This window comes from Amycolatopsis japonica (assembly GCF_000732925.1).
GTDB lineage: Bacteria > Actinomycetota > Actinomycetes > Mycobacteriales > Pseudonocardiaceae > Amycolatopsis > Amycolatopsis japonica.
This window is the reverse complement of the sequence record NZ_CP008953.1, coordinates 7300344-7357441: the sequence shown is the minus strand read 5'-3', so window position 1 is coordinate 7357441 and position 57098 is coordinate 7300344. Positions and strand designations below refer to the sequence as shown.

The following is a 57098-nucleotide window of genomic DNA, read 5'->3' as shown; positions in this document are numbered from 1 at the left end:
CCCGGACCGGGTCGAGCAGGCGGCGCTTTCCGTGGTCGGTGTCGACGGCGCGGCGGAGGACGTCACCTGCGGGGCGGCACGGGAGGTCGCCGCCGCCGTGTTCCCGAAGCTCCCCTGACGCGTTTCGTCCTCTGGATGCGGTCCTTGCACGCGCAACTACCGCATTCAGAGGACGAAACGCGGGGTCAGGAGCGCAGCTTCGGCAGCCGGAAGGAGCACATGACTTCTTCCAGAGCCTCGACGTCCAGCGGGGGATGCGGCAGCGGGGTTGCGCGGCCCGGTTCGGCACGCAGGCCGTCCAGCAGCATCGCGAGGCACCGGCGCCACAGGTCCGGCTGGATACCGTGCGTGAACTCGATGACCGAGCCGATCATCTGGTGCAGCAGCGGCATGTCCGTCGGCACGATGTCGGCGCGGAGCACTCCGGCGGTCTGAGCCCGTTCGACGAGCTGTGTGATCAACGGCACCATGCGCGATTTCGCCTCGGCGACACGCTCCTGGCCGAAGACGTTCGACAGCATGACTTCCCGTAACCCGCGGTCACCGGCGTGCAGTTCGGCCGCACGCCAGGTGAAGTCCGCGAAGCCGTCCCACGGGTCTTCGGCGCGAAGCGCTTCTTCGGCGAACTCGCGGATCGTCTCGAACTGGTCGACGAACATCGCCTCGACCAGGTGTTCCTTGCTGGGAAAGCGGCGATAGACGGTGCCGACGCCGACGCCGGCGTGATGCGCGACGTCGTCGAGCGTCGCTTCGAGCCCGCGCTCGCCGAAGACGTCGCGTGCCGCCGCGATGATGCGTTGCCGATTGAGTTCAGCGTCGCGCCGCAGCGGCCGCGCCGGTGCGGCGGGAGCGAGGTCCCGAGCCATTCGTCCAGCTTAACAAACGAAGTAGAGGACACGTCTCCACTTCTTGTGTACCTTGGGCGCGGAAAGGGGAGATACCTACTCCACATAGCTTCTTCGTCACTATCGGTGAGGAAACCGCCCGTATGTCTGACTCATCCACCGCTGTCGCCACGCCGCCGGGGGACGCGGCCGCGCAGCACTCCAACCCGCACCACGCCAGGAGATGGCTGATCCTGGTGATGATCGGGCTCGCCCAGCTGATGGTGGTGCTCGACGCCACCGTCGTGAACATCGCGCTCCCGTCGGCGCAGCGGGACCTCGGCTTCTCGAACGACGCCCGCCAATGGGTCGTCACCGCCTACGCGCTCGCGTTCGGCAGCCTGCTCCTGCTCGGCGGGCGGCTCGCGGACCTCTTCGGCCGCAAACGCGCGTTCCTCGTCGGGCTCGCCGGCTTCGCCATCGTGTCCGCGATCGGCGGCGCCGCGAGCAGTATCGAAATGCTGCTCGTCGCCCGTGCGGCACAGGGTGTCTTCGGCGCGCTTCTCGCCCCGGCGGCCCTTTCGCTGCTGACCACGACGTTCACCGATCCGAAGGAGCGCGGCAAGGCGTTCGGTGTCTTCGGAGCCATCGGTGGTGGCGGCGCGGCGATCGGCCTGCTGCTCGGCGGCGTGCTGACCGAGTACCTCGACTGGCGCTGGTCGATGTACGTCAACATCATCTTCGCGGTGATCGCGTTCGCCGGTTCGTTCGTGCTGCTGAAGAACTCCGAGACCGAGGGCCCGCGCCCGAAGCTCGACATCCCCGGCACGATCACCGCGTCGGCCGGTCTCTTCGCGCTCGTCTACGGCTTCGCGAACGCCGAGCGCGACTCGTGGTCCTCGATCTCGGTGTGGGGTTTCCTCGCCGCCGGTGTCGTGCTGCTCGCCGCTTTCGTGGTGATCCAGCAGCGTGCCGAACATCCGCTCCTGCCGCTGCGCGTGCTGCTCGACCGCGACCGCGGCGGGTCGTACCTCGCGATGTTCCTGCTCGCCATCGGGATGTTCTCGATCTTCCTGTTCCTCACCTTCTACATCCAGCTGAACCTCGGGTTCACGCCGGTGCAGAGCGGTGTCGCGTTCCTGCCGATGGTGGCCACCCTGATGGCCAGCGCGACGTCGGCGACGGCCGTGCTGCTGCCGAAGTTCGGCGCGAAACCGTTGGTGTCACTGGGAATGCTGATCGCCGGGGCCGGGCTGTTCTGGCTCTCGGCCATCGACGTCACGAGCACGTACACCGGCGGGGTGCTGTTCCCGCTGATGGTCATGGGCGTCGGCATCGGCCTCGCGATGGCGCCCGCGATGAGCGTCGCGACCTTCGGTGTCGACACGCACGACGCCGGTGTCGCGTCGGCGGCGGTCAACACCGCGCAGCAGGTCGGCGGCTCGATCGGGACCGCGCTGCTGAGCACGCTGGCCGGTAACGCGGCGACGTCGTTCACTGCCGGGAAGGTGCCTTCGGCGCAACTGGCTGCCGAAGCGGCGGTGCACAGCTACACGACCGCTTTCGTGTGGGGCGGGTGGATCTTCGTCATCGGTGCGGTGATCTGCGGGCTGCTGCTGCGGTCGGGTGCTCCGGCGAAGGCTCCCGAAGGCGCTTCGGAGGCTACGCCGGTCGCCGTGCACATGTAGGCCCCTCGAATGCTAGGAAAGGACCGTTCCTTGCAAAATTTGCAAGGAACGGTCCTTTCCTAGCACGGGGAGGGGGCGTCAGCGGGACTGTGACCGCACCGCCTCGAAGACCTCGTCGTCCCACCGGTGCGTCCGGATCAGCCGGTACCGTTCGCACGCCACCCACAGATACGCCTCGGCGTCCGTCCGCGCGCCGATCAGGTCCGCCTGCCGCAACATCGCCACCACCGGCACGAACTCCTCGTCGAACCACCGCTGCGCCAGCGTCGCCCGATCCGAGTACGCCCCTTCGTCCTGCATCAGCCGGAAACCCCACGCCTCCACGTGCTCGCCGAGCCGCGCGTAATCCCACGGATCGGTGAACACCACCGAAGCCCGCGCGTGCCCCGAAAGCGGGACCCGCTCCAGGAACAGCCGCCGGTAGTCCTTGACGATCAGGTCGCCGCGGTACCGGATCCCGCTCGGGTCCAGTTTGGTCCGCACCTCGGTGACCATCGCCTCTATTGTGGACAGTCGCATCGCGTGCGCCACCGAGACGCGATGGTGCCCGTCGATGATGAAATGCAGTTCGCCCACGCGGTACACCTCGATCGGCGGGATCGATTCGCCGCGCCGGGTGGCGAGCGCCAGCCGTTCCCAGCGTTCGCGCACCCGCCCGGACGTGGGGCGGAAACGGCGGTCGAAATCGCGGCCGCGGTCGACGCTGCCGACGATCGAGTCGAGCCGGATCACCCGCGCCCCGATCTTCCGCTCGCCGAGATAACCGAGCGCGTCGACCACCTCGTGGAACGGCAGCATGATGTTGACGTCGTCGGGTTCGCCGCGCAGCCAGTTCGCCAGCCGTGACAACACCTGACGTCGTCGTGCGCGCAGGAAGTCGTGTTCCGCGTCCGCACGGGGAAAACCGGTGTCCTTCATACGAACTCCATGATCCGGTGCCCGACCACGTTGCGTACCGTGGTCCCGCCGACCACCCGGTCCGGCACGGGTTCACCGTGCGGGTGGATATGCCCGTGCAGCAACCATTTCGGCCGCAGCAACTCGATCGTGCGATGGAGACAGTCGAACCCGCGGTGCGGCGGATCCTCGCGGTCGCCGCAGTGCCGCGGAGGCGCGTGCGTGAGCAGGACGTCGACGTCCCGGCCGTCCCGCCAGCGACGGAACCGGGCCCGGCGCACCAGCCTCCGGGCACGCCGCGCCTGCTGACGTTGCGTCCACTGGTTCGGCCCGTCGTTGTAGCGGACCGAGCCACCGAGCCCGGCGAACCGCAGCCCGCCGACGTCGACGATCCGCCCGTCCGCGTTCACCCCGCCCGCCGGCCCGGGCCACACCGCGGGGAAACCGTCCTTCATGGACAGTCCGCCGTAGCGGGTGTAGCCGGACAGGTCGGGGTCGTGGTTCCCGGGGACGAACACGCACGGCACGTCGAGCGCGCCCGCCAGGAACTCGAGGTAGTCGTACGGCAGGTCGCCGGCGCCGATCACGAGGTCGGCCGGGTGGTTGCGGACGGCGGACGTCCACAGCCGCTCTTCGACCTCGTCCGCGACCACCAGCGCTTTCATGCGCTCCAGGGTAAGCCCGGCGGCGCTACTTCGTGCCGTGCGCGAACGCGGGGTCCTTGGCGATGATCGCGATCACGATGCCGAGCCAGACGACGCAGAAGGCCAGCGCCCAGAACTTGAGGTTGGTCAGGATCCTTGGCATGAGGGAACTCCAGAACTACCGAAAGGGGAAGAAAGGTCAGAGCCAGCGGTTCTTCCTGAATATTCGGTAGAGGAGGATGCAGACGCCGAAGATGACCGTCATCGCCACCGGGTAGCCGAAACGCCAATGCAGTTCCGGCATGTAGTCGAAGTTCATCCCGTAGATGCCGGCGAGCGCCGTCGGGACCGCGATGATCGCCGCCCACGCGGTGATCTTGCGCATGTCCGTGTTCTGCTGGAGCGTGATCTTCGCCAGCGTGGCGTCCACCAGGGTGGTCAGCAGCTCGTCGAAGTTCGAGACCCGCTCCGCCACGGTCGTCAAGTGGTCGGAGACGTCGCGGAAGTAGGAACGGACCTCGTCCGGGATGAGCCGCGTGTAGCCCTCGGCGAGCCGCTGCAGCGGGGTGCCGAGCGGCATGACCGCGCGGCGCAGTTCGAGCACCTCGCGCTTCATGAAGTAGATCTGCTCGGCGCTCACCTTGGAGCGCGGCGCGAAGACGTGCGTCTCCATCTCGTCGATGTCCGACTCGATCGCGGTGGTGACGTCGAGGTAGTGGTCGACGACGTGGTCCGCGATCGCGTGCAGCACCGCGGACGGCCCGAGGTCGAGCCGCTCCGGATCCTGGTCGAGTTCGCGGCGCAGCCTCGCGAGCCCCGAGTGGTTCCCGTGCCGCACGGTGATCACGAAATCACGGCCGAGGAAGGCCATCAGCTCGCCGGTCTCGACGATCTCGTTCGCCGTCGCGGGCGACTCGTGCTCGACGTACCGGACGGTCTTCAGCACCATGAACAGCGTGTCGTCGTAGCGCTCCAGCTTGGGCCGCTGGTGTGCTTCGAGCGCGTCCTCGACGGCCAGCTCGTGCAGTCCGAAGGTGTCCGCGATGCCCTGGATCTGGACCGCGTCGGGCTCGTGCAGGCCGATCCAGACGAACCCGGCGTGCCGCTTGCGCACCTCTTTGATGGCCTCGGCGTGCGTCCAGCGGCCGGGCAGGCGCTTGCCCTCCACGTACACCGCGCAATCGACGACGTACGCCGAAAGGGGGACGGGCAGCGGGCGTTCGGGGACGCTCTTGGCGCGGCCGTTGCTCCGGCCGCGAAGGCCGCCGAGCGAGGGGATGGCAGGCATGGGATCTCCTGGGCAGACGTCGTGCGTTGGTGCGCGAAGACGACGGGCCAAGCGGTCGGGGGGCCGCTCGGCTAGGCCAGCGTTCCCGGTTTCGTCAGCCCTGCCAGGTGGGGATCCGGCGAGATGTGAAGGCGGAAACGCTGCGACTACTAGGAAGCGGACTATCGCCACTGGACATCGGGTTCCTCACCTCCTTCGGCTCGGCGGACGGTTACGCAGTGGTGTGGGTCGCGTTGACGACCCGACACCAATGGTTGAGGGTACTCCTCAACACGAAGGCCTGTCGTTCCAGGCTCACGCCGCGTTACTCGTGCAGGAGGAATGGGTGCAGTTCGGTCGCTATTACGAAGAGTTCGAGGTCGGTGCGGTCTACAAGCACTGGCCGGGCAAAACGGTCACCGAGTACGACGACCACCTGTTCTGCCTCATCACCATGAACCACCATCCGCTGCACCTCGACGCGCATTACGCCGAGGAGACCACCGACTTCGGCAAGAACGTCGTGGTGGGCAACTACATCTACTCGCTGTTGCTGGGGATGTCGGTGCCGGACGTGTCCGGCAAGGCGATCGCCAACCTCGAGGTCGAATCGCTGAAACACGTGAAGCCGACCTTCCACGGCGACACCATCTACGGCGAGACCGAGGTGCTGGACAAGACGCCGTCGAAGTCGAAGGACGACCGGGGCGTCGTCTACGTCGAGACCCGCGGTTACAAGCAGGACGGCACGATCGTCTGTGTGTTCCGTCGCAAGGTGATGGTGCCGAAGCGGTCTTACGGTGACACCCGGGGCGGTGAACAGCCCGGCCGTCCCGTGCCGCACGAATAATGGGTGTCACGAACGGGAAAAGGGAGCGCGTCGATGCCCATCGGGCTGGATGAGATCAAGAGCCGCCTGCGGAAGTTCGCGACGGTCGAAGCGGCCGGTGTTTCGCCGCTTTACGAGCACCTGGCGGCGAAGGCGGCCGAGGACGACGACGTCGCCGGGCTGCTGGCCGACGCCCGTGGCGGTGAAGCACGCGGAACACTGCTCATGGCGACCGCGCACCGCCTCATCCAGGCCGACCCCATCCACCCGCTCTCGCGGTACTACCCGTCCGTCGGCGGTTTCGACGGCGTGGACTCGGAGACGTGGCCCTTGTTCCGCTCGTTCCTGCTGGAGCGGGCGGACAAGGCGCGCGCGATCATCTCCTCGCGGTACACGCAGACCAACGAGGTCCGCCGTGCCGCGCTGCTCTATCCCGCGGTGACGGCGGCGGCGAAGGAGGCGGGCGGCAAGATCGCGCTGCTCGAAGTCGGCTGCAGCGCGGGCCTGCTCCTCGGCCTGGACAAGTACGCCTACCGCTACCAGTGCGACGGCGGCGAGCAGCTCACCGCCGGGCCCGCGAAGACCGCGGTCGGCCTGCACTGCGCGCTGGACCTCGCGCCCGGCGCCGTAACGCCGAAGGTGCCGAAGAAGCTGACGATCACGGCCCGAGCCGGACTCGACCGCGCCCCGGTGGACCTGGCCGACGAAGACGAACTCGCGTGGCTCGAAGCCTGTGTCTGGGCCGACCAGCCGGATCGGATCCGGCTCCTGCGCACGGCCGCGGCGGCACAAGGCAAGCAACGCCCTGAGCTGATCGCCGGCGACGCCGTCGACGATCTCGCCTCGGCGGCCGCCACGCTGCCCGCCGACGCGCCGCTCGTCGTGCTGACCAGCCACGTGCTGGCGTACCTGGGGGAGCGGCGGGCCGACTTCCTCGAAGCGCTCCGGAAGCTCGCCGCGGACCGGCCGCTGTGGTGGGTCAGCGAGGAGTTCTACGCCGCCGCGCTGGAGCCGCTGGTGCCCGGCAGGACCGATCTGGCCGAACCGGCGGACCAGGCCGTGCTCGGGCTCGTCCGGTGGGAAGCCGGCGTCCCGGACGTGCGGGCGCTGGCCAGAACGGCGCCGCACGGGCAGCGGATGACCTGGCTGCCGGTTTAGCGTTTCCGTGGGTCGCTGACGGCGGCGGGCAGGCCGAGAGGCGTTGCGCCGCACTCACCGCGCCTTATGTGCCCAGTCCGTGAAGGCCTCCTTGAGGGACTCTGGGTCCCTCAAGGAGGCCTTCACGGACTTCGGGCCGGTAGGACAGAGGTCAGGCTGGGGTTACGCGTGATCAGACGGACGGCGTGCGTGAGCGGGCGGTCGGCGCGAACCCGGCCGGAGTCCCGTCAGCGGCTGATGGTCGTTAGCGTTTCCGCTCTTCGAAGATGACGCGAAAGCATCGGCGAGGATAATTTTCACCTCGCGCGCCGCTTTATCCCCGCGTCTTTCACGAGCGCCCGGTCGGCAGCACTCCCCAGTCGCGGAGAGTGACGAACAGGAGTTCGGCCAGGTGGCCGCCTTTGTCGAGTTCGATCAAGGTTTCGGCGTCGATCCACCGGGCGTCGGTGGCGTCGTCCCCGGCACGGAGAGTGCCGCCGGTGACCGTGCAGGCGTAGTCGTGGATGTCGTACGGGCCGCGGCGGACGTTGCCGACAGGTGTGCCCGGTATCACGTCGAGCCCGGTCTCTTCGCACATCTCGCGAATGACGGCCGCTTCGTCCGTTTCGCCTGGTTCGACGCGTCCGCCGGGGACCGACCACAGTCCACGTCCGGGTTCATTCGCGCGCCGGATCAGCAGAATCCGGCCGAGTTCGTCATGGACGATGCCGCCGACACAGCGGACGGTGCTGTCCGAAACGGTGTTCATTCCCGAATGGTAGACGCGGGCTTCCTGACAATGGCTGTCCTGTACACGGAGAGTAGCCGTGCGGTACACTTCCCCCTGCCGGCTGACCCAAGCGCGGGACTTCTCTCCCGCGCCGGTGGAAGGTGCGGTACAAAATGAATGGTCAGTATCCGCAGTCAGTCACCGTAAGAGACAGGATTGATCGCTGTGAACGCGAAAAAGCTCCTCACTTTCGCAGGAATCGCGTTGGTGCTGTTCTTCGTGATCGCGCAGCCAGGTCAGGCCGCGGGCCTCGTGGGAAACATCATCGGCTTCCTGCGTGACTCGGCCGAATCGGTGATCACCTTCGTCAGCAACGTCTTCAGCTAGCGGACGGCGGATACTCTATCGGTATGTTCGCCCCACGCGATCCAGACGAGTACCTCCTCGACACCGAGCGGCGGGTCATCAGGATCCGCCGTCACTGGGCGGTGCTGCTGTGGGACACCTTCGAGGCGGTGGCCTTGCTGGCCATCTGCGTCCTGGTGTCCTACCTGCTGCCGCCCGCCGCGTGGGTCATCCAGAACATCCTCTGGTATGCCGCGTTGCTCGTCATCCTGCGCTTCGCGTACGTGGTGATGGAGTGGTGGGTCGAGCGACTGGTCGTCACGGACAAACGGTTCGTGATGACGACCGGCGTCTACACCACCAAGGTGCTGATGATGCCGATCACCAAGGTCACCGACCTCACCTACGAACGTTCGGCGTGGGGCCGGATGATGGGGTACGGGACGATGGTGGTCGAGTCCGCCGGTCAGATCCAGGCACTGAACCGCATCGACTACCTGCCGAAGCCGGAAGAGTTCTACGACACGATTTCCGAGCTCGTCTTCGGCGACAAGCAGAAGCAGGCCGAGCGCTTTTCGATGATCAAGGCGCAGCGTGCGGCCCGCGGTAAGAAGAAGGTCGGTTAGCGCAGGTCCCGGGGTCGCTGTGACCTGGCGCATCGTCGATACTGATCCGCGATGCGCATCGACCTGCACGCCCACTCCACCGCCTCCGACGGTACCGACAGCCCTGCCGGGCTGGTCGCCGCCGCCGCGAAGGCGGGCCTCGACGTCGTCGCGATCACCGATCACGACACCACGGCCGGCTGGGCCCCGGCCGCCGAGGCACTTCCGCCGGGGCTCACCCTGGTGCCCGGCGCCGAGCTGTCCACGATCTCCGTCGACCCGGTGACCGGGCGGCACATCAGCGTCCACCTGCTCGCGTACCTCTTCGACCCGGAGTCGGCGGCGGTCGTCGCCGAGCAGACGCGGCTGCGGTCGGAGCGGCGTTGGCGGCTGCGGGTGATGGCCGAACGGATGGCCGCCGACGGTCTCCCGGTGGATCCCGACGAGGTCATGTCGCTGCTTCCCGAGGACGGTTCCGCCGGACGGCCGCATCTCGCGCAGGCCTTGGTGCGTGCCGGTGTCGTCTCGTCGGTGAACGAGGCCTTTGCGAGCTATCTCGGCAACGGCAGCGGATACTTCGTGGCGCGGCAGGACACGCTCGTCGAGGACGCGATCGACATGATCGCGGAGGCGGGCGGGGTCACCGTCATCGCGCATCCCTTCGCTTACACGCGCGGGGCGACCATCAGCGTCGACGTGCTCGCCGGGCTGGCCGAGCACGGGCTCACCGGTGTCGAGGTCGACCACCCGAACCACGACGAGGAGACCCGCGTCCGGCTGCACGGGCTGGCGGGGGAGCTGGGGCTCGTGCGCACCGGGTCGAGCGACTACCACGGCACGAACAAGACCATCGACCTCGGTGACGAGACCACCGATCCGCTCGCGCTCGAAGAGCTCGTCGCGCGGTCCACCGGCTATCAGGTCGTGACCCGGTGACGATCACGGACTTCTTCGACGCGCGCCTGTTCATGAGCGCGACGATCACGCTGATCGTCATCATGGACCCGCCCGGCACGGTGCCGGTGTTCCTCAGCCTGACCGGCCGCAAGTCGGTGGCGTTCCGCGCCAAGGCCGCGCGGCAGGCGGTGCTGGTGTCGTTGCTGGTGATCTCGCTGTTCGCCGTCGCGGGACAGGCGATCCTGTCGTACCTCGGCATCGGGATCCCGGCGCTGCAGGGCGCGGGCGGGCTGTTGCTGCTGCTCATCGCGCTGCAACTGCTGACCGGCAAGACCGGCGGCGAGGCCGAGGCGGCGGGCGACGACGTCAACGTCGCCCTCGTCCCGCTCGGGACGCCGCTGCTCGCCGGCCCGGGCGCGATCGCCGCGACCATCGTCTTCGTGCGGCAGGCCGACGGTCACGTCGGCGCGTACGTGGCTCTCGCGCTTTCGATCGTGACGGTGCACTTCGTGCTGTACCTGTGCATGCGGTACTCGGGCGTGGTGATCCGGCTGATCAAGGAAAGCGGGATCACGCTGCTGGCGAAGATCGCCGGTCTGCTGCTGGCCGCGATCGCGGTCGAGCTGGTGGCGAACTCGGTGAAGGGCTTCATCTCGGGCACGTGACCGCCGGGTGGTAGCAAAGGTCCCCTGCTCCTTCCGCCTCGCGCTCCCGCCTGCCCGATGCAATGAAAGGCTCTTTCCTTGCAAAATTTGCAAGGAAAGAGCCCTTCATTGCACGCCCGACCCACTCGGCCCCCGGCACGGACTGCGGTCCCGTGCGGTGATAGCAAAGGTCCCTTGCTCCCTTCGGCGGGGATCCCCTCGAAAAGTGTCGGTGGGGGTGCGTAGCGTTGCGCGCGGGGTGATCCGATGGAGCAGATTGGTTTCGACTTCGGCGTCGAAGCGCCGCGCAAGCTGACGAAGGTCTCGCCCGCGCGCCTCGCGACGTTCGAAGATTGCCCGCGCCGCTACCGCATGTCGTATCTGGACCGCCCGTCCCCGGTACGCACCGGCGCGTGGGCACACAGCACGCTGGGTGCGGTGGTGCACAACGCTTTGCGGGCGTTGTTCGACCTGCCGGTGGTCAAGCGCGTGCCGCAGCGGGCGATGGCGCTCGTCGCCGAACACTGGAAGGACGCCGGGTTCGAAGACGCCGACCAGGCCGCCCGGTACCGCGCCAGGGCCAAGGCCTGGGTCGCGGAGTACGTCGAGCACAACGACGTCAGCGTCGATCCGGTCGGGCTGGAGCGCTGGGTTTCGGCGCCGGTCACGCTCGAGCCGGGCAGCGGGCCCAGCCTCATCATCGAGGGCCGCGCCGACCGGATCGACCAGCGTGGCCGGGAATTGGTGATCATCGACTACAAGACCGGCCGTCGTGAGCCGGACGAGTACGAGGCCCGTTCGTCGCAGGCATTGGCGCTGTACGCGGTCGCGGCCGCCAGGACCCTGCGCACGCCGTGCTACCAGGTCGAGCTGCACCACGTGCCCACCGGCACCATCGCGGCCGCCGAGCACACCGAGCAGAGCCTCAAACGGCATCTCCAACGCGCCGACGAGACCGCCGGGGACCTGCGGCTGGCAACGGATACCCTGGACGCCGGCGGCGACGAGGACGTGTTGTTCCCGGCGCGCCCGGGCCGCCGTTGCTCATGGTGCGACTTCCGGCCCAGTTGCGCGGCCGGCCAGGAGGCCGGTCCCGCGGCTCAGCCATGGGAGTTGCTGGCGCCCTAGATTCTCGAGACCCGACGATTGGACAGGCGAGGACGTGTCGTCACCGGACACCGAGGAGCTCGCGACCACCCCACCGCCCGCGGAAGAGCCCGAGACGCCCGAACGCGGCCGGTTCTGGCGCGGGCTGACCGGATCGCTCGCGGCCGGGATGGTCGTGCTCGCGGTGTGCGTCCTCGCGATCGCCGGGATCTGCCTGCTCACCGGTGCGCCGGGGCCGGGGCCGCTGATGCTGATCGGGCATCCGGTCGCGGCGGTCCTCGCCTTGCTGGCACAGCGGGTCGCCGACACGCGTAATGGCCGTGTCGCGGGCTTCGCCGGTCTCGGTGTCGTGGTGAGCGTGACGGCCGCGCTGAGCCTCTTCTGGTGGAGCTGACCACGGCAGGAAAGTGCCAGTTCGACCGAAAAACCCTTCCTCCCCTGCGAAACTGTGGCTCACTGGGCACGTCGTGGAGAACACGCTGCCCCGCAGCGAGGACGAAGGGCACCGTTGAAATGACCTACCCACCCCAGCCAGGACAGCCCGACGGCCAAGGCGGGCAGCAGTACCCGGGGCAGCAATACCCAGGGCAGCAGTACCAGCAGGGCGGTTACGACCAGAGCGGCGCGTATCCGCAGCAGCAGCAATACCCCGGCTACGGCCAGCAGCCCTACGGTCAGAACCAGCAGTATCCCCAGGGCTTCGGCGGGCCGCCCGCGCCGCCGAAGAACAACAAGACCGGCCTGATCGTCGGCATCGCCGCCGCGGCCGTGGTGGTGATCGTCCTGGGGATCACCGGATTCGTCGCTCCAGGTTTCTTCCTCGGCGACGACAAGGCCGGTAAGTCTTCCGGCCCCGAAAGCACCGCTCAGGCGATCGTCGACGGGATCAACGCCCATGACAGGGCCGCCCTGACGGCGCTCAAGTGCAGCGACGCGGAACAGGACGTCGTCCAGTCCATCGAGCGCGTCAACGACGTTTCGAGCGCCACGCTCGACGGGGTCACGAAGGTCTCCGAAACCGAGTACACGGTGGCCGTCACGGTGACCGTCGAAGGGCGAGCCCGGAGCGGTTCCGGCAAGCTCGCCTCCGAGGGCGGCAAGTGGTGCTGGAAGGAAATCGGACGGCTGCGGAGCAAGACCTCGACGACGACGCGATGACGGCGGGCCGGTAGCAAGGGACCTTTGCTACCACTCGCCGGTCACTTGAGGGCGACGACGGTGGGGCCGCGCTGCTCCAGCAGCACCGGCCCGACCGAGGAGAGCAGCACCGGGCCGGTGTAGCCGCGCCTGTCGACACCGACGGTGCGGATGGTGGCACCGGTGGTCTCGTCGAGTACGGCCAGGCCGCCCTGGATGGGCACGACCAGCTGTTCCCCGAAGGTCACGCCCGGACCGGTCGAGTTGTTCAGCGTCCAGCGCGGGGTGAGATCGTCCCGCGAGAACGCCATGGTCTTCGAGCCGGTGAACCAGTAGACGCCCTGCGCGGTCCACGAGGTCGTCATGACGCCGTCCACCGGATCCTGCGTGATTTCCGCTTCGGGCAGGTCGAGCGGGTAGGCCGACTTCTGCAGGCCGTCGCCGCCGTAGATGACCAGCAGTTTCTGTTCCGGCAGCACGATCAGCGCGAGATCGCCGGACATCGCGACGACCTTCGCGTTCTTCCCGGCGAGCACGGTGCTGTAGTCGACCTTCGGGTCGTCGGCCTCGTCGTTGGTCGCGCGGTAGACGGTGAACCGGTCGGCCGGGTCGCCGGGGCAGCGCTCGATCACGCCGATCTTGCCCGCCGCGGCGGCCACCGTGCCGTAGGTGCAGCCCGTCCTCGGCTGCTTGTTCGGGTTCACGATGGCGGGGACCTGGCCGTACTCCATGCTCTTGACCAGGTCGTCGCGCCAGGTGTTCAGCAGTTTCTTGCCGGTCGTGGTGACGTGCGATCCGTCGACGACCAGCCTCGTGCCGAGCTCGGCGTCTCCGTTGCGCTGTGCCGTGCGGCGCCCGGTGCCCGCGTCGAGCTGGGTGACCTCGCTGCAACCGGTGTCCTTGCGGTACACCGCGTCCACCTTGATGCCGGCGAGCGCGACGGTGCACAGTTCGAGATCGCGCGAGTAGCGCCAGCGGACGTCGCCGGTGTACGGATCCCGGCCGAGTACTTCGCCCTTGTCGGCGGTGACGACGCTGTTGGCCTCGCCGATCGGGACGGGTGTCGACGCACTCGGCGCCTGCCACAGTTCGCTCAACGAGCCGGGAACCTGCGCCGGAGCGGGCGGGAGCCCGGGCGGCAGGGTGGTGGCGACCTGCGCGACCGTGGCCGCGTTGTCGCTGGTCACGCCGATGACGACACCGGTGACCGCGACGACCACGACGATCGCCGCGGCGATCACGCGATCCCGTTTGCGATTCCACGGCGAGGGCCGGGCGCGTTTCCCGCCCAGCGGCGGCTCGGTGGCCACCGGCTGAGCGGGATCGGCGTCCAGCACGTCCTCGGTGCCGATCGCGTTCTCGGCCGTCTCCGGCTCGCCGCCGGTCGACTGCTCGGGATCGGCGGGCACGGGCCGCGCCGGTTCGTTGTCCGGCGCGGCGTCCCAGCGTTCGCTCACGTGCCCCTAGCTCCCCATGTCCGCAGTATGAAAGCTCAGTCTGCCGACGCAGGTGTATCAGAAGTCGCCGACGGACGGCGACGGCGGCGTCGGCGAGCCGGACGCTCGGCGCTGTCGCCCGCCTCCTTCTCGACCGCCGGGCCACTGACCTCGGGGCTCGGCTTCGCGGCACCGCGGCTGCGGCGACGGGTCCGCGTGCGGCCCTCGGACGAGGTCTCGCCCTCGGTGCCTTCCGTCGAAGCCGCGGCGGCGTCCGCCGCCTCGATCTTGGCTGCCGCGTCGGCGCCACCGCGAGTCCGCTTGCGCGGTGCGCGGTTCCGCTTGCGAGGAGCCTCTTCATCCTTCGAGGCCGGGCCGTGGCCACGGCCCCGGCGCTTGCCGCCCAGATCCTCTTCGACCTCGGCCGAAAGGCCGGCACGGGTCCGCTTCGACAGCGGCAGGCGGCCAGTGGTCCCCTCAGGGATGCCCAGGTCGCTGAACAGGTGCTTCGACGACGAATACGTCTCGGCGGGCTCGGGCATGTCGAGACCGAGGGTGTCGGAGATCAGCTTCCAGCGCGGCTCCTCGTCCCAGTCGACGAGGGTGATCGCGACGCCGGTGCGCCCCGCGCGGCCGGTGCGGCCGATGCGGTGGACGTAGGTCTTCTCGTCCTCCGGCGTCTGGTAGTTGATCACGTGCGTGACGTCGTCGATGTCGATACCGCGGGCGGCGACATCGGTGGCGACCAGCACATCGACCTTGCCGGAGCGGAACGCGCGCAATGCCTGCTCGCGAGCGCCCTGGCCCAGGTCACCGTGTACGGCGGCGGCCGCGAAACCGCGCTCGACGAGTTCGTCCGCGACCTTCTGCGCCGTGCGCTTGGTGCGGGTGAAGATCATCGTCAGGCCGCGGCCCTCGGCCTGCAGCGCGCGGGCGATCAGCTCGGGCTTGTCCATCGAGTGCGCCCGGTAGACGAACTGGGTGGTGCGCTCGTGGATGGCGCCGGCGTCGTTCTCCTCGGCGCGGATATGCGTCGGCTGGGTCAGGAACGTGCGGGCCAGCGTGATGATCGGGCCCGGCATGGTCGCCGAGAACAGCATCGTCTGGCGCTTGTCCGGGACCATCCGCAGGATGCGCTCGATGTCGGGCAGGAAGCCCAGGTCGAGCATTTCGTCGGCCTCGTCCAGCACCAGACCGCGGACCTTGCCCAGCACCAGGTGCTTCTGCTCGGCCAGGTCCAGCAGACGGCCGGGCGTGCCGATGACGACGTCGACACCGTTGCGGAGCGCCGCGATCTGCGGCTCGTACGGGCGGCCACCGTAGATGGCCAGCGTGCGGATGCCGAGGTGCTTACCCGCGCCCTTGAGGTCGTTCGCGACCTGGATGCACAGCTCACGGGTCGGCACGACGACCAGCACCTGCGGGGTGCCGTCGCCGGGGACCTCGACGCGGTGCAGCAGCGGGACGCCGAAGCCCAGCGTCTTGCCCATACCGGTGCGGGCCTGGCCGATCAGGTCGTCGCCGGCCATGGCCAGCGGCAGCGTCAGCGCCTGGATGGCGAAGGTGCGCTCGATGCCGGCCTCGCCGAGGGCCTTCACGATCTCCGGCTTGACGCCGAAGGAGGCGAAGGTGGGGGATTCGGGCTCCACCGGTGCGCCCGCCTGCAGCGGGTGCGACGTGTCCAGCGCGGCCGGGCCGGTCTCGCTGTGCTCCAGCGCGACGGCCTCCGGGACGCCGGTGGTGATGTTCTCTTCGGTTGTGGTTTCGTTCGTGGTCAGGGTGCTCGCCTCTCTCGTGACCAGCGCGCACTGCCCTGGTCACCGATCGACACTCGACCACGAAATTTCGCTCGGGCTCCGCGCTACTGGCGCTGGAGCGGCCCTTCGTGGGAATGCCGCAGGATGGCGTGCACGCACATCATTCTTGTGCTGACCGGGGCCACACCGGCTGTCCTTCAGCCGCAGCGGCGTCCCGATCCGGGACGGAAGATCCGTCGTATCCGGCGGCCAGTCTACCTGATCTGCGGTTTTTCGATAGCCCCCGGCGCGCCGACGAAGGTGGGATCGGTCTCTTCCGGACCGGGCGGGTGTGTTCGGCGATACCCTTTCCGCCGTGACCGAGGCAAAGCAGATCAGTGAAGGCGTAGTCGATTTGCTCGGCGTACTCGCCTATGGGGAATTGTCCGCATTCGATCGCATGGCCGAGGACGCGCGCACCGCGCCGACGCTGTCCGGCCGGGCCGCGCTGGCGTCGATGGCGGCCGCCGAGATCGGGCACTACGACCTGCTCGCCAAGCATCTCGGGGGGCACGGCGTCGCGATCGAGGACGCGATGCGGCCCTTCGTCGGGCACATCGACGCCTGGCACGCCTCCACCGCGCCGCGTTCCTGGCTCGAGTCCCTGGTGAAGGCCTACGTCGGCGACGGGCTCGCCGCGGACCTCTACCGCGAGATGGCCAGCTGGCTCGACCCCGAGACCAAGGACCTGGTGCTCACCGTGCTCGCCGACACGGGCCATTCCGCGTTCGCCGAGCGCGAAGTCGCGGCCGGTATCGAGGCCGATCCGAAGGCGCGCGACAAGCTCGCACTGTGGGGCCGCCGTCTGCTGGGCGAGGCGTTGACGCAGGCCCAGTACGTCGTGGCCGAGCGGGACGGGCTCGCCGAGCTGATCGTCGAGGGCTCTGGTGACCTTTCGGGAATCGCCGCGCTGTTCCGCCGGTTGCAGCAGGGGCACACCAAGCGCATGCAGGTGCTGGGCCTCGGCTGAGGTCACTTCGGCTAGCCTTGGCGCACCAGTAAATTTCGAACTTTCAAGCGGAGGTCCCACGTGGAGGTCAAGATCGGCATCAAGGACACGCCGCGGGAGCTCGTGGTGTCCAGCAGCCAGTCGCCCGACGAGGTCGAGGAACTGGTCGCGAACGCCTTGAGGGCCGGCGACGGGATCTTCCGCCTCGACGACGAAAAGGGCCGTAAGTACATCGTGCCCACCGACCGGATCGCCTACGTCGAGATCGCGCCGTCGGATGTTCGCAAGGTCGGCTTCGCTGTTGGTGGCTAACCCGATCGGGTTGTAGTCGGATGTCACAGTGGCGTCACCGCCGCGTCTCAGCCAGCTCTCAGATTTGATCGTCACGCTAAGGCGGGGACGGCAGGGGGCTAGCCGAGAAATGAGGTGGACGGCGTCACTGTGATGGACCGCGCGCTGGTCGACGGCGTGCGCACTGTTCCCGAACAAGGCAAACGGGCCGTAGGGCGGCTGACCGGTATCGACGTCGCCCGCGGCCTGGCCGTACTCGGCATGTACGCGGTGCATGTCGGCCCCGATCCGGCCAAAGGCGGCGTCGGGGTGCTGTTCAAACCGTTCGAAGGCCATTCCGCCGCGCTGTTCGCGGTGCTGGCCGGGGTCTCGATCGCGCTGATGTCCGGCGGACGCCGTCCCAAAGAGGGCCGCGACCGGACCCGTGTCGCGCTGAAACTGGCGACCCGCGCCCCGCTCCTGGTGGTGCTGGGGCTGTGGCTGACCAGCCTCGAAACCGGCTACATGGTGATCCTGGCCTACTACGGGGCTTGTTTCCTCTTCGCGATCCCGTGGCTGCGCGCGGGCGCGAAGACGCTGGCGATCGCGGCGGCCACCGTCGCCGTGGTGGGCCCGCTGCTCTCACATGTGATCAGGGCGCAGCTGCTTCCCCGTGACCTGCTGTTCTTCGCGCCGGACCTGACCGCGGACGACGTCACCTCGACCGGGCTGCTGAAGGCCGCGACCGTCCTCGTCCTGACCGGCACCTTCCCCGCGTTGACGCTGATGGCGTACGTGTTCGCCGGGATGGCGATCGGGCGGATGGACCTGACCTCGCGCGGCGTGTGCCGACGGCTGTTCTTCGGTGGTTCGGCGCTCGCGGTGGGCGGATACTTCGTTTCTTGGCTCGCGACCGGGCCGCTCGGTGGCATGCAGGCGATCTACCGCTCGCTGGAACCGGCCGCCGCGCAGATGGGGATGACGCCGCCGGAATTCCTGCGGCTGCACCAGACCTGGATCCACGGCACGCCGCCGACCACCAGCTGGGCCTGGGAGCTGCTGCCGACGGGGACCTCGTACACGCCGTTCGACCTGCTGATCTCGATCGGGATCGCGGCGGCGGTGATCGGCGGCTGCCAGCTGCTGATGCCGAAGTTCGAGCGCGTGCTGTGGCCGCTTTCGGATCTGGGCGGGCGGGTGCTGAGCGCGTACGTACTGCATTTCGTGGCGATCGCGCTGCTGTGGGACGAGAGCGACGGCGATTCGATCTTCAGCGTGCTGCACTTCGTCGAGTTCTCGGTGGTGGCGCTGACCGCCGCGGTGCTGTGGCGGAAGTTCATCGGGCGCGGACCGCTGGAATGGACGATGAACAAGCTGTCGAGCTGGCCGAAGTATCTGGTGCCCGGTGCTCGGGTGCCCGCTCAACGGCGGGGCTGACCTGCGAAGTGGTAGCAAAGGTCCCTTGCTCCCCGCGCTCACGGAAAGTACATGAAGGCCCCCTTCCTTGCGCTAGACGCAAGGAAGGGGGCCTTTATGTACTTCCGCCTGGTCAGGCGTTGAGTTCGTTCAGTTCTTCGAGGCTGGTCGGCACGTGGAAGGGCGGCGTGCTGGTGCCCATGATGCGGTAGCGGTCCCACGGGTCCGGGTCGGAGAGCTCGCCCTTCGCGCTGTACTCGCCCGCGCGGATCTCGACGGCGGTCTTCTTGCCGCCGGCGGCCGCGGACACCTGTTCGTTGGTGGCGACGCGGCCGTACCAGCGGTAGTACCCGTCGATGGGCTGGAAGTAGCCCCGCAGGTCCACCGTGGTCGCGATCTCGGTCCCGTCGATCACGAGGACCGCTTCGCCGGCGTAACCGTCTTCGTCGTGCTCGCTCACTGTGCCTCCGATTCCTTCCGCATTTGGACGACCTTGTTCTCTTCGAGCGGCAGGTTCGGGTCGATGACGATGCCCTGCTGCCGGGAGAGGCCGTCGATCGCGGCCCAGATGATCTGCGTCAGGTACTCGACGACGCTGTCGCGGCCCATCGAGCGCCGGTCCAGCCACCATTCGCCGGTGCTCTGCACCATCCCGACGATGCCGTGCGCCCACGGTTCGGCGGCGCCGGAGTCCATGTTGAACATCCGCATGTAGTCGCCGAGCAGCGCGGTCAGCGCGGTGGCGATCAGTTCCTTGTCTTCGGCGACGACGTCGGATTTGACGACCACCTTCTCCTGGAGGCCGCCGCGCGCGAGCAGGCGGTACAGGTTCGGGTGCTCCTCGATGACGCTGAAGAAGGAGTCGAGCGCCATCCGGATCCGGGGGACCGGGGCGAGCTCGGAGTTGATGGCCGGGATCAGCCGCTGGAAGAGGATCTCCGTGCCGCGCTGCCCGAGCGCGACGTACAGATCCGCCTTGTCGTCGAAGTGCCGGTACAGCACGGGTTTCGTGACGCCCGCTTCGGCGGCGACGTCCTCCATGCCGAGGTCCGGGCCGTGCGTGTCGAGCGCGCGAAGGGCGGCCTCGACGAACTCCGCGCGGCGCGCGATCCGGTGCTTGCGCCAGCGGTCGCGACGGGCGTCGCCCGTGTCGGCCTCACCCGCCGTGGGGTGCTTGCTCGACTGCTTGCTGTTGCGCTTGACACGTTCGATCACCCCAGTCATGCTACCAGAGGTAACTGTTACCACGAGTTACAGATAGGGGTGTGTCGGCAATGACGCGGGCGCTGAAGGAAACAGACCGGGAGAAGACGGCCGAGCGGCTGCTCAAGTCCTCCGCGAACAAGTTCTACGATCCCGACGTCGACATCGACTGGACCGCCCCGCTCGTCGACGGGAAGCGCTTCATCCCGGCACACCGTTCTTCGCTCTACGGCACGAAATTGTGGGACTCGCTGTCGGAAGAGCAGCGCATCGAACTCGGCAAGCACGAGGTCGCGAGCGTCGCCACGACCGGCCTGTGGTTCGAAATCCTCCTGATGCAGATGCTGCTCAAGGAGGTCTACGAAGAGGATCCGACCAGTTCGCACGCCCAGTACGCGTTGACCGAGATCGCGGACGAATGCCGTCACTCGACGATGTTCGCGCGGATGGCTTCGCGGATCGGCTGCCCGTCCTACGGGCCGGTGCCGTGGTTGCGGCGGCTGGCGAAACTGATGCCGGCGATCAGCTACGGCCCCGCGCGCTACGGCGCGATCCTGGTCGCCGAAGAGGTACTCGACCGGCTTCAGCGCGAGCAGATGAACGACCCGGACATCCAGCCGCTGGTGCGCATGGTCAACCGGATCCACGTGCTCGAAGAAGCCCGGCACGTCACCTTCGCCCGCGAAGAGGTGACTCGCGGGATGGCGAAACTGTCGAAGAAGGAAATCGTCTATCAGCAGTTCATCATCGCGCTCGTTTCGTATTTCGTGACCCGGGCTTTCATCAATCCGAACGTCTACAAGGCCGTCGGCATCCGTCCGCGTGACGGCGTCGAGGCCGCGCTGAACAACCCCAACTGGCGCGAAAGCATCCAATGGGCAGGCGAGAAGATCATGCCGTTCCTGCAGGAATCCGGCCTGGTCGGCAAACCGGGCATGTACTTCTGGCGCAAGTCCTTCCTGCTGCCGGGGAAGCGATGAGGAGCGTCAAGCAGCGCGACGCCGTCTCGTGGGACCCGTCGCGGCAACATCGGTTCGTGACCGGTGACGGCACCGCCCTGCACGTCGAGACGAGCGGGCCCGCCGACTCCGAGCTCACGCTGGTGCTCGTGCACGGCTGGACGCAGGACCATCGGACCTGGGACGGCGTGGTGGCGCGGCTCGGCGACTCCGTTCGGACCCTGCGCTACGACCTGCGCGGTCACGGCGGTTCCGCGCCGGCGAAACCGGGGACGGCCACGATCGCGACCCTCGCCGACGACCTCGCCGAGCTGATCGGGGACCGCGTCCCGAACGGGCCGATCGTGCTCGCCGGACATTCCATGGGCGGTATGACGATCATGGAACTGTCCCGCAGGCACCCCGATCTCGTGGCCCGGCGCGTCGCAGGGGTCGCGTTCGTCGCCACGTCGTCCGGTGAGATGGACCGGATCACCCTCGGCCTGCCGGGGATCGCGGGCAGCGGCGCGGCGAGGTTCGAACGGAGGCTCGCGAAGCTGCTCGCGAAGAACCGCCGGGACGCCTTGCCGCTGCCGCTGTCGGTGGTGCGGCCCGGTGCGCGGCTGCTCGTCTTCGGGCGGCGGCCTCAGCGGGCCGACGTCGACTCGGTCGCCGAGCAGTTGCTGTGCGCGCATCCGGCGAGTGTCGCGGGATTCCAGGACGCGATCTCGCGGCACGACTGCCGGGTCACGCTGGCCGCGCTGCAGGGCAAGCCGGTGATCGTGCTGGCGGGGGAGCGGGACCGGCTCTGTCCGCCACCGCACGCCAAGGTCATCGCCGACGAGCTGCCGGAGGCCGAGTTCGTGCGCTACCCGGGGGCTGGGCACATGCTTCCGCAGGAACGGGCTCAGGAGGTTTCGGACCGCATCGCGGCACTCGTCCGCCGCGCCGCGAGGGTCTGAAAGAGGAGCAAGGGACCTTTGCTACCACTTCTCTCGACATTGAGACAGGTGGTAGCAAAGGTCCCTTGCTCCCTTTCTGCAGGTCAGGGCCTCGGGCGAGGTGTTCGAGGTGTCGCGAAAGCCACTTTCGGGACATCAGACGTCGCGAAAGTGGCGTTCGCGACGTGTGGCCGGCGCGGGTGGTAGCAAAGGTCCCTTGCTCCCTTTCAGAGGTTCGTGTAGCCGTTCGCCAGGAGACGGACGCCCACCGCCTGGTAGGCGTCCTGATCGTCGACGGCGAGCGTGGCCAGCCCGTCGACATAGCGGTTGAACATGCAGAACGCGGCCGCGATCAGGACCGTGTCGTGGATTTCGACGTCCGTCGCGCCCTCCGCGCGGGCGGTCTCGATCAGGTCTTCGCCCACCGACTTCCCGCTTTCGCGAACGGCGACCGCGATATGCAGGAGCGCCTTCATCTTGGCCGAGACGGGGGCGCCGTCGACGTCCTTCCACGCCGCCTCTACGACCGGCATGCCGCCTTCGAGTGCTTCGGCGGCGACGGCGGCATGGCTGCGTGAACAGAACGTGCAGTCGTTGCCGCGCGAGACGACGGCGCCGATCAGTTCGCGCTCGCCCACGCTGAGGCTGCTCGGGCCGCGAAGCAGGACATCGGCGAGTTGCCCGAGCGGCGCCGCCGTCTCCGGCCGGTACGCGAACAAGGCGATGATGCCGGGAAGGTTCTCGTCGAGCGCGATATGCGGCATGGTGACTCCTCGCGGATCGGCAACGCGGTCACTTGATTCATAGCCGAAAACGGGCTCGACACGAGAGCAAGGGGGCATTGTGATCGTCAGAATCCGGGGCCGTGCGCTTCCCGACGGCGAGTACGTCGATCTCTACGCCGACGGCGATCGATGGACCACCGATCCGGTCCCGGGAGCGGATCTGGTCGCCGAGGGCTGGCTCTTGCCGGGCCTCGTCGACGCCCACACGCATCCCGGCGCCGAGGAGCCCGGCGACCCGATGGACGAGGAGATCCTGCGCGCCGATCTGCACCGGCACGTCGACGCCGGGGTCACGATGATCCGTTCGCCGGGGCTGCCCGGTGAGCCGCCCGAGTGGTTCGGCGCCGAACCCGGCGTGTCCCGCGCGGTGCACGCCGGGCCGTGGATCGCCCAGCACGGCCAGTTCTTCGACGGCTGGGGCCGCCGCGCCACGCACGCGGAGCTCCCTGGATTGGCCGCGGCGCAGGCGAAACGCACCGGCTGGGCCAAGATCATCGCCGATTGGCAGGTCGGGGACGAAGCCGTGCCGTCCGACGTCATGACCGCCGTCGTCGAGGCGGTGCACGCGGTGGGCGGGCGGCTCGCCGTGCACTCGCAGCACGCCGCCGGCGGTGAAGCGGCGGTCGCCGCGGGAGTCGATTCCGTCGAGCACGGGATGTGGCTCGACCCCGGCCTCCTGCCGGACATGGCGGCTCGCGGCACCGCGCTCACCCCGACGCTTTCAGTGTTCCAGGCGGCGCTGGGGCGAGGGCGGAACCGCGAGGACAGTCCCCGGAAACGGTGGTTCGTCGGTGGGGCGGAGGCGCATCCGAGGCTGATCGCGGCGGCGGCCGAAGCCGGGGTGAAGATCCTCGCCGGGACCGACTCCCGGCCGCATGGCCGCGTCGGCGTCGAGATCCGCGCCCTCGCGGAAGCGGGGCTGCGACCGCACGAGGCCCTCGCCGCGGGTTCGTGGGCCGCGCGCGAATACCTGGGGTTGCCCGGACTGGTCCCGGGCGCGCCCGCCGACGCCGTCGTCTACGCGGACGATCCGCGCGAAGATCTGGCACGGCTGGAGCATCCCGTCGCGGTGATTCTGCGGGGCGTCCGCGTCAGGTGAGCTAGCGTGATCTTCTCGACTGGGGAGTTGAAACGATGAAACGAAACAGATCGATCCTGTCCGTTTTCAGCCTCACCATCGCCGTCGTCCTCGGAGCGGCTCTGCTCACCGACCTGGGTGGCGAGACCACCGAAGCCGGCGACGCGGAATTCACCGGCGCAGGCCGGGTCGTCATCCGTGACGCTTCGATGGTGCTCACGATGGATCCCAGCCTCGGCGAAGGACCGCTCGGCGCCCTCGCCGACGCCGACGTCGTACTGGAAGGCACCAAGATCAAGCAGGTCGGCAAGGACCTCGACGCCGGCACCGCGAGAGTCGTCGACGGCCGGGGCAAGATCGTGCTGCCCGGCTTCGTCGACCTGCACAACCACCTGTGGCAGTCGCTCATCCGCGGTTGCGCGGCCGACAAGGAACTCATCGGCTGGCTCGGCAAATGCGTCATCCCGCTGTACCGCGCCCCCGTGACCGACGCGGACGCGTACGCGGGTACGAAACTCGCCGCGGCCGACGTCGTCTCGACCGGGATCACCACGGTCACCGACTGGTCGCACGCGTTCAACACCGACTTCGCCAAGGGCGGTCTCCGCGCGCTCGGCGAGTCGAAGCTGCGGTTCCTCTACTCCTACAACGGCACCACCGATCCCGCGCTGCAGAACGAGATCCGCCGCGTGAAGCGCGAGGTCATCGATCCGAACCCGTTGGCACGCCTGCAGATCGGCACGCATCCGTCCACGGGGAACTTCCCGAGCGTCGAAGCCTCGGAGAAGCTCGCGCGCGAGCTCGGCGTCTCCTTGAACGTGCACCTGCTCGAATCGAAGGCCGATCTGACCGCGGGGCAGATGGACGCGCTCCGGCGCGCGAACGCGCTGCACTCCGGGCTGGTGGCGAACCACGTCATCCAGACCACCGACGCCGATCTCGACGAACTCGCGGCCGCCGGGGTCGGCGTGGCGCACAACCCGCTGTCGAACATGCGGCTCGCGTCGGGCGTCATCCGGCTGCCGGAGATGAAGAAGCGGAACATGAAGGTCGGGCTCGGCCTCGACGGCGGCACCAACGACACGAGCGACATGTTCAACGTGATGCGCGCGGCCGTCGGTCTCCAGCGGGCGACCACGACGGATCCGGCGGTCTACCCGACCACGACGGACGTCCTGCGCATGGCGACCCTCGGCGGTGCGGAGGCGCTCGGGATGGACAAGGAGATCGGGTCGCTGACGCCGGGCAAGCGAGCGGATCTCCAGCTGGTCGACGCCCAAGCGGTCAACTTCGCGCCGAAGGTGGACTGGGTGAATCAGCTGGTCTTCAACACCCAGCCCGCGAACGTCTCATGGGTGTTCGTCGACGGGCGCGCCCTCAAGCGCGAAGGCCGCGTTGTCGGTATCGACACCGCGAAGGTCGTCGCCGACGCCCAGGCCGCCGCCGACCGCCTGAAGAAGCTCCTGCCCCAGTGACCTGACGCAATTCGTCCTCTGGATGCGGTCGTTGCACGCGCAAGGACCGCATTCAGAGGACGAAACGCGGGGGTCAATGCTGGAGCGGGAAGCCACCGCCGATGCCTCGCCAGGCGAGGTTGGCGGTGAGCGCGACGGCCTCTTCGCGGCTCATCGACTTGTGGTGCGCCAGCCAGAAGCGCGCGCTGACCTGCGAGAGGCCCACGAGGCCGACGGCGAGCAGCCGGGCCTTGTCCTCGTCGAGGCCCGCGTCGGCGGTGATGGTCTCGGTGATCGCGTCGACGCTGGCCGACGTCGCCCGGTCCACCGCCTCCTGGACGGCGGGCTCGCCGCGCAGGTCGGACTCGAAGACCATGCGGAACGCGCCGGCGTCGTTGTTCACGAAGTCGAAGAACGCGCCGACGGTCGCCGGCACGCGCTGCTTGTTGTCCGACGTGGAGTCGAGCGCGTCCTTGACCCGCCGCACCAGTTCGTCGACGTGGCTCTCCAGCAGCGCGATGTAGAGGTCGAGCTTGCCGGGGAAGTGCTGGTAGAGGACCGGCTTGCTGACTCCGGCCTCTTCGGCGATCTCGTCCATCGCGGCGGCGTGGTATCCGTTCGCGGCGAACACCCGCTGCGCGGCGGCCAGCAGCTGGGCGCGGCGTTCCGTTCGGGGCAGGCGGACACCTCGGGCCTGCAGTCGCGCCATTTCTGTCATCGTTCCTCCAGTAGCCGCGGGCTCCGCGGGGCGGGGTCACCGCCGCGTGAAGTGAGCTCGAGATTACTCGCCGGTACGGCCGGACCGCCAAGGGTCGGGCATCCTTGATGCTGTGTCTTCTTCAGTTTCCCGTGCCGCCGGGGGCCGCTCTCCGCTGACCCATGTGCCGCTGTCGCGCAGGTCATTGCCGTCGCTGGACCCGGCGCCGCCCCCTTGGCCCGGGGAAACAATAGGTGTCGGCGGGGTGAAATTGCACATCCGCCGGACACCGGGCGGTCCCGAGACGGCCGTCTACGTCCACGGTCTCGGCGGATCGTCCACGAACTGGACCGACCTGGCCGCCCTCTTGTCGCCCCAAGCCGCAGGCACCTCGGTCGATTTGCCGGGTTTCGGCTATTCGGAGCCGCCCGACGACTTCGACTTCAGCCTCGACGCGCATGCCGAGGTCGTGGCGGGCCACATCGAGAGCCTCGAAGCGGGGCCGGTGCACCTGTTCGGCAACTCGATGGGCGGCGCCGTCGCGCTGCTCGTCGCGGCCCGCCGCCCGGAGCTGGTGAAGACGCTGACGCTGATCTCGCCCGCCATGCCGGACCTCCGCCCCAGCATGAAGCGGCTGTCCGACCCACGGATGGCGTTCGCGTACCTGCCGCTGATCGGCCGGGCCGTACGCCGTCAGCTCGCCGCGCTCGGTCCGCGCGAACGAGCCATGCAGGTCATCAAGCTGTGCTTCGCCGACCCGAGCCGCTTCGCCGAGAGCAGGCTGGACGAGCTCGAAGAGGAGCACAGCGCCCGCGCCGGGTTCGCCTGGGCCGCCCCCGCGCTGGCTCGCAGCACGTTCGGCATCTTCCGGACGTGGTCCGCGCGCGGTCCCGCGTCGCTGTGGGCGGTCGCACCGAGCGTCGACGCGCCGACGCTCGTCGTATGGGGGCAGCACGACCGGGTGATCTCCGTCCGGCGCGCCGAGCGCACCGCTCGGCTACTTCCGCACGCGCGGTTGCTCGTTCTGCCCCGAACCGGCCACGTGGCGCAGATGGAACGCCCGAATGTCGTAGCGAAGGCCGTTTTGGGGATGTGGGAATCGGTCGAATCGGGCACCTGGTAGCCCATTCGGGTGGGTAGGACACGCCGTGCGAAGCGCCGGTCGCTCACAACATCACAGTTCGGTTATGGCACCCTGGTGCGCGTGGATCGGGTAAAGCAAGGCGCGCAGGGCGAGGGTCGGCGGTCTCAGTACTCCGCATCCGCCCGCCGTCCGCCGCGCGCCCAGCCCCGGTCTTCCGACGTGCCGCGCACGGGCCAGTACCGGCCGACGCCGCCGCCGTCGCAGCGGCTCGACGAGGACCGCTACCGTCCCGGCGGCCGCCGGACCAGCGCCCAGCCGCTCAGCGCGTCCTGGAAGCCGCACGAGACCGGCGCCGCCAAGGCCAAGGCCGCCAAACGCAAGGGCAAGGGCGGCATCGGCCAGTTCGCCAAGACCTACGGCTGGCGTGTGTACGCGCTGCCGATCCTCGTGGTGATCACCGCGCTGGTCGTGTTCAACACCGCCACCGGCCCGGCCGAGCCGATCGCCTCCGACGGGACGACTTCGGCCGCGGCCGACGGTGCCGACGGATCCGCCGGCAACGGCGGCGAGCCGGGCGCGGGTGTGGACGGGGGCGGCGACGTCCTTCCCGAGAACCCGGCCAAACCGATCGACCTCAAGATCCCGACCGCGGACCTGCCGAAGGGCGGCCCCTTCACCGAGTCCGGCAAGGGCACCTATCACGTGGTGCCGGGCAAGGGGGACAAGGTCGGGACGGGGCAGCTGTACACGTACACCGTCGAGGTCGAGGACGGCATCGATCAGGCCAGCTACGGCGGTGACGACAGCTTCGCCACGATGGTGGAGGCCACCCTGTCCAATCCCAAGAGCTGGACGTGGGACGGCAGGAAGGCGCTTCAGCGCGTCGACGCGAGTTTCCCGAACCCCAGCTTCCGGGTGAGTCTCACCACACCGAACACGACGCATCGCGCGGACGTCTGCATGTTCCAGATCACTTACGAGACCTCGTGCTATCGCGCGAGCTTCGACAAGCGCGTGGTGATCAACCTCGCCCGCTGGGTGCGGGGTGCGATGGCGTTCGAGAGCGACATGACCGGGTATCGGCAGTACGCCATCAATCACGAGGTCGGGCATGCCCTCGGCGGAAAGCACCAGGGCTGCAAGGAGAACGGCGGGATCGCGCCGGTGATGATGCAGCAGACGTTCGGCGTCTCCAACGACTTCGTGGCGCAGCTGAACAATCTCCCCGGCGGTGACCGCGGCAAGGTGCCCGCGGACGGCAAGGTCTGCAAGCCGGGCTCCTGGCCGAATCAGGCACCCTAAGTCCAGGCCGTCTCGCCTGCTGGGAAATCCCAGGATGTGAAACAGGGGAAGGCGTTTCCGTCTCTTCGTGTTGTAGATACTGGGATGCGACCCGCGATCCACGCGAGATGGAGGACCCGATGTCAGGCACGCTGCCGCCGCTCGTAGAGCCGGCCGCCGAGCTCACCAAGGACGAGGTGGCCCGGTACAGCCGTCACCTGATCATCCCGGACGTCGGGGTGACCGGGCAGAAACGGCTGAAGAACGCCAAGGTGCTGGTCATCGGTGCCGGTGGCCTCGGCAGCCCGGCGCTGCTGTACCTGGCCGCGGCCGGGGTCGGCACGCTCGGCATCGTCGACTTCGACGAGGTCGACGAATCGAATCTGCACCGCCAGGTCATCCACGGACAGTCCGACATCGGCAAGCTCAAGGCCGCGTCGGCGCAGGAGACGATCGCCGAGATCAATCCGTTCGTGAAGGTGCACCTGCACACCGACCGGCTCGAGTCGTCGAACGCGCTCGAACTGTTCGAGCAGTACGACCTGATCCTCGACGGCACCGACAACTTCGCGACGCGGTACCTGGTGAACGACGCCGCCGTGCTCACCGGCAAGCCCTACGTGTGGGGCTCGATCTACCGGTTCGAGGGCCAGGCGAGCGTGTTCTGGGAGGACGCGCCGAACGGCAAGGGCCTCAACTACCGCGACCTCTACCCCGAGCCGCCGCCGCCCGGCATGGTGCCGTCGTGCGCCGAGGGTGGCGTGCTGGGCGTGCTGTGCGCGTCGATCGGCTCGATCATGGTGAACGAGGCGATCAAGCTGATCACCGGTATCGGTGAGCCGCTGCTGGGCAGGCTCGTCAGCTACGACGCGCTCGAGATGAAGTACCGCGAGGTCAAGATCCGCAAGGATCCGGAGACCCCGAAGATCACCGAGCTCATCGACTACGAAGCGTTCTGTGGCGTCGTGTCGGACGAAGCCGCTTCGGCAGCTTCGGGAAGCACGATCACTCCGGCGGAGCTCAAGGCCAAGTTCGACAACGGCGACAACTTCGCCCTCATCGACGTCCGCGAGCCGCACGAGTACGAGATCGTGAACATCAAGGGCGCGACGCTGATCCCGAAGGACAAGATCCTTTCGGGCGAGGCGCTGTCGGAACTGCCGCAGGACAAGCCGATCGTGCTGCACTGCAAGTCGGGCGCGCGTTCGGCGGAGGCGCTGGCGGCGCTGCACAAGGCCGGGTTCAAGGACGCGACCCACCTCGGTGGCGGCGTGCTGGCCTGGGCGCGGCAGATCGACCAGAGCCTGCCGACCTACTGACGTTTCGCCCGTGAAGGCCTCCTTGCCTACCCTGAAGGTAGTGAAGGAGGCCTTCACGGACTCTGGGTCTCTCAAGGGGGCCTTCATGGACCGCTGAACCTGCCCAGGCGACCGCGCTGCCGGGTGGTAGCAAAGGTCCCTTGCTCCCCCGAGCGTCAGTAGCCGATCGACCGGCCGGTGAAGATCGCCCGCACGAAGACCGTGAACCCCGCCAAGACATCGGTCCGGTTCCCGCCCCGCGACTTGGGCACGGCGGCGATGATCTCGGCGTCGGTCAGCGGATGGGTCTTCCCGGCCAGTTCCCGCAGCTCGTCGGGTTTCCAGTTGTGGTTGCCCGCGACGTGCACCGACAGCGCGCCACGTCGCTGGACGAACTCGATCCGCTCGGCGTCGCGCCGCACGAACTCGCCGTCGCCGACCGGGGTGCACGTCGCGTTTCCGAGGCGCCAAGCGGTCTTCACCGCTGTCTCGCAGCTCTCGACGACGTCGGTCGCGAAGGTCCAGACGGGCGAGATCCACAGCTGAGGCGCGTACTCGACGATCAGCGACCCGGAGTCTTCGGTCGTCTTGGTCGGGAGCCGATGAGGGCCGAGGTCCGCGGCGAGGGTGCGGTCGTGCGGGACGCCGGTCGCGGCGAGCCGCCGGGTGGCGGTGTCCGAAGGCAGCGACGCGGGCACGGCGATCCCGCCCGCGACCAACGCGACCAAAAGGACTCCCGCGCCCGCCCGGACGCCCGGCCCCTGCGCGAACAGACCCGCGACGAGCAGCACCGGCACGCCGAAGAACGGCAACGCGAACCAGGGATCGAACGCCTCCGCCACCTCCAGCACGAAGATCGCGCCGAAAACGCCGGAGATCCCGGCCACGGAAGCCCACGCCAGCCGCGGCCAAGGCTTCGCGACGGCCGGAAAAGCCTCTGGCGCCGCGAGACCGACGACGTAGACCATCCCGATCGACGCGAGCGGAACCGGCAGCGCGATCCACGGGACGTGCAGGAACGCGGCGAGCGGGAGCAACAGGCCCATGGTGACCGCGCCCAGCGTGCCGAGCAGCCACAGTGAACCGAGCGCGAGGGCGGTGAGTTGCCCGTCGGTAAGGCGGCGCTGCGCCGTTCGGGGGATCACGGTCGAAGAATGGCAGGTCAGAAGCGATCGTGTCATGAGTATCGCTACTCAAGACCAGCGCGTCTTCTCGTTCGTGGCACGTAAGACGGGGTAACGTGCCGAGCCGTGCGTGCCACCCTTCAGAGCCCTCCGGAACACGTCTGTTCGGCGTTCGGCGGACGTACCGGTGACGCGGAACCGATGCCCGGCACCGATTCCTGGCGCTACAACGATCTCGTGCTCAAGCCGGTCGTGGACAAGTCCCGGACCCTGTGGACGGCACGTGCGCTGGAAGCCGTCGACGAGCCGGGTCTGCGGGTCGCGAAACCGGTCCGGTCCAGTGACGGCCGTTGGGTGGTCGGCGGCTGGTCGGCGAACCGGTTCGTGTCCGGCACGGCCGAGCACCGGTACGACGAGGTCGTGCACGCGGCGGTCAAACTGCATCGCGCGACGGCCGGTCTGCCCCGGCCGGATTTCCTGGGACGGCGCACCGATCTCGAGGCGCTGGCCGACAAACTCGCCTGGGGCGAGGCGGACATGTCCCTCGACGAGAACAAGGGCGGCCGCTGGTTCGAGGTACTGGCGGGGTCCCGAAGACCGGTCAAACTGCCCGACCAGGTCGTCCACGGGGAGCTGCTCGCCGGCGTGCTGTTCGACGGCGACGCGGCGCCCGGCATCGTCGATTTCGTGCCGTACTACCGGCCGGGTGAATGGGGCGCCGCGATCGTCGCGGTCGACGCGCTGGCCTGGGGCGGCGCCACCATCGATCTTCTCGAACGCTGGGCGCATCTGCCCGAATGGCCGCAGCTTCTGCTGCGGGCCGTCCTCTTCCGCCTGGCGGCCAACGCCCTCGACCCGCGGTCGACCCGGGCGGCGCACGACGGACTTCGTGCCGCCGCCCGGGACGTGAGCGCCGTACTGTAGGTCACTCGGTGCGCAGGTTCTCCGTCTTCGCCGCCGAACGCACGGACGGCACCGTCGACGCCGTCACCAGCAGCACCATCACGACGGCCGCCGCGGCGAGCAGCGCGACCGCGGACCAGTCGACGTACAGCCCGTCCCAGAACAGCCGCTTGCCCAGCGCGGCGACGGCGATCCCGGTCGCCGTCGCGAGCACGATGCCCAGCAGCAGCGGGATTCCGTTCTGCCACAGCAAGGACCGGACGATCACGCGCACCGGGACGCCGGTGGCGGACAGCGCGCCGAGGGCTCGCCGCCGTTCACGGACCTGTTCCTGGGCGAGCACCAGCAGGCTCACCCCGGCCAGCAGCAGGACGAACAGCGCGCCGCCGAGCAGGATGTCCCGCGCGTCGTCGAACATCAGGGCCTCGGTGGAGGCCCGTTCCCCCTTGTAGGCCGCCACGGTGACCTGCCCGCTGTACGGTGCCACGGAGTTCCGCACCAGCTCGACGAAATCCGGATTCCCGGTCGTCCCGCGCAGGGTCGCCGTGACCAAGGCCGAGGCCAGGTCGACACCCGCCACCGCCGCGGGCGTCGCGAGCACTTGTGGCGCCAGAGTCTCGGTGACGCTCGATGGCTTCACCTCGAACGGTCGCGGGGTGACCGGAACGGTCCACGGTTGCTCCCGTTTGTCGTTGTCCGTGATCTTCGCTGACTGTCCTATGTGGAGGAAGGACGGGTCGGCGAACACGTCGCCGTCACGGCAACCGGTCGCGGTGGTCGTCGCCTCGATCGTGGCGCAGTCGGCGACGGCGATCAGTACGAGCATGCCGTCCTGGCGCTTCCCCTCGACGAACAGCGAACGCAACACCTGGAAATCAGCCGCGCCGGGGACCGTGCGGACCGCGGCGATCGCCCGATCGGCCACGGAACCGTCCGCGTAGACGGTGATCCGGCCTCCCGTGTCGTCGTGGCGATCGGCCTCCATCGCGGCCTGTCCCGCCAGGAGGCTCTGCAGCGCGATCGCCCCGGCGAGGACCACGCAGAGACCCGCGACCACCCGTGACGGGGTCCCGCTGTCGCTCTGCATACGGCGGATCGCGAGCTGGAACGACGGCGGCCCGCCCTTGATCCGGGAAACGACGCGTTCCAGCAGCCACGGCAGCAGCGCGGGGATCCCGACCATCAGCAGTGCCGCGCCGCCGATCAGCGCCCAGCGGCCGAGTTCGCTCGCGACACCGAAATCCGGGGCGATCAACAGGATTCCGATGACGACCGGCAGCAGCCGCCACCACAACCTTCGCTTCGGCTGCGCGGTCTCGCGGACGACGCCGAGCGGTTCGACGACCAGGTGCCGCTGGGACGCCCAAGCCGCCGCCACGGTCAGGGCCGGGACCGCGAGCACGATCAGCACCACCAGCGGCCACGACGGCGTCAGGTCGTCCGGGTACAACCCGAACCGGAACACCTGCAAGTTCGCCGCCGTGCCGCGGAAGAGCAGGAACAGCGCGGTACCGACGACCAGACCGGCCGCGGCGCCCACGAGGGATTCCGCGGCGGTGATCCGGCGCAGTTGAGCGAGGGACGAACCCGCCAGCCGCAACGCGGCGAGCCGCCGGTCCCGGGCCGCGCCGCCGAGCCGGGAGACCGTCCCGACGAAGATGAACACCGGCGTGAGGAGGACGAAGAGCCCGAGCAGCAGGAGCGAGAGGAGTCCCCGTTCGAACGGCGTTTCGTAGCCGGGAGGGGCACCGAAGGCATAGATCGCGACGCCGTTCCGCGGATTGCCCGTGCCTGCGTAGACGACGAGATCATTCGGATTGAGCACGGCTTCCGCATCGATGATCCCGACCGGCTTGCCGGGCAGACGGGGCCGCAACAGGCCACTGGTATCGGCCGCGACGAGTTCGTCGAGCTTCGGGGAAAGGAAGACCTCGCCCGGCGCGGGCAGCCGGTCCACTCCCGGCGGGATCGGCGAGTTCGGCCCGGTGGCTTGAAGATGGACGAGCGAGATCGCCTGACCGCGGAAGTCGGTCGTCGTCGCGTGGTAGTTCAGCGGTGCGATACCCGGGATCTGTCCGTACCGCGGTGAAGCGGCGTACGTCCGCTGGTCGCGGTTCTCCTTGACGGTGCCCGCGGAGGCGCCGATCAGGAGGACCGCGACCGCGAGCCCGATGCCGACCGTGCTCAGGAGGAGCCTGACGATCGAGCCCCGGCCGCCCCCGACGGCCAGCCGGAACCCGAGCATCAGGTCTTCGCGCCCGGTCATCGGGTCACCACCGGTTCCCGTGTCCGGCCGTCGCGCACGATGACCTCCCGATCGGAGTAAGCGGCCACCCGCGGTTCGTGGGTGACCAGGACGACGGCGGCGTCGGTTTGTTTCGCCGCCTCGGACAGCAGGCGCATGACCAGTTCTCCGCTGAGCGTGTCCAGCGCGCCGGTCGGTTCGTCGGCGAAGACCACCGACGGTTCGGTGACCAGCGCCCTGGCCATCGCGACCCGCTGGCTCTGCCCGCCGGAAACCTGGCCGGGCGTGCTGTCGTCGATGTCGCCGACCGCCAGCCGGTCGAGCCAGCCGCGCGCGATCCGCTCGGCGGGGCGGCGCCTCATCCCGCTCAGCCGCAGCGGCAGCGCGACGTTCTCCAGGCAGGTCAGCTCCGGCACGAGCTGCCCGAACTGGAAGACGAAACCGAATTCGGTACGCCGCAGGGCACTGCGTTCGGCGTCGGACATGCTCGCGAGGTCACGCCCGCGGAAGGAGACCTGACCTTCGTCGGGCCGGACGATCCCGGACAGGCAGTGCAGCAGGGTCGACTTCCCGGATCCCGACGGCCCCATGACCGCGACGATCTCGCCGGGTTCGAGCGTCAGCCCGGCCCCGGCCAGCGCCTGATTCGGACCGAAGGCCTTGTGCAGGCCCAGGCCGTGTAACAACGGTGTTTCCACTGTGTGGTCCCCAGATCAGCGCGTCAGCTGGCGCGCGAGGTCGTCGAGGCGGGCGGCGGTGAGCTCCAGCCACCGCAGATCCGCCTCCAGGTGGAACAGTGCGTGGTCGCAGATCAGCTGGTCGGCGAGGTCTCCGGCGGTCTTGCGGGCGGTGAGCTCGCGCATGGCGCGCAGATGGGAGCTCCGCTGCGCGTCGAGCAGATCCTGGGCGCCGCGGCCGGACAGGAGCGCGAGCACGACCTTGGTGTAGAGCGTGTTCTGCAGGTAGACGGAGGGGTTTTCCGGGCTCTTCAGCCATTCCTCGACGTTGGTGACGCCGGCGTCGGTGATCGCGTACCGCTTCCGGTCCGGACCGCCGCCCGCTTCGACGCCGTTCTCCTCGACGAGGCCGTTCTTCAGGAGCCGGTTCAACGTCGAATAGACCTGCCCGTAGTGCAGTGGACGGTCTTGGCGGAACTGCTTGTCGTAAAGCTGTTTGAGGTCGTAACCGTGCTTCGGACCGGCTTCGAGCAGGCCGAGCAGGGTGTTCCCGATGGACATGCGGGCGACTATACACAGTGTGTATACGCACGGTCTATACACACGGTGCATAGTTGCTGAAGGGGCCTTTCGCCGCATGTGACGTGGTGAAAGCTCCCTTCGCCGCGTGGCATGCGGTGAAGGGCCCCTTCAGCCCTCATAGGACCTGTGCCGCATCGAGAGGTGTCGCGAAAGCCACTTTCGGGACGTCAGATGTCCTGAAAGTGGCTTTCGCGCGCGATCCGGGAGACAAGGGGCGGAACCGTATCGAGGAGTTCGCTGGCTGTGTCGGATCACCGAAGCCGCGGGAAGAACTTGCCCGATTTCGACTGAATGACCGTTTGGTTCGGCTCGTCGGCGGTCGAGTGTCCCCAATGTGGCATTGGGGGCATCGGTTGCCTTCACGGACAGCACGGAGTTCACGGTGTGACGTCCATCGGCGGCGGGCAATGTCAAACGCCTGAAACATTCAGGAGTTTTCAGGTAACACGGCCTACCTACCTTCAAGCGCTATCGACGCCTGGAGGAGGTGCCCGTGCCGCTCGCCGCCCCCACCGTGACCGCGGTGGACACGCACTGCCCCTACTGCGCCCTGCAGTGCGGGATGAGCCTCGACGGCGCCCGGGTCGCCCCGCGCGACTTCCCGGTCAACGCCGGCGGCCTGTGCCAGAAGGGCTGGACGTCGGGGGAGCTGCTCACCTCGCCGTCCCGCCTGACGACGCCGCTGATCAGGGTCGACGGCGAACTCCGGCCCGCGAGCTGGACGGAAGCGCTCGACCTCGTCGCCCGGCGGCTCACCGAGATCCGCGCGGCCAGGGGTGCCGACGCGGTCGCCGTCTTCGGCGGCGGCGGGCTGACCAACGAGAAGGCCTATCTGCTGGGGAAGTTCGCCCGCGTCGCGCTGGGCACCTCGCAGATCGACTACAACGGCCGGTTCTGCATGTCGTCGGCGGCCGCCGCCGGGATCAAGGCGTTCGGCGCCGACCGTGGGATGCCGTTCCCGGTCACGGATCTCGCCGACGCCGACGCGGTGTTGCTGATCGGCGCGAACCCGGCCGAGACGATGCCGCCGTTCACCCAGCACCTGCGGGGCGCGGATCTGATCGTCGTCGACCCGCGCCGCACGCCGACCGCCGAACTGGCCGGCTTGCACTTGCAGCCCGCGCCGGGTACGGACCTCGCGCTCGCGCAAGGCATCCTGCACGCCGTCGTCGCCGACGGCCTCCTCGACAAGTCCTATGTGGTCTCGAGGACGAACGGTTTCGAAGAGCTGTGGCGTTCGGTCGCGGCCTGGTGGCCGGAGCGCGTCGAGCAGATCACCGGCGTCTCCGCCGCGGACCAGCGCCGGGTCGCCGCCAAGCTCGCCGCGGCCCGCAACACCTACGTCCTCACCGCGCGCGGCACCGAACAGCACGCCAACGGCACCGCGATGGTCAACGCCTGGATCAATCTCTCGCTCGCCCTCGGCCTACCGGGGAGCAAGGGATCCGGTTTCGGCTGCCTGACCGGGCAGGGCAACGGTCAAGGCGGTCGCGAGCACGGGCAGAAGGCCGACCAGCTGCCCGGCTATCGCAAGATCGACGACCCCGCCGCGCGCGAATACGTCGCCGGGGTCTGGGGTGTGCCACCGGAATCCCTGCCGGGGCCGGGCCGGTCGGCGGTCGAGCTGCTGGAGGCGCTCGGCACCGAAGACGGGCCGAGCGCGCTGATGGTGTTCGGCAGCAACCTCGTCGTTTCCGCGCCCGGCGCCGGGAACATCCAGGACAAGGTGTCCTCTTTGGACTTCCTGGTGGTCTCGGACCTCGTCCTCTCGGAGACGGCGGCGATGGCCGACGTCGTCCTGCCGGTCACCCAGTGGGCCGAGGAGGACGGCACGATGACCAACCTCGAAGGCCGGATCCTCCTGCGGCGCAAGGCGATCGATCCGCCGTCCGGCGCGAAGACCGATCTTTATGTGCTTTCCGAACTCGCCCGCCGGTTCGGTCAGCCCGACGGACGGTTCCCGACGGACGCCGAGACCGTCTTCACCGAGCTCCGCCGCGCGTCCAAGGGTGGCGTCGCCGACTACTCGGGCATCACCTACGACCGGCTCCGCGACGGCGAAGCCCTTTACTGGCCCGTCCCGGCGGAATCACATCCCGGCACACCGCGGATGTTCCTCGACTCCTTCGCTCACCCGGACGGCCGCGCGCGGTTCGTGCCGGTGGACCACGTCGGCCCGGCCGAGCTGCCGGACGCCGAATTCCCCTTGCAGGCCACCACCGGGCGGGTCCTGCAGCACTACCAGTCCGGGGCGCAGACCCGGCTGGTCAAGGAACTCAACGACGTCGTGGCGGAGGCCTTCGTGGAAGTTCATCCCGACACCGCTGCCCGCGCGGGGCTGGCCGAGGGCGACCTCGCGCTCGTGCGCTCCCGCCGCGGGGAGACCGTCGCACGTGTCCGTTGTGTGGCGTCGCTGCGCCCCGACCTGGTGTTCCTGCCGTTCCATTTCCCCGGTGAGGGCAGGGCGAACCTGCTGACCAACCCGGCGCTCGACCCGGCGAGCCGGATGCCCGAGTTCAAGGTGTGCGCGGTCGCGCTCGCCCCGGCCGAGGTCGTCGCGTGAGCCCCCGGTCGGTGGTCATCGCCGGATACGGGATGGCGGGCGCGCGGCTCGCGGACGAGATCCAGCGCCGCGATCCCGACGGCGAGCGCGTGCGGCTCACCGTCGTCGGCGCGGAGGAACACACCGCCTACAACCGGGTACTGCTCTCGTCGGTGGTCGCCGGCACCATGCGGCCCGAGGCCGTCCGGCTGCACGACGACGAATGGCCGTCCCGTACCCGTGCGGATCTTCGCCGGGGGGTCTCCGCGACGTCGATCGACCGGGACACGCGGCGGGTTCACCTCGACGACGGGTCCACTGTGGACTACGACGCGCTCGTGCTCGCCACCGGTGCCAACCCGTGGATGCCGCCGGTCGAAGGGCTCGAACCCGGCCCGGACGTCGTCGCGTTCCGCACCCTCGACGACTGCGCCCGGATTCTCGACGCCGCCAGGCTGGGCGCGCCGGTCGCGGTGCTCGGCGGCGGGCTGCTCGGCCTGGAGGCCGCGCGAGGTCTCGCCGGACGCGGGAATCTCGTGACCGTCGTGCATCCGATGCCGCACATCATGGAACGGCAGCTGGACGCGGAATCGGCGCGGGTGCTGACCAGGAAGCTCGAAGAACTCGGCGTCGCCTTCCGGCTCGGTGTCGGCGCCGCGCGCTACGTCAGCGGTGACGGGCTCAAACTCGACGACGGCACGCACGTTCCCGCCGATCTCATCGTCGTCTCCACCGGCGTCCGGCCCGAGACGAAACTGGCCGTGGACGCCGGGCTGACCGTCGAGGGCGGCATCGTCGTCGACGATCTGCTGCGCACCAGCGACGGCCGGATCCACGCGATCGGCGACTGTGCCAAGCATCCCGGCGCGTTCGGCGGGCTCGTGCAGCCCGCGTGGGAACAGGCCGCCGTCGTCGCGGATCTGGTCACCGGCGCGAAATCCGCGTCGCGGTACCGCGGTACTCAAGCGGTGACGAGGCTCAAGGCACGCGGCATCGACCTCACCGCGCTCGGCGAGACGATGACCGGCGCGGACGACCCGACCGCCGAAGTGCTCACGTTCAGCGACCCGGCGGGCTGCCGTTACGGCAAGCTCGTCGTCCGCGAGAACCGGGTGGCCGGCGCGATCCTGCTCGGCCTGCCCGACGCGGCCGCGACGATCACGCAGCTCTACGACCGGGGCACCCCGGTGCCCGAAGACCGGCTGGCTGTCCTTTTAGGACGCTCGCTGCCGCCGGGAGCGCCGTCGGCGTCGAGCCCGGCCGATCTGCCCGCGTCGGCGGTCATCTGCCGCTGCAACGCGGTGACCAAGGGGCGGCTCGTCGAAGCGTGGCGCGGCGGCGCCACCGACGTCCCCGCCCTCGCCGGGGCGACCCGTGCGACGACCGGCTGCGGCGGCTGCAAGGACGCCGTGAGCGGGGTCGCGAAATGGCTGGCCGCCCAGTGAACCCGAACGCATCCACCAAGGAGGACCTCATGGAAGCTCGTGGAAAGCGCTGGATCGAGCACTGGGATCCCGAGAACGAGCAATTCTGGGAGGAGACCGGGAAGAAGATCGCCCGGCGGAACCTCTGGTTCTCCATCCTGGCCGAGCACATCGGTTTCTCCGTCTGGACACTGTGGTCGGTCATGGTGCTGTTCATGGGCCCGCAGTACGGCTTCTCCGCCGCCGACAAGTTCCTGCTGGTCTCGACCCCGACGCTGATCGGCGCGCTGATGAGGCCGCTCTACACGTTCGCTGTGGCGAAGTTCGGTGGCCGGAACTGGACGATCGTCAGCGCGCTGTTGCTGCTGGCGCCCACGATCCTGGCGGCGATCGCGATGCAGCCGGGCACTTCGCTCGGCACGTTCCTGGTGATCGCCGCGCTCGGCGGGGTCGGCGGCGGGAACTTCGCGTCGTCGATGACCAACATCAACGCGTTCTACCCGGAGAAGCACAAGGGCTGGGCGCTCGGGCTGAACGCGGGCGGCGGGAACCTCGGTGTGGCCGCGATCCAGCTGATCGGCCTGCTGGTCATCGGCACCGTCGGCGCCACCGCGCCGCGGGTGGTGCTCTACATCTACATCCCGCTGATCGTGGTCGCCGCGACCTGCGCGTACTTCTTCATGGACAACCTCGCCTCGATGAAGGGCGACACCAAGGCGATGCGCGAGGTCGTCAAGGATCCGCACACCTGGGTGATGTCGTTCCTCTACGTCGGCACGTTCGGTTCGTTCATCGGCTACAGCTTCGCTTTCGGGCTGGTGCTGCAGAACCAGTTCGGCCGCACGCCGCTGCAGGCGGCCGCGGTGACGTTCCTCGGCCCGCTGCTCGGCTCGTTCTCGCGGCCGACGGGCGGCTGGCTGGCCGACCGGATCGGCGGCGGCAAGATCACCTTCGTGACGTTCGTCGGCATGGCCGCGGCGACCGTGGTGCTGATCCTGGCCTCGACGTCGAATTCGCTGGCGCTGTTCACCGTCGCGTTCATCGTGCTGTTCGTGCTCACCGGAATCGGCAACGGCTCGACGTACAAGATGATCCCGGCGATCTTCCGCGCCAAGGCGAAGGTCGCGATCAGCGAGGGCGCGGACGAGACGCTGGAGATGCTCAAGGCGCGCAAGCTCTCCGGCGCGCTGATCGGGCTGGCCGGCGCGATCGGCGCACTCGGCGGGTTGTTCATCAACCTGGCCTTCCGCCAGTCGTTCGCGGACACGAAGAGCGGGGTGCCGGCGTTCGTCGCCTTCCTGGTCTTCTACGGCCTGTGCTTCGCCGTCACGTGGGCGGTGTATCTGCGCAAACAGCAGTCGGAGGTGGCGAGCACCCGAGGCCTGGCGCTCGCCGGAGCGGAGGTCTGATGCGGAAACTCGTCGTCGTCGGACATGGCATGGTCGCGCACCGGCTCGTCGAAGCGGTGCGCGCGGAGGACAAGGACGGCCAGTGGCAGGTCGTGGTGCTCGCCGAGGAGGCGCGTCCCGCGTACGACCGGGTCGCGCTGACGTCCTATGTGGACACCTGGGATCCGGCCTCCCTCACCTTGGAGGGCGCGGACTACGCGGGTGATCCGTTGGTCGAGCTGCGGCTCGGCGACACCGTCGCTTCGGTGGATCGCGAGCGCAAGATCGTCGTCACCGAAGCGGGTCACGAGCAGCCATACGACACGCTCGTCCTCGCGACTGGTTCTCGGCCGTTCGTCCCGCCGGTGCCGGGACACGATCTCCCCGGCTGCTTCGTCTACCGGACGATCGAGGACCTCGACGCCATCCGGGAAGCGGCTCAGCGGCCCGGCCGTGGACGTCGTTCGGCGGTCGTCATCGGTGGCGGGCTCCTGGGGCTGGAAGCCGCGAAGGCGTTGCGGGACATGGGTCTCTCGCCGCACGTCGTCGAGATGGCGCCGCGCCTGATGCCGCTGCAGGTCGACGAAGGCGGCGGCGGCCTGCTCCGGCGGCTGATCACCGACCTCGACGTGACCGTCCACACGGGAACTTCGACCGACGCCATCGAGCCGGATGGCGAACGCTACATCGCGCGGCTCGGCAACGGCACCGAGCTCGACGTCGACCTGGTCGTCTTCTCCGCCGGTATCCGGCCGCGCGACGATCTGGCGCGTTCGTCCGGGCTGGAAGTCGGTGCGCGCGGCGGGATCCTGGTCGACGACACCTGCCGGACGGCCGATCCCGCGGTGTACGCGATCGGCGAATGCGCGGCCGTCGACGGCAAGGTGTACGGCATCGTGGCGCCCGGTTACGCGATGGCGGAGATCGTCGCGGCGCGGCTGACCGGCGGCGAGGGCACGTTCCCCGAGCCGGACATGTCGACGAAGCTCAAGCTCATGGGCGTCGACGTCGCCAGCTTCGGCGACGCGCATGCGGCGACCGAAGGCGCGCTGGAGGTCGCGTTCAACGACGCCGTCGCGGGGACGTACAAGAAGCTCGTCGTCTCGGACGACTCGAAGACGTTGCTCGGTGGTGTCCTGGTCGGCGACGCGAGCGAGTTCAACACCTTGCGCGCGATGGTCGGCAGGCCATTGCCTGCCGAACCGGGTGCGATCCTCGCCCCGGCCGGTGGTGGAGCGGCGGTCGGCGTCGACGCGCTGCCGGACGCCGCGCAGATCTGTTCGTGCAACGCGGTTTCCAAGGGCGCGATCACCCACGCGATCACCGAAGAGGGCTGCGATTCGGTCGCCAAGATCAAGGGCTGCACCCGGGCCGGAACGGCGTGCGGCTCGTGCGTCCCGTTGCTGGGCAAGCTGCTGACGGCGTGCGGTGTCGAGCAGTCGAAGGCGCTGTGCGAGCACTTCACCCAGTCGCGCGCGGAGCTGTTCCAGATCCTGCAGGCCACTCGGATCACCACGTTCAGCGAGATGATCGACCGCTACGGCACCGGGACCGGCTGCGCGATCTGCAAACCGGCGATCGCGTCCATCCTGGCCACGCTGGGCAACGGGCACATCCTCGCCGGCGAGCAGGCGACCCTGCAGGACACCAACGACAAGTTCCTCGCGAACCTGCAGCGCAACGGGACGTACTCGGTGGTCCCGCGCATCCCCGGCGGCGAGGTCACGCCGGAGAAGCTCATGGTGATCGCGCAGGTGGCGATGGATTTCGGGCTGTACACCAAGATCACCGGCGGGCAGCGGATCGACCTGTTCGGCGCCACCGTCGACCAGCTGCCGCTGATCTGGCGGCGGCTCGTCGACGCCGGGTTCGAGTCGGGGCACGCGTACGGGAAGTCGTTGCGCACGGTCAAGTCCTGTGTCGGTTCGACGTGGTGCCGCTACGGCGTGCAGGACAGCGTTGGGCTCGCGATCGAGCTGGAGTTGCGGTATCGCGGCCTGCGCTCGCCGCACAAGCTGAAGTCGGCCGTTTCGGGCTGTGCGCGGGAATGCGCGGAGGCGCGGAGCAAGGACTTCGGCGTCATCGCCACCGACAAGGGCTGGAACCTTTACGTCGGCGGCAACGGCGGCGCGACCCCGCGGCACGCGGATCTGCTCGTGTCCGAAGTGGACACCGAGACGCTGATCCGCACGATCGACCGGTTCCTGATGTTCTACGTCCGCACGGCCGACCGCCTGCAGCGCACCGCGCCGTGGGTCGAGGAGATGGAAGGCGGGCTCGACCACCTGCGCGCGGTGATCGTCGACGACAAGCTCGGAATCTGCGAGGACCTCGACGCCGCCATGGCCAAACACGTCGGCGACTACGCCGACGAATGGCGCGGCGTGCTGGAGGATCCGGAGAAGCTGGCGAAGTTCAGCTCGTTCGTCAACGCGCCGGGCACACCGGATCCGACGATCTCGTTCCGTACCGAACGCGACCAGAAAGTGCCAGTACTGCTTGGCATCCCGGAGGTGAAACAGTGACGACGTCGATCGAGCGCACCTGGACCGCCGTTTGCGCGGCGGGCGCCGTCCCCGAATGGTCCGGTGTCGCCGCCCTGCTCGACGGCGGGACGCAGGTGGCCATCTTCCGGCTCCCCGGCGACCGGTGGTACGCGCTGTCCAATGTGGACCCGATCAGCGGAGCGGCGGTGCTTTCGCGAGGCATCGTCGGTGACGCGGGCGGCGTTCCCGTGGTGGCTTCGCCGGTGTACAAGGAACGCTTCGATCTGCGGACCGGCGCCTGTCTCGACGCCGAAGGGGTCTCGGTCGCCGCTTATCGGGTCCGGGTCGCCGGGGGTGTGGTGGAGGTGGAATTCTCGCCGTGACGGACGTTCTTCCCCTGGCGGGATTCGTCATCGGGATCACGGCGGCGCGACGGGCTGACGAGCTCGGCGCGCTGTTCGTGCGTAAAGGTGCGACCGTGCGCTACGGCCCGGCGATCCGGATCGTGCCGCTCGCCGACGACACCGAACTGCGGTCGGCCACCATGCGCCTGCTGGAAGACCGGGTCGACGTCGTCGTCGCGACGACCGGGATCGGCTTCCGCGGCTGGGTCGAGGCGGCCGAAGGCTGGGGCCTGGGGGAGGAACTGCTGGACAGACTGGGGAAGTCTTCGCTGCTCGCGCGCGGCCCGAAGGCCAAGGGGGCGATCCGCGCGGCCGGGCTTTCGGAGGACTACTCGCCCGCGTCGGAGAGCAACGCCGAGGTGCTGAGACATCTGCTCGATTCCGGTGTGGACGGTCAGCGGATCGCGGTGCAGCTGCACGGCGAGCCGCTTCCGTACTTTGTGGACAGTCTGCGTTCCGCGGGCGCCGAAGTGATCGAAGTGCCGGTGTACCGGTGGGTCGGGCCGTCCGATCCCGGGCCGCTGGACCGGCTGCTGGACGGTGTCCTCGACGGTTCGGTGGACGCGTTGCCGTTCACCAGCGCGCCCGCGGCGGCGTCCCTGCTGGCGGTGGCGAAGCGGACCGGGCGGCTGCCGGGAGTCGTGGGAGCACTGGAGAAACGGGTCGTGGCGGCTTGCGTCGGGCCGATCACCGCGGCACCGCTGGCCGCGCTCGGGATCCCTACGGTGCAGCCGACACGGTCGCGGATCGGGGCGCTGGCGCGGACGGTGTCCGACGCGCTCGAAGCCCGTTCGCCTCGACTGACCGCGGGCGGGCGGAGTATCGAACTGCGAGGCCAGGCGGCGCTGGTCGACGGGCAGTGGTGCGACATCGCGCCCGCGCCGATGGCCATCCTGCGGGCGCTGGCGGAATCGCCGGGGAGGGTGTTCTCCCGGCGGGAACTGGTCTCCGCGCTCCCCGACGGCGGCGAGGAACACGCCGTCGAGACCGCCATCGGCCGCCTGCGGAACTCCTTGGGCACGCCGAAACTGGTCCAGACGGTGGTGAAACGCGGCTACCGCCTGGCCGTCGACCCCTGACGCCCGCGTTTCGTCCTCTGAATGCGAATACCGCATTCAGAGGACGAAATGCGGTGGGTGGGTCACGGGGTGAAGAGGTCGGTCTTGGTGATGAGGACGTGGTTGCCGTCCGGGCCGGCGTTGGCCAGTACGGCGGCGCCGCCCGCGATGAGGACGCGGCCGTCGGCGAGTTTGACCGCGCCGAACTTCGCCCTGCCGATGGTGAGCCCGATCAGCGGCCCCCATTGCCCGGTCGCGGGATCGAAGATCTCGGAGTTCTGGTACCCGGCGTCGTACCCGCCGTATTCGAGGCCGCCGATGGCCAGCACCTTGCCGGAGTCCAAGCGGATCAGACGGAATTCGTCGCGCGGGATCCCCATCGGCGCCGCGTCGGTCCATTTGCCGGTGGCCGGGTCGTAGCGTTCGGATTCGCCGAGGCTGAACGGCGCGTAGTTCCAGTTCTGCGGCCCGCCGGTGTGGCCGCCGGTGACCAGCACGGTCCCGTCGGCGAGCGCGACCATCTGCGCGCCGACACGCGGCCGCCCGGTTTCGAGCGGGACCGGGGTACCGATCGGCGTGGTGGGGCTCCAGGTGCCGTCGACCGGGTCGTAGATCTCGCAGAAGGTCAGGCCGACGAGATCGCCGCCGGTTTCGACGAGACCCGACGCGACGAGCACCTTGCCGTCCGGCAGCAGCACCGCGGGGAACGCCGCCCTGGCGTGGATCATCGGCGCGGTCTCGGTCCAGGTTCCCGTCGCCGGGTCGTAGATCTCCGCCGCCGCGATCACGAGGGAATCGATCGGCGGCCGTTCGCTCCCGCCGCCCATCACGAGCACCCGGCCGTCCGCCAGCGCGATCGCGTGATGGTTGCAGCGGGCGGTGTGCATCGAGCCGGTCGGGCTCCAGGTCCCGGTCGCCGGGTCGAAGACCTCCGCGGAGGTGAGGATGTTGGGCGAAGTGGACGGATGGCCGTGAAAACCGCCCGCCGCCAGCACCTTGCCGTCCGGCAGGACGGTCAGCGAATGCAGGCGGCGGCTGGTCGCGAGCGATCCGGTGACCGTCCATTGGCCACTGCCCGGGTCGTAGAGCGCGGCGTCGGCGTACGTCACCGCACCGCGGTTGTTGCCGCCGCCCGCGGCGAGGACACGCCCGTCCGGCAGCAGGACCGGGCCTTCGTTCATGCCGTCCCATTGGCGCGCCCATGGCAGGTCGCCGGTGGCCGCCCAGCCGCTCGCCATCGTCCGGGATTCCGTCTGTGTGCTCATGTCTTCGACGGTCGCCGCCGGGTTCTCCGGCGGCAAGCGGTTGCGCGATGGCCTACCTCTTGGGCACCCGGAACGGGACCGATCGGACCGCCTTCAGGACCAGGTGACGCGGAAGCCGGGGAACTCCCGGGCGGCGGCGACACGGGCCGCCTCCGCTTCGGCCGCTTTCCGGACGGCCGGGCGGAGCGCGTCGAACGGGGTGACGGTGAAGTCGAGCCGCTTCTTCCCGCTCGCCTTGGCCCGCCACACGCCGGCGATCTCGCCGTCGGCCAGCAGCGCGCCGGGGCTGCCGAGGATCTTCCAGACCTCCTTCTGCCGGGCCTTGTCCGGCACCAGCACGGCTCGGTCGCGTGCCTGGACGAACGGGTCGAGCGGCGGCAGCAGGCGCACCACGTCCGGCTCCGGCGGATTCTCCAGCAGCGCCACCCGGTCTTCCGGCAGGAAGGCCTTCTTGCCGTCGACGCGGACCTCGGCCAGGCCGTCCGGCCACATCGCGTCGACCCCGGTGCGGGTGGTCCCGACGTAGGCCGCGGCGTCGCCGGGAGCGGCGGGACCGTTGATCCGCAGGTAACCCTCGACCACACGGGTGGCCGCCTTGGCGTCCGGTGCCGTCTTGAGCCTGCCCCGCTTTTCCAGTGGTGCCAACGTCGCCGGGGTCGCGCCCGCCTCCAGCCGGACCCCGGCGTGGAGCGACGCGACCCGCATCAACTGCTCGTAGATGTGCACGACACCGCAGCCGCGGCAGGCGTACGACAGGCCGTCGGGGATCAGTTTCGTGACCGCGCCGCTCACCGTGCCCTTGGTCTGGACGCCGGTGACGACCTCGCGGATCGCCTTCGCCGCGGTGAACAGCGCGTCCGTCGCGGACATGCCCGCGTCGTCGACCTGCTTGCGCTGCCAGAGGATCCGGGCCATCGCGTCCTTCTCGTCGAGAGGCACGAGAGCGGCCCGGATCGCGTCCAGCTCCGCACGGCGGTGGAAATGCGGCGCGCCGCGATGCGTCCACGCGAGCACGAAACGGTCGTCGTCCCAGACGCCGGGCGTGATGTCGCCGTCGATCCGGGCGGCGAGGCCCAGCAGGGCGGTGTCCCGCACGGAATCCTGCAGCCCGAGGTCGAACACGGCCGCCGCGGCCGGATCCGTCTCCTCACGGTGCAGGCCGTGCGCGGCGATCCGGTACGCCAGCACCTGCTCGCGATCAACCTCGAGCACCATTTCTCCTTAGAGCGAGTAATCGAGCGTGTACGACATCGTCGGCTCACCGAGGGCGCCGGTCGTGGTGCCGCTGCCGGTGATCCCGGCGAGTTCACCCGTTCCGGAGCCCTCGACCACCGTGAACGCCGACCTGATCCCCTGCGTGTCGAACCCGGTGTCGTGCTTGATCACGAAGCTTCCCTTGCGTCCGTCCACGCTGCCCTCGATCCGTTCGAGGCCGGGAGAGGTCGTGTCGCCGCCGTCGTAGCCCTCACCCGCGTAGTACAGCAGGTAGTCGAGGACGGACTCACCCTCGATCAGCCCGCTGTAGGCGAGCGTGGCGTGCGCGTAGGCGACTCGCGGCGCGCCCTCCGTGCCGCTGACGACGGATTCTTCCCAGTTCTTCATGGCGAACGTGTTCATGGGTTCACCCTGTCAGCCATACCTGTCAGGATGTGTCAGGTTTTAGGGGATACTGGATTCATGCGCGCGAGCAGACTCCTGTCGGTCCTCCTCCTGCTGCAGAACCGCGGCCGGATGACGGCCGAGGAGCTGGCGACCGAGCTGGAGGTGTCGGTCCGGACGGTCTACCGCGACGTCGAGGCGCTGTCCGCGGCCGGCGTGCCGGTGTACGCCGATCGCGGGCGCACCGGCGGCTATCAGCTGGTCGACGGCTATCGCACGCGGCTGACCGGGCTGACCGAGGAGGAGGCGCAATCGCTTTCGCTGGCGGGCCTGCCCGGCGCGGCCACCGAACTCGGGCTCGGCACGGTCCTCGCCGCCGCTCAGCTCAAACTGCACGCGGCCATGCCGTCAGAGCTGCGTGCCGGGGCGAGCAAGATCTCCGAACGGTTCTACCTCGACGTCCCCGGCTGGCATCGCGGGATCGAAAGCCTGCCGCGACTGTCCGAACTGGCCGACGCGGTCTGGCACGGGCGGCGCGTCAAGGTCCGGTACGAACGCTGGGGGCAGCGGAAGGTCGACCGCGTGCTCGATCCGCTGGGCCTGATCCTCAAGGCGGGGAACTGGTATCTCGCGGCGCGGTGCGACGGCACCGACCGGACGTACCGCATCTCCCGCATCGAAGAACTCGAAGATCTCGGCGAGACCTTCGAGCGGCCGTCGGACTTCGACCTCGCGCGCTACTGGCACGAATGGTCGGAGCAGTTCGAAAAGCGGATGTACTCGCGGACGGCGGTGGTGCGGCTGAACGAGTTCGCCCGCATACTGCTGCCGTTCTACCTCGGAGCGGTCGGAGCGCGGGCGTTGCGGGAAACATCCGCGGAGCCCGACGAAAACGGCTGGCTGACGATGGAACTGCCCGTGGAACCGGGAGAATCGGCCGTCGGCGAGCTACTGCGGTTCGGCGGGAACCTCGAAGTGCTCGAACCGCCGGAGCTGCGCGAGCGGCTGGCGGAGGAGATCAGGAAGATGGGCGCGGTTTATGGCTGACCTGGACGGCATCACGATCGGGATCACCGCGGAGCGGCGGGCCGAAGACTTCATCGGCGCGCTGACCCGGCAGGGCGCGACGGTGCTGCACGCGCCCACCATCCGGATCGTCCCGCTGCCCGACGACACCGAACTGCGGGCGGCGACGGACGCCGTGCTGGCCGGCCCGGTCGGGTTCACCGCCGTCACCACCGGCGCCGGATTCCGTGGCTGGCTTTCGGCGGCCGAAGGCTGGGGGCTGCGCGAACCGTTGCTGGAGCGGCTGGCGGCGTCGCGGATCTTCGCGCGCGGGCCGAAGGCGGTGGGCGCCGTGCGTGGTTTCGGCCTCCGGGAGGAGTTTTCCGCGCCCGAGGAGAGCAACGCCGAACTGTTCGAAGGATTGCGGGATGCCGGGGTTCGCGGCGAACGGGTCGCGGTCCAGTTGCACGGCACCCTGCTGCCCGAGCTCACCGCGTCGCTGCGGGACGCGGGCGCGGACGTCGTCCAGGCACAGCCGTACCGCTGGCTTTCGCCCGCGGACGTCGCACCTGTGCACGAACTCGTCGAAAGCGTGATCGCCGGACGGGTGCACGCTTTGGCCTTCACTTCCGCTCCCGCGGCGGCGAACCTGCTCACGCTGGCGGGCCCGCGCCGAGAGGAACTTCTTGCCGCACTGCGAGGTCCGGTGCTGTGCGCGTGCGTCGGCCCGGTGACCGCGGCGCCGTTGGAAGCCGCCGGGGTGCCGACCGTCCAGCCCGAACGTCAGCGGCTCGGCGCGTTGGTCAAACTTCTCGTCGCGGAACTGCGCATTCGGCCGTCTTGACGCGGGAAGTCCGCTTTGCCAGGCTCGACACATCGGACGCGGGGAGGGCGGCGGATGTCCGAGTCTCAATCGGTCACCTTCGTGCGCGCGATGTTGCGAAAGGGCTCTTCGGTACTGGGCGCCAGCCCGGCCGACGAAGCACCCGACCCGGATTCGGTGCCGGACTGGCGCTATCGCGAGGACTCCGCGGACACGCTGCTGATGCGCGCGATCCGGTACTCGGCGCTGGGCCCGATCTTCTACCGCGTGGCCGCGTTTCCGAAGGTGTACATCGGTTTCCTGGTCGCGAACGGCTCGGCGGGGATCGTGCCGGTGCTGAGCACGACGATCCTCGGAATGCTGCTCAACGTCTTCGCGGTCTGGTGGGTGGTGCGCGGCCGCGGGATCCGGGCGAAGACGTCCGGACGCCTGATGTACGCGGATCTCGCCGTGGGCGTGGTGCTCACGACGATCGTGGCCGCCGCGGCGCCCACCGAGATCCAGCCGTTCGCCATCGACGTCGCGTGGACGTGGATGGTCGGGACGGTGGCGTTGTGGACGCTGTCGTTCGGGCTGCCCGCGGCTTGTCTGCTGCTGATCGCGGCCGTGCCGTTCCGGGCCTTCCTGACGTGGGTCGGCGGGCTCCCGCTCGATCATCCGCTCGCGCTGAGCCGGTCGGTGGGATGCATGGTCGCGCTCGTCGTGGCGATGGTGACCACGGCCGGGATCCTGATCCTGCTCGGCGTCGGGACCCGGTTCGCGCTGGGTATCGGGATGCGGCGGGGGCAGCGCGCCGAACGTCTGCGGACGCAGCGGGTGATGCACGATTCCGTGCTGCAGACGTTGGAAGCGATGGGGCTCGAAGCGCCGGACGACGATTCCGCCGCTTCGGAACGGCTCGCGGAGATGCGCGCGACGGCGCGGGCGCAGGCGGCCGAACTTCGGCGTGAACTGACCGGCCCCGACGCGCCCTCTGCCCGCGGGCTCGCGGCGGATCTCGCCGAGGTCGCCACCGAAATGGCGCGCGACGGCCTCCGCACCCAGCTCGTCGCCGCCGAGACCGAAGAGGACTACCGCCTCTCGCACGCGCGCCGGACCGCCATCCGGGACGCCGTCCGCGAAGCGCTTCGAAACACCGTGAAGCACGCTGGGACGAAACAGGTCGTGCTTCGCGTCGAGGAGTGCGAAGGCGGCGTCGCGGTCATCGCGCGGGATCAGGGGACCGGCTTCAGCATGCTGGACCGGCCGCCGGGCTTCGGGATCAGCCAGTCGATCATGGCGCGGCTGGCGGAGGTCGGCGGGCGGGGGACGATCGATTCGCATCCGGGGCGGGGGACCCGGGTGACGCTTTGGGTGCCGCACTGAGCGCGCTTCGGTGGCCTTCACGGACTTCCGGGAGCAAGGGACCTTTGCTATCGCTTGCTTAGCATGGCTACGTAAGTGGTAGCAAAGGTCCCTTGCTCTCTTTCCGCAGGTCAGGGCCTACTAGGGCGGGGCTGATGTCTCAAAGGGGCCCTTTGGGACGTCCAACGTCCCAAAGGTGGCCTTCAGGACATGCCACCGGCATGCCGCATGTCATGAAAGGGTCGTTCAGGACGAAAAACGTCCTGAACGACCCTTTCATGACACAACGCGAGAAGCCCCTCAGTCCTCCTCGGCCGCCGGAACCTCCCCGGCCTCCGCCTGCCGCATCGCCTCACGCCCAGCGGCCTCTTCGCTGACCCCCTGCCGCCAGTACCCCGTGAAGCAGATCGCCCGCTTGTCGATCCCGCGCTCCCGCACGAGGTGCCGCCGCACCAGCTTCACCATGTTCGCCTCGCCGGAAATCCACGCGTAGGCCGTCCCGCCCGGCAGTTCCGCCTTCCGCACGGCCTCCAGAACCGCCGAGCCGACGTCGCCGGAACCGCGCACCACCCAGTGCAGCTCCACGGTTCCCTGCGTTTCGAAGACCTGCCGGTCTTCGCGATCACCGATCTCGATGTAGACCAGCGCTCGCGTCCCGGCGGGCAGTGCCTCGACGATCGCGCCGATCGCCGGGATCGCGGTCTCGTCGCCGATCAGCAGCTGCCAGTTCGTCTCCGAAGGCACGTCGTAGAGCCCGTGCGGCCCGAGGAAAGCGACCCTGTCGCCCTCCGAAGCGCGCGAAGCCCACGCGGAGGCGGGGCCTTCGTCGCCGTGCAGCACGAAGTCGATGTCGACCTCCTGCACGGACGGCCGCAGCGCGCGCACGGTGTACGTGCGCATCGGCGGGCGGACGTCGTCGGGCATCGCGAGGTAGGTCCGGTACCAGGACAGCACTTCGTCGCCGCTCAGCGGCGCGGGCAGCACGGGTTCCGACTGGCCGGGCTGCGGGAAGAACACCTTCAGGTACTGGTCGGGCGCCTGGTCCACCAGCGACGCCCCCGAGAAGGTCACCCTGCTCATATGCGGGGTGAGCCGCCTGACGCCGGTCACCTTCGCCTCGATGTAGCTCATTAGGGGAGGCTAACCTAAAAGAGCGCGCCGGGACCAGCGTCGTCGCCGGGATCACGTTGCCAGCGGTATTTCCGCAGGTCGACGCGCTGTCCGTCGGGTATGACGCCTTCCGCGCGCAGTCGTTGCAGCTGTTCGTCGACCAAATGCGGGGCCGGTGTCCCGTCGGCCCGCAGAATGCGGTGCCAAGGCAGGTCCTGGCCGTCCTCGCCGAGGATCCGGCCGACCAGCCGCGGTGACGGCGCTCCCGAAACCGACGCTATATCCCCATAAGTCGCGACCGAGCCGGCGGGCACGCTCGCGATGACCTCGCGCACCCGCTCGTGCAGTTCGTCATCCATGGGACCACTTTGCCGTGCCGCTGCGAGGTTGTGTCGGCGGGGCGTGGTTCCATCGTGGGCGTGAACGGGCGGCGAACAGCGGCAGGAACCGACGCGCGGCTGGTCCGCACGCCGGTCACCGGCACGCCGTCCTTCCAGTGGGATTCCGGCGCCCGCCGCCTGCTGGCCGCCCCGGACGGGTTCCGCAGGGTCCTCGGCGGCCCCGGCACCGGTAAGACGGCCTTGCTGGCGTCGGCGGCGTCGCGGCGTATCGCGGAGGGCGCGAATCCGGAGAGCGTGCTCATCCTGACCACGTCCCGCAAGGCGGCCGAGGCCCTGCGCGCCGACATCACCCATCGGCTCACCACCGATCCGGAAGAGGATCCGCTGCCGCGCACGATCCGCGAGCCGCTCGTGCGCACGGTGCATTCGTACGCGTACGCGCTGTTGCGGATGGAGGCGCAGGCCGACGAGCTTCCGCCGCCCCGACTGCTGGCCGGGGCGGAGCAGGACGTCGTCGTCCGCGATCTGCTCGCCGGCGACATCGAGGAAGGCGCGCTCGACTGGCCGGAGCAGCTGCGCCCCGCGCTGGGCGTGCCCGGTTTCGCCGAGGAGTTGCGAGACCTCCTGCTCCGCGCCGCCGAACGAGGGCTCGGCCCGGAGGATCTGGTCGAACTCGGCAGGCGGCGCGGCCGCGAAGAATGGATCGCGGCCGGGCGCTTCTGGAGCCAGTACGAAGAGGTCACCCTGCTGCAGGGCGCGGGCGGCAACGCGCTCGGTGTGGCGAGCGCGCCCGCGCTGGACGCGGCGGAGCTCGTCACTTCCGCCCTGCTCGCCTTGGAGGACGACCCGGACCTGCGTGAACGCGAGCAGCGGCGCGTCCGGCACCTGTTCGTCGACGACGCGCAGCATCTCGACCCGCTGCAGACCCAGCTCGTCCGGCTCATCGGGCACGCGGCCGACGAGTTCGTCGTCGCGGGCGACCCCGATCAGTCCGTGTTCTCCTTCCGTGGCGCGGATCCCCGCCTGTTCGCCGACGCGGACGAGGACGGCGAGCGCACGGTCCTGCTGACCACGGCGCATCGGCTCGCGCCGGTCATCCGCACGGCCGTCACGAAACTCGGTTCCGTGCTTCCCGGGTCGTCGCCGCAGCGCAAACTCGTCGACGCGCCTGACGCCGAGGGCGGTGTCGTCCGTGTGCGCCTGATGCCGACCCCGGCCTCAGAGGCGAGCTGGATCGCCGATCAGCTGCGCCGCGCGCATCTCGTCGACGGCGTGCCGTGGTCGGAGATGGCGGTACTCGTCCGATCACCCGCCCGTACTTTCCTTGTCCTGCAACGTGCTCTGCGCGCGGCGGGGGTGCCGATCGGTTCGGCCACGGAGGAGCTGCCGCTCGCGAAACAACCCGCAGTTCGTCCTCTGCTGGCGATGCTGCGGCTCGCCGCGGATCCGGAACTGCTCGACGTCGACCTCGCCGAGATGCTGCTCTCCTCGCCTTTGGGTGGCGCGGATCCGCTCGCCCTGAGGCGGCTGCGGCGCGGTTTGCGCAGGCTGGAGCTCGCGGGCGGCGGACAACGGTCCAGCGACGAGTTGCTGGTGGAAGCCTTACGCACCAACGATGTTCTCACCGGCCTCGCCGAGGCCGAGTCGCTCCCGATGCGCCGGATCGGCGGTCTGCTGCACGCGGCGCATCAGGCCGTGGTGCGCGGTGACGGCGTCGAGCAGGTGTTGTGGGATCTGTGGCAGGCCAGTGGTCTGGAGCAGCGTTTGCTGCGGTTGGTCGATCGCGGCGGATCGCTGGGCTCGCAGGCGGATCGGGATCTCGACGCGATCGTCGCGCTCTTCGACGCGGCTGGTCGTTATGTCGACAGATTGCCGAAGGCGAGTGTCGCTTCGTTCGCGGATTATCTGTCCTCACAGAACATCGCGGGTGACACGCTGGCACCCGCGGCCATGAAGAGCGAAGGCGTTTCGCTGCTCACCGCGCACGCGTCCGCGGGTCGCGAGTGGACGGTCGTCTCGATCGCCGGTGTCCAGGAAGGCAGCTGGCCGGATCTGCGGTTGCGCGGATCCGTGCTCGGCGTCGAGCGGCTGGTCGACCTCATGTCCGGGGTCGACGACGAAAAGGTGTCCGCCACCGCGCCGATCCTCGCCGAAGAGCGGCGGCTGTTCTACCTCGCCGCGAGCCGCGCGCGGAAGACGTTGCTGGTCAGCGCGGTCGCGGGGGAGGACGAGCAGCCCTCGCGGTTCATCGACGATCTGGAGGAGAACGGCGCGGACGACGGCGGGCTCGACTCGCGGATGAAACCGGCGGGACGTTCGCTGGTGCTCGCCGAACTCGTCGGTGAGCTGCGCGAGGTCGTCTGCGACGAGACGAGCGACCCGGAAAGGCGGCAGCGGGCGGCCCGTCAGCTCGCGAAGCTGGCCTCCGCGGGCGTGCCGGGCGCGCATCCGGGCACCTGGTACGGCCTGCTGGAACCGTCCACCGGCGAACCCGTGCACGGGCCGGGCGACCTCATCCGCATCTCACCGTCCACTGTGGAGGTTCTGGTCAAATGCCCGTTGCGCTGGCTGATCGAACGCCACGGCGGCAGTGACCCGGCGCAGCTCGCCGCGGTCACCGGAACGCTGGTGCACGGGCTCGCGCAGGCGGTCGCCGGCGGCAGCAGCGACGAGCAGATCCGCGCCGCCCTCGACGACGCCTGGGTGCGGGTCGACGCCGGGGCGCCGTGGTTCTCGCGCCGCGAGCGGTCGCGGGTCGAGCAGATGCTGCGGAACTTCATCTCCTGGCTGGAATCCAGCCGCAAGGAGCTGATCGAAGCCGGGGTCGAGCAGGACATCGAGGTCGAACTGCCCGTCGGCGATGACGACGTTCGCGTGCTCCTGCGCGGCCGCGTAGACCGCGTGGAGATGGACAAGGACGGCCGTCCGGTCGTGATCGACATCAAGACCGGCAAGGTCCCGATCTCCGCCGCCGACGCCGAACAACATCCGCAGCTGGCCGCGTATCAGCTCGCCGTATTGCTCGGCGCGGTCGAGGGCGGTTCGAAACCCGGTGGCGCGCGGCTGGTCTACGTCGCGAAGTCCAACAACAAGACCGGATCCACCCAGCGCGAGCAGGCGCCGCTGGACGAGGACGGCGGCAAGCAATGGCTCGAACTGGTGCGCTCGGCGGCCGGATCCGCCGCGGGGCCGGAGTACGGCGTCACCGAGAATCCGGACTGTGATCGTTGCCCGGCAAGGGGTTGCTGTCCGCTGCGCCCCGAGGGCAGGCAGGTGACCGGCCCTTGATCTCCGAACTCCAGCGCCGCCAGGTCGAACCGGGCGAGATCGCCCGCGCGCTCGGCCTGCACAGCCCCACCGACGAGCAGGCCGAGGTCATCGCGGCACCCATCGAGCCGTCGCTGGTCGTCGCGGGCGCGGGCGCGGGCAAGACCGAGACGATGGCCGCGCGCGTCGTCTGGCTGGTGGCCAACAGTGTCGTGCCGCCGGAACGCGTGCTCGGCCTGACCTTCACCCGCAAGGCCGCCCGTCAGCTCGGCGAACGCGTCCGCACCCGGCTGCGGCGGCTCGTGGGATCGGGACTGCTCGACAAGATCGACCCGACCGGTGATCTGCGCACGACGGTGACCGCCGGCGAGCCGACGGTGCTGACCTATCACGCGTATGCCGGGCGGCTGCTGTCCGAACACGGCCTGCGGCTGCCCGTCCAGCCCGGCGTCCGGCTGCTGTCGGAGACGTCTTCGTGGCAGTTCTCGCATCGCGTCGTGTCCACTTGGGACAATGACCTCGACACCGATCGCGTGCCCTCGACGGTGACGGCGCAGTTGCTGGCGCTGGCCGGGGAACTCGGCGAACACCTCGTCGAGACCGAACGGCTGGCGCAGTACACGTCTTGGCTGTGCGAGGTCATCGAGAACGCGCCGAGGGCGAAAGGGCAGCGTGCTTCTCTGCCGCAGAAGCTGGCCGAAGTCATGACGGCGCAACGGTTCCGCCTCGCGCTCCTGCCGCTGGTCGAGGCGTATCACACACGGAAACGAGCGGAAGGCGCGCTCGACTTCGCCGACCAGATGTCGCTGGCCGCGCAGCTCGCCAGCAGCTATCCGGCGGTGGTCGCGGGGGAGCGCGAACGCTACGGCGCCGTCCTGCTCGACGAGTACCAGGACACCGGGCACGCCCAGCGGATCCTGCTGCGTTCGCTGTTCGGCGGGGTGGAACATCCGCCGATGCCGGTGACCGCGGTCGGCGATCCGGCGCAGGCCATCTACGGCTGGCGCGGCGCGAGCGCGGCGAACCTGCCCCGGTTCACCACGGACTTCCCGCGTGACAACGGCGAGCGGCTCGTTCCGGCCCTGGATTTCGGGCTGCTGACCAGCTTCCGCAATCCGCCCGAGGTGCTCGAACTCGCGAACGCGATCTCGGAGCCGCTGCGGGAACGCGGCCTCGGTGTCGCGCGGCTGCGCGCGCTGGAGGGCGCGGGGGCCGCCGACATCGCCGCCGCGCTGCTGCCGGACATCCGCGCCGAACGCGAGTGGGTGGCCGACGCGGTGGCGAAACGCTGGTTCGAAACCGTGGAGGAGACCGGAAAGCCACCGACCGCGGCGGTTCTGGTGCGTCGTCGTGCCGACATGGCGCCGATCGCGGCGGAGCTGCGAGCGCGTGGGCTTCCGGTGGAGGTCGTCGGTCTCGGCGGCCTCCTCGACGAACCCGAGGTCGCGGATCTGGTGAGCACGTTGCGAGTGCTCGCCGATCCGCTCGCGGGCAGCGCTGCCGCCCGGCTGCTGACCGGGGCGCGCTGGCGGATCGCGGCGGCCGACCTCGCGGCGTTGTGGCGCCGGGCCGGTGAACTCTCGTCGCCGGTGCCGCCGTCGGGGAAGTCCGATGTGGACGAACCGGTGCTGGTGACCGAGCGGGTCGAGCAGGCGGGACTCGCCGATGCCATCGACGATCCCGGGACGCCGGAACGCTATTCGTCCGAGGGATACCGGCGTATCCGGAAGATCGGCGCCGAGCTTTCGGCGTTGCGACGGCGGCTCGACCAATCGCTGCCCGAACTGGTCGCCGACGTGGAACGCACGATGCTGCTCGACGTCGAGTCGCTGGCCCGTCCCGGCCCGGCCGGGCGCGCGCACCTGGACGCTTTCGCCGACGTCGTCACGGATTTCGCCGAGACCTCGCCGACGGCCACGCTTTTGTCCTTTGTGGACTATCTGAACACGGCCGCGCACGCGGAAGACGGGCTCACCCCCGGTGAAGTGGAGGTGGTCCCGGATCGGGTCCAGGTACTGACGGTGCATTCGGCCAAGGGGCTGGAATGGCGCATCGTCGCGATTCCGCATCTGGTCAAGGAGGTCTTCCCCGGGCGGCGGCGTTCGTCATCGTGGCTGCGGACGTCGACCTCGCT

The 57098-nt window shown here is 69.2% G+C and carries 53 protein-coding genes (2 of these 53 cut by a window edge); 33 read left to right on the top strand and 20 right to left on the bottom strand.

Features of this window, described 5'->3' with window-relative positions:
* A protein-coding gene (locus tag AJAP_RS33755; protein ID WP_038519047.1) for a hypothetical protein crosses the window boundary here: on the top strand, positions 1 to 118 show its end. Its footprint begins 806 nt before the window's first position; the window shows 118 of its 924 coding nt (coding positions 807-924); the start codon falls outside the window, past its left edge; the stop codon is at positions 116 to 118.
* Between the two features lie 67 nt (positions 119 to 185).
* Here AJAP_RS33755 and AJAP_RS33750 read toward each other — a convergent pair whose 3' ends face one another.
* A complete protein-coding gene (locus tag AJAP_RS33750) occupies positions 186 to 866 on the bottom strand; it encodes a TetR/AcrR family transcriptional regulator (protein ID WP_038519045.1) in 681 nt (226 codons plus the stop codon).
* 122 nt (positions 867 to 988) lie between these two features.
* On the opposite strand from AJAP_RS33750, the gene AJAP_RS33745 reads away from it, so the two are divergent.
* Entirely contained in the window at positions 989 to 2512 is a 1524-nt protein-coding gene (locus AJAP_RS33745; RefSeq protein WP_038519043.1) for an MFS transporter, read from the top strand.
* A gap of 78 nt (positions 2513 to 2590) precedes the next feature.
* On the opposite strand, the gene AJAP_RS33740 is transcribed toward AJAP_RS33745, so the two are convergent.
* From AJAP_RS33740 to corA, 3 genes are all read right to left on the bottom strand, one after another.
* A complete protein-coding gene (locus AJAP_RS33740; RefSeq protein ID WP_016331473.1) occupies positions 2591 to 3430 on the bottom strand; it encodes a ParB N-terminal domain-containing protein in 840 nt (279 codons plus the stop codon).
* Entirely contained in the window at positions 3427 to 4074 is a 648-nt protein-coding gene (locus AJAP_RS33735; RefSeq protein WP_037332110.1) for a metallophosphoesterase family protein, read from the bottom strand. Before AJAP_RS33735 ends, AJAP_RS33740 begins: the two co-directional genes overlap by 4 nt.
* A gap of 178 nt (positions 4075 to 4252) precedes the next feature.
* Positions 4253 to 5341 carry a magnesium/cobalt transporter CorA gene (gene corA / locus AJAP_RS33730; protein ID WP_038519039.1) on the bottom strand — a complete coding sequence of 363 codons (1089 nt, stop codon included), beginning with the start codon at positions 5339 to 5341 and terminating at the stop codon, positions 4253 to 4255.
* Between the two features lie 250 nt (positions 5342 to 5591).
* Between corA and AJAP_RS33725 the strand changes: the two genes are divergently transcribed.
* Positions 5592 to 6170, top strand: coding sequence for a MaoC family dehydratase (locus tag AJAP_RS33725; RefSeq protein WP_016331476.1), 579 nt, complete (start codon positions 5592 to 5594; stop codon positions 6168 to 6170).
* A gap of 33 nt (positions 6171 to 6203) precedes the next feature.
* A complete protein-coding gene (locus AJAP_RS33720; RefSeq protein WP_038519036.1) occupies positions 6204 to 7307 on the top strand; it encodes a DUF2332 domain-containing protein in 1104 nt (367 codons plus the stop codon).
* Between the two features lie 328 nt (positions 7308 to 7635).
* Here AJAP_RS33720 and AJAP_RS33715 read toward each other — a convergent pair whose 3' ends face one another.
* Positions 7636 to 8055: an NUDIX hydrolase gene (locus AJAP_RS33715; RefSeq protein ID WP_038519033.1), complete on the bottom strand. Its 420-nt coding sequence runs from the start codon at positions 8053 to 8055 to the stop codon at positions 7636 to 7638.
* 186 nt (positions 8056 to 8241) lie between these two features.
* Between AJAP_RS33715 and AJAP_RS44440 the strand changes: the two genes are divergently transcribed.
* The 7 genes from AJAP_RS44440 (at position 8242) to AJAP_RS33685 (ending at position 12772) form a co-directional block, all read left to right on the top strand.
* Positions 8242 to 8403, top strand: a complete 162-nt coding sequence (locus tag AJAP_RS44440; RefSeq protein WP_005167589.1) for a hypothetical protein — start codon at positions 8242 to 8244, stop codon at positions 8401 to 8403.
* A 23-nt stretch (positions 8404 to 8426) separates the two neighbouring features.
* Complete coding sequence (locus AJAP_RS33710) at positions 8427 to 8987, top strand: PH domain-containing protein (RefSeq protein ID WP_016331479.1); 561 nt, start codon at positions 8427 to 8429, stop codon at positions 8985 to 8987.
* Between the two features lie 51 nt (positions 8988 to 9038).
* Positions 9039 to 9902: a PHP domain-containing protein gene (locus AJAP_RS33705; protein WP_038519030.1), complete on the top strand. Its 864-nt coding sequence runs from the start codon at positions 9039 to 9041 to the stop codon at positions 9900 to 9902.
* Positions 9899 to 10528: a MarC family protein gene (locus tag AJAP_RS33700; RefSeq protein ID WP_016331481.1), complete on the top strand. Its 630-nt coding sequence runs from the start codon at positions 9899 to 9901 to the stop codon at positions 10526 to 10528. Before AJAP_RS33705 ends, AJAP_RS33700 begins: the two co-directional genes overlap by 4 nt.
* A gap of 246 nt (positions 10529 to 10774) precedes the next feature.
* Positions 10775 to 11635 (top strand): RecB family exonuclease, encoded by an 861-nt coding sequence (locus AJAP_RS33695; RefSeq protein WP_037332100.1) that lies wholly within the window; start codon positions 10775 to 10777, stop codon positions 11633 to 11635.
* A gap of 34 nt (positions 11636 to 11669) precedes the next feature.
* On the top strand, positions 11670 to 12008 hold the full coding sequence (locus AJAP_RS33690; RefSeq protein WP_038519027.1) for a hypothetical protein: 339 nt from the start codon (positions 11670 to 11672) through the stop codon (positions 12006 to 12008).
* A 119-nt stretch (positions 12009 to 12127) separates the two neighbouring features.
* Entirely contained in the window at positions 12128 to 12772 is a 645-nt protein-coding gene (locus AJAP_RS33685) for a hypothetical protein (protein WP_038519026.1), read from the top strand.
* A gap of 41 nt (positions 12773 to 12813) precedes the next feature.
* Here the strand turns inward: AJAP_RS33685 and AJAP_RS33680 are convergent, their stop codons facing one another.
* Both AJAP_RS33680 and AJAP_RS33675 read right to left on the bottom strand, forming a co-directional pair.
* On the bottom strand, positions 12814 to 14208 hold the full coding sequence (locus AJAP_RS33680; RefSeq protein ID WP_038519023.1) for an Rv3212 family protein: 1395 nt from the start codon (positions 14206 to 14208) through the stop codon (positions 12814 to 12816).
* Positions 14209 to 14243: 35 nt separating this feature from the next.
* The gene (locus tag AJAP_RS33675) at positions 14244 to 15836 is read right to left on the bottom strand and encodes a DEAD/DEAH box helicase (protein ID WP_038519021.1); all 1593 of its coding nucleotides are present in this window, start codon (positions 15834 to 15836) and stop codon (positions 14244 to 14246) included.
* 463 nt (positions 15837 to 16299) lie between these two features.
* Between AJAP_RS33675 and AJAP_RS33670 the strand changes: the two genes are divergently transcribed.
* From AJAP_RS33670 to AJAP_RS33660, 3 genes are all read left to right on the top strand, one after another.
* On the top strand, positions 16300 to 16953 hold the full coding sequence (locus AJAP_RS33670; RefSeq protein ID WP_037335764.1) for a ferritin-like fold-containing protein: 654 nt from the start codon (positions 16300 to 16302) through the stop codon (positions 16951 to 16953).
* 60 nt (positions 16954 to 17013) lie between these two features.
* Positions 17014 to 17244, top strand: coding sequence for a DUF3107 domain-containing protein (locus AJAP_RS33665; RefSeq protein WP_005167610.1), 231 nt, complete (start codon positions 17014 to 17016; stop codon positions 17242 to 17244).
* Between the two features lie 114 nt (positions 17245 to 17358).
* The gene (locus tag AJAP_RS33660; protein WP_038519019.1) at positions 17359 to 18639 is read left to right on the top strand and encodes a heparan-alpha-glucosaminide N-acetyltransferase domain-containing protein; all 1281 of its coding nucleotides are present in this window, start codon (positions 17359 to 17361) and stop codon (positions 18637 to 18639) included.
* Positions 18640 to 18751: 112 nt separating this feature from the next.
* Here AJAP_RS33660 and AJAP_RS33655 read toward each other — a convergent pair whose 3' ends face one another.
* A complete protein-coding gene (locus AJAP_RS33655) occupies positions 18752 to 19078 on the bottom strand; it encodes a DUF4873 domain-containing protein (RefSeq protein ID WP_016331491.1) in 327 nt (108 codons plus the stop codon).
* Positions 19075 to 19842: a TetR/AcrR family transcriptional regulator gene (locus AJAP_RS33650; protein WP_038519016.1), complete on the bottom strand. Its 768-nt coding sequence runs from the start codon at positions 19840 to 19842 to the stop codon at positions 19075 to 19077. The genes AJAP_RS33655 and AJAP_RS33650 overlap by 4 nt, the downstream gene beginning before the upstream one ends.
* A 50-nt stretch (positions 19843 to 19892) precedes the next feature.
* Here AJAP_RS33650 and AJAP_RS33645 point away from each other — a divergent pair, with 50 nt between their 5' ends.
* Together AJAP_RS33645 and AJAP_RS33640 are read left to right on the top strand one after the other, a co-directional pair.
* Positions 19893 to 20801 (top strand): AurF N-oxygenase family protein, encoded by a 909-nt coding sequence (locus AJAP_RS33645; RefSeq protein ID WP_037332087.1) that lies wholly within the window; start codon positions 19893 to 19895, stop codon positions 20799 to 20801.
* Positions 20798 to 21721 carry an alpha/beta fold hydrolase gene (locus AJAP_RS33640; RefSeq protein WP_038519013.1) on the top strand — a complete coding sequence of 308 codons (924 nt, stop codon included), beginning with the start codon at positions 20798 to 20800 and terminating at the stop codon, positions 21719 to 21721. The genes AJAP_RS33645 and AJAP_RS33640 overlap by 4 nt, the downstream gene beginning before the upstream one ends.
* Positions 21722 to 21927: 206 nt before the next feature.
* Here the strand turns inward: AJAP_RS33640 and AJAP_RS33635 are convergent, their stop codons facing one another.
* Positions 21928 to 22464 carry a carboxymuconolactone decarboxylase family protein gene (locus AJAP_RS33635; RefSeq protein WP_038519011.1) on the bottom strand — a complete coding sequence of 179 codons (537 nt, stop codon included), beginning with the start codon at positions 22462 to 22464 and terminating at the stop codon, positions 21928 to 21930.
* A gap of 79 nt (positions 22465 to 22543) precedes the next feature.
* Here AJAP_RS33635 and AJAP_RS33630 point away from each other — a divergent pair, with 79 nt between their 5' ends.
* Positions 22544 to 23584 (top strand): amidohydrolase family protein, encoded by a 1041-nt coding sequence (locus AJAP_RS33630; protein WP_038519010.1) that lies wholly within the window; start codon positions 22544 to 22546, stop codon positions 23582 to 23584.
* A 35-nt stretch (positions 23585 to 23619) separates the two neighbouring features.
* Entirely contained in the window at positions 23620 to 25038 is a 1419-nt protein-coding gene (locus AJAP_RS33625; RefSeq protein ID WP_038519007.1) for an amidohydrolase family protein, read from the top strand.
* Positions 25039 to 25111: 73 nt separating this feature from the next.
* On the opposite strand, the gene AJAP_RS33620 is transcribed toward AJAP_RS33625, so the two are convergent.
* Positions 25112 to 25735, bottom strand: a complete 624-nt coding sequence (locus AJAP_RS33620) for a TetR/AcrR family transcriptional regulator (protein WP_037332079.1) — start codon at positions 25733 to 25735, stop codon at positions 25112 to 25114.
* Positions 25736 to 25979: 244 nt separating this feature from the next.
* Here AJAP_RS33620 and AJAP_RS33615 point away from each other — a divergent pair, with 244 nt between their 5' ends.
* From AJAP_RS33615 to moeZ, 3 genes are all read left to right on the top strand, one after another.
* On the top strand, positions 25980 to 26837 hold the full coding sequence (locus AJAP_RS33615) for an alpha/beta fold hydrolase (protein WP_038519004.1): 858 nt from the start codon (positions 25980 to 25982) through the stop codon (positions 26835 to 26837).
* An 81-nt stretch (positions 26838 to 26918) separates the two neighbouring features.
* The gene (locus AJAP_RS33610) at positions 26919 to 28100 is read left to right on the top strand and encodes a DUF3152 domain-containing protein (RefSeq protein WP_038519003.1); all 1182 of its coding nucleotides are present in this window, start codon (positions 26919 to 26921) and stop codon (positions 28098 to 28100) included.
* Positions 28101 to 28219: 119 nt separating this feature from the next.
* The gene (gene moeZ, locus AJAP_RS33605; RefSeq protein WP_038519000.1) at positions 28220 to 29398 is read left to right on the top strand and encodes an adenylyltransferase/sulfurtransferase MoeZ; all 1179 of its coding nucleotides are present in this window, start codon (positions 28220 to 28222) and stop codon (positions 29396 to 29398) included.
* A gap of 155 nt (positions 29399 to 29553) precedes the next feature.
* Here moeZ and AJAP_RS33600 read toward each other — a convergent pair whose 3' ends face one another.
* Positions 29554 to 30522: a hypothetical protein gene (locus AJAP_RS33600; RefSeq protein WP_228694710.1), complete on the bottom strand. Its 969-nt coding sequence runs from the start codon at positions 30520 to 30522 to the stop codon at positions 29554 to 29556.
* Positions 30523 to 30627: 105 nt separating this feature from the next.
* On the opposite strand from AJAP_RS33600, the gene AJAP_RS33595 reads away from it, so the two are divergent.
* Complete coding sequence (locus AJAP_RS33595) at positions 30628 to 31425, top strand: TIGR02569 family protein (protein ID WP_038518996.1); 798 nt, start codon at positions 30628 to 30630, stop codon at positions 31423 to 31425.
* Between the two features lies 1 nt (position 31426).
* Here AJAP_RS33595 and AJAP_RS33590 read toward each other — a convergent pair whose 3' ends face one another.
* Genes AJAP_RS33590 through AJAP_RS33580 form a run of 3 tightly spaced genes read right to left on the bottom strand, consistent with a single transcriptional unit; the run spans position 31427 to position 34887 of the window.
* On the bottom strand, positions 31427 to 33670 hold the full coding sequence (locus AJAP_RS33590; RefSeq protein WP_038518994.1) for an ABC transporter permease: 2244 nt from the start codon (positions 33668 to 33670) through the stop codon (positions 31427 to 31429).
* Positions 33667 to 34347: an ABC transporter ATP-binding protein gene (locus tag AJAP_RS33585; RefSeq protein WP_038518992.1), complete on the bottom strand. Its 681-nt coding sequence runs from the start codon at positions 34345 to 34347 to the stop codon at positions 33667 to 33669. Before AJAP_RS33585 ends, AJAP_RS33590 begins: the two co-directional genes overlap by 4 nt.
* Before the next feature lie 15 nt (positions 34348 to 34362).
* Complete coding sequence (locus tag AJAP_RS33580) at positions 34363 to 34887, bottom strand: PadR family transcriptional regulator (protein ID WP_038518989.1); 525 nt, start codon at positions 34885 to 34887, stop codon at positions 34363 to 34365.
* Positions 34888 to 35401: 514 nt separating this feature from the next.
* On the opposite strand from AJAP_RS33580, the gene AJAP_RS33575 reads away from it, so the two are divergent.
* From AJAP_RS33575 to AJAP_RS33550, 6 genes are read left to right on the top strand one after another with little or no spacing between them, the layout of a single operon-like run.
* The gene (locus AJAP_RS33575; RefSeq protein WP_228694708.1) at positions 35402 to 37471 is read left to right on the top strand and encodes a molybdopterin oxidoreductase family protein; all 2070 of its coding nucleotides are present in this window, start codon (positions 35402 to 35404) and stop codon (positions 37469 to 37471) included.
* A complete protein-coding gene (locus tag AJAP_RS33570) occupies positions 37468 to 38895 on the top strand; it encodes an FAD-dependent oxidoreductase (protein WP_038518986.1) in 1428 nt (475 codons plus the stop codon). The genes AJAP_RS33575 and AJAP_RS33570 overlap by 4 nt, the downstream gene beginning before the upstream one ends.
* Positions 38896 to 38924: 29 nt before the next feature.
* On the top strand, positions 38925 to 40283 hold the full coding sequence (locus tag AJAP_RS33565; RefSeq protein WP_038518984.1) for a nitrate/nitrite transporter: 1359 nt from the start codon (positions 38925 to 38927) through the stop codon (positions 40281 to 40283).
* Positions 40283 to 42787, top strand: a complete 2505-nt coding sequence (gene nirB / locus AJAP_RS33560; RefSeq protein ID WP_038518981.1) for a nitrite reductase large subunit NirB — start codon at positions 40283 to 40285, stop codon at positions 42785 to 42787. The genes AJAP_RS33565 and nirB overlap by 1 nt, the downstream gene beginning before the upstream one ends.
* Positions 42784 to 43131, top strand: a complete 348-nt coding sequence (nirD, locus tag AJAP_RS33555) for a nitrite reductase small subunit NirD (RefSeq protein ID WP_038518980.1) — start codon at positions 42784 to 42786, stop codon at positions 43129 to 43131. The genes nirB and nirD overlap by 4 nt, the downstream gene beginning before the upstream one ends.
* Positions 43128 to 44231 carry a uroporphyrinogen-III synthase gene (locus tag AJAP_RS33550; protein WP_038518978.1) on the top strand — a complete coding sequence of 368 codons (1104 nt, stop codon included), beginning with the start codon at positions 43128 to 43130 and terminating at the stop codon, positions 44229 to 44231. The genes nirD and AJAP_RS33550 overlap by 4 nt, the downstream gene beginning before the upstream one ends.
* A 62-nt stretch (positions 44232 to 44293) precedes the next feature.
* Here the strand turns inward: AJAP_RS33550 and AJAP_RS33545 are convergent, their stop codons facing one another.
* The 3 genes from AJAP_RS33545 to AJAP_RS33535 form a co-directional block, all read right to left on the bottom strand.
* A complete protein-coding gene (locus AJAP_RS33545) occupies positions 44294 to 45475 on the bottom strand; it encodes a Kelch repeat-containing protein (protein WP_228694706.1) in 1182 nt (393 codons plus the stop codon).
* 93 nt (positions 45476 to 45568) lie between these two features.
* Positions 45569 to 46687 carry a DNA glycosylase AlkZ-like family protein gene (locus tag AJAP_RS33540; RefSeq protein WP_148311739.1) on the bottom strand — a complete coding sequence of 373 codons (1119 nt, stop codon included), beginning with the start codon at positions 46685 to 46687 and terminating at the stop codon, positions 45569 to 45571.
* A 9-nt stretch (positions 46688 to 46696) separates the two neighbouring features.
* Positions 46697 to 47092, bottom strand: coding sequence for a DUF3224 domain-containing protein (locus tag AJAP_RS33535; RefSeq protein ID WP_038518972.1), 396 nt, complete (start codon positions 47090 to 47092; stop codon positions 46697 to 46699).
* A 60-nt stretch (positions 47093 to 47152) separates the two neighbouring features.
* Here AJAP_RS33535 and AJAP_RS33530 point away from each other — a divergent pair, with 60 nt between their 5' ends.
* Genes AJAP_RS33530 through AJAP_RS33520 form a run of 3 tightly spaced genes read left to right on the top strand, consistent with a single transcriptional unit; the run spans position 47153 to position 50267 of the window.
* Positions 47153 to 48121, top strand: a complete 969-nt coding sequence (locus tag AJAP_RS33530) for a helix-turn-helix transcriptional regulator (protein ID WP_038518970.1) — start codon at positions 47153 to 47155, stop codon at positions 48119 to 48121.
* On the top strand, positions 48114 to 48923 hold the full coding sequence (locus AJAP_RS33525; RefSeq protein ID WP_038518967.1) for a uroporphyrinogen-III synthase: 810 nt from the start codon (positions 48114 to 48116) through the stop codon (positions 48921 to 48923). Before AJAP_RS33530 ends, AJAP_RS33525 begins: the two co-directional genes overlap by 8 nt.
* A 54-nt stretch (positions 48924 to 48977) precedes the next feature.
* Positions 48978 to 50267, top strand: a complete 1290-nt coding sequence (locus tag AJAP_RS33520; protein WP_038518965.1) for a sensor histidine kinase — start codon at positions 48978 to 48980, stop codon at positions 50265 to 50267.
* Between the two features lie 279 nt (positions 50268 to 50546).
* Here AJAP_RS33520 and AJAP_RS33515 read toward each other — a convergent pair whose 3' ends face one another.
* A complete protein-coding gene (locus AJAP_RS33515) occupies positions 50547 to 51377 on the bottom strand; it encodes a siderophore-interacting protein (protein WP_038518964.1) in 831 nt (276 codons plus the stop codon).
* A 14-nt stretch (positions 51378 to 51391) separates the two neighbouring features.
* Complete coding sequence (locus tag AJAP_RS33510; protein WP_037332048.1) at positions 51392 to 51715, bottom strand: MGMT family protein; 324 nt, start codon at positions 51713 to 51715, stop codon at positions 51392 to 51394.
* 54 nt (positions 51716 to 51769) lie between these two features.
* Here AJAP_RS33510 and AJAP_RS33505 point away from each other — a divergent pair, with 54 nt between their 5' ends.
* Entirely contained in the window at positions 51770 to 54985 is a 3216-nt protein-coding gene (locus AJAP_RS33505) for an ATP-dependent helicase (protein WP_174492062.1), read from the top strand.
* Positions 54982 to 57098, top strand: partial view of an ATP-dependent helicase gene (locus AJAP_RS33500; RefSeq protein ID WP_038518961.1) — the 5' portion only. Its footprint extends 1141 nt past the window's final position; only the first 2117 of its 3258 coding nucleotides appear in the window; it begins with the start codon at positions 54982 to 54984; the stop codon falls past the right edge of the window. The genes AJAP_RS33505 and AJAP_RS33500 overlap by 4 nt, the downstream gene beginning before the upstream one ends.

Bases quoted from the DNA above. Each gene is read 5' to 3' on its own strand.
- AJAP_RS33750 (WP_038519045.1), bottom strand. From the start codon at position 866: ATGGCTCGGGACCTCGCTCCCGCCGCACCGGCGCGGCCGCTGCGGCGC.
- AJAP_RS33745 (WP_038519043.1), top strand. From the start codon at position 989: ATGTCTGACTCATCCACCGCTGTCGCCACGCCGCCGGGGGACGCGGCC.
- AJAP_RS33740 (WP_016331473.1), bottom strand. From the start codon at position 3,430: ATGAAGGACACCGGTTTTCCCCGTGCGGACGCGGAACACGACTTCCTG.
- AJAP_RS33735 (WP_037332110.1), bottom strand. From the start codon at position 4,074: ATGAAAGCGCTGGTGGTCGCGGACGAGGTCGAAGAGCGGCTGTGGACG.
- corA (WP_038519039.1), bottom strand. From the start codon at position 5,341: ATGCCTGCCATCCCCTCGCTCGGCGGCCTTCGCGGCCGGAGCAACGGC.
- AJAP_RS33725 (WP_016331476.1), top strand. From the start codon at position 5,592: ATGGTTGAGGGTACTCCTCAACACGAAGGCCTGTCGTTCCAGGCTCAC.
- AJAP_RS33720 (WP_038519036.1), top strand. From the start codon at position 6,204: ATGCCCATCGGGCTGGATGAGATCAAGAGCCGCCTGCGGAAGTTCGCG.
- AJAP_RS33715 (WP_038519033.1), bottom strand. From the start codon at position 8,055: ATGAACACCGTTTCGGACAGCACCGTCCGCTGTGTCGGCGGCATCGTC.
- AJAP_RS33710 (WP_016331479.1), top strand. From the start codon at position 8,427: ATGTTCGCCCCACGCGATCCAGACGAGTACCTCCTCGACACCGAGCGG.
- AJAP_RS33705 (WP_038519030.1), top strand. From the start codon at position 9,039: ATGCGCATCGACCTGCACGCCCACTCCACCGCCTCCGACGGTACCGAC.
- AJAP_RS33695 (WP_037332100.1), top strand. From the start codon at position 10,775: ATGGAGCAGATTGGTTTCGACTTCGGCGTCGAAGCGCCGCGCAAGCTG.
- AJAP_RS33685 (WP_038519026.1), top strand. From the start codon at position 12,128: ATGACCTACCCACCCCAGCCAGGACAGCCCGACGGCCAAGGCGGGCAG.
- AJAP_RS33650 (WP_038519016.1), bottom strand. From the start codon at position 19,842: ATGACTGGGGTGATCGAACGTGTCAAGCGCAACAGCAAGCAGTCGAGC.
- AJAP_RS33645 (WP_037332087.1), top strand. From the start codon at position 19,893: ATGACGCGGGCGCTGAAGGAAACAGACCGGGAGAAGACGGCCGAGCGG.
- AJAP_RS33640 (WP_038519013.1), top strand. From the start codon at position 20,798: ATGAGGAGCGTCAAGCAGCGCGACGCCGTCTCGTGGGACCCGTCGCGG.
- AJAP_RS33635 (WP_038519011.1), bottom strand. From the start codon at position 22,464: ATGCCGCATATCGCGCTCGACGAGAACCTTCCCGGCATCATCGCCTTG.
- AJAP_RS33625 (WP_038519007.1), top strand. From the start codon at position 23,620: ATGAAACGAAACAGATCGATCCTGTCCGTTTTCAGCCTCACCATCGCC.
- AJAP_RS33620 (WP_037332079.1), bottom strand. From the start codon at position 25,735: ATGACAGAAATGGCGCGACTGCAGGCCCGAGGTGTCCGCCTGCCCCGA.
- moeZ (WP_038519000.1), top strand. From the start codon at position 28,220: ATGTCAGGCACGCTGCCGCCGCTCGTAGAGCCGGCCGCCGAGCTCACC.
- AJAP_RS33590 (WP_038518994.1), bottom strand. From the start codon at position 33,670: ATGACCGGGCGCGAAGACCTGATGCTCGGGTTCCGGCTGGCCGTCGGG.
- AJAP_RS33580 (WP_038518989.1), bottom strand. From the start codon at position 34,887: ATGTCCATCGGGAACACCCTGCTCGGCCTGCTCGAAGCCGGTCCGAAG.
- AJAP_RS33565 (WP_038518984.1), top strand. From the start codon at position 38,925: ATGGAAGCTCGTGGAAAGCGCTGGATCGAGCACTGGGATCCCGAGAAC.
- nirB (WP_038518981.1), top strand. From the start codon at position 40,283: ATGCGGAAACTCGTCGTCGTCGGACATGGCATGGTCGCGCACCGGCTC.
- AJAP_RS33545 (WP_228694706.1), bottom strand. From the start codon at position 45,475: ATGAGCACACAGACGGAATCCCGGACGATGGCGAGCGGCTGGGCGGCC.
- AJAP_RS33535 (WP_038518972.1), bottom strand. From the start codon at position 47,092: ATGAACACGTTCGCCATGAAGAACTGGGAAGAATCCGTCGTCAGCGGC.
- AJAP_RS33530 (WP_038518970.1), top strand. From the start codon at position 47,153: ATGCGCGCGAGCAGACTCCTGTCGGTCCTCCTCCTGCTGCAGAACCGC.
- AJAP_RS33525 (WP_038518967.1), top strand. From the start codon at position 48,114: ATGGCTGACCTGGACGGCATCACGATCGGGATCACCGCGGAGCGGCGG.
- AJAP_RS33520 (WP_038518965.1), top strand. From the start codon at position 48,978: ATGTCCGAGTCTCAATCGGTCACCTTCGTGCGCGCGATGTTGCGAAAG.
- AJAP_RS33515 (WP_038518964.1), bottom strand. From the start codon at position 51,377: ATGAGCTACATCGAGGCGAAGGTGACCGGCGTCAGGCGGCTCACCCCG.
- AJAP_RS33510 (WP_037332048.1), bottom strand. From the start codon at position 51,715: ATGGATGACGAACTGCACGAGCGGGTGCGCGAGGTCATCGCGAGCGTG.